Source organism: Paenibacillus sp. CAU 1782 (assembly GCF_054551715.1).
Window position 1 is genome coordinate 111,791 of sequence record NZ_JBTOLL010000010.1, and the last position, 44,461, is coordinate 156,251.

Annotated in this window: 42 protein-coding genes, 2 rRNA genes and 1 pseudogene; 5 read left to right on the forward strand and 40 right to left on the reverse strand. The window is 50.0% G+C overall.

Features of this window, described 5'->3' with window-relative positions:
• Nucleotides 1-340 precede the first annotated feature (340 nt).
• Nucleotides 341-1,612, reverse strand: a complete 1,272-nt coding sequence (gene urtA, locus ACX93W_RS18925; protein WP_459393942.1) for an urea ABC transporter substrate-binding protein — start codon at nt 1,610-1,612, stop codon at nt 341-343.
• Nucleotides 1,613-1,952: 340 nt separating this feature from the next.
• Between urtA and ureA the strand changes: the two genes are divergently transcribed.
• Together ureA and ureC are read left to right on the forward strand one after the other, a co-directional pair.
• On the forward strand, nt 1,953-2,576 hold the full coding sequence (ureA, locus tag ACX93W_RS18930; RefSeq protein ID WP_459393943.1) for an urease subunit gamma: 624 nt from the start codon (nt 1,953-1,955) through the stop codon (nt 2,574-2,576).
• Nucleotides 2,573-4,285 (forward strand): urease subunit alpha, encoded by a 1,713-nt coding sequence (gene ureC, locus ACX93W_RS18935; protein ID WP_459393944.1) that lies wholly within the window; start codon nt 2,573-2,575, stop codon nt 4,283-4,285. Before ureA ends, ureC begins: the two co-directional genes overlap by 4 nt.
• Before the next feature lie 381 nt (nt 4,286-4,666).
• Here the strand turns inward: ureC and ACX93W_RS18940 are convergent, their stop codons facing one another.
• The 5 genes from ACX93W_RS18940 to ACX93W_RS18960 all read right to left on the reverse strand — a co-directional run bounded on the left by ACX93W_RS18940 (nt 4,667) and on the right by ACX93W_RS18960 (nt 9,016).
• Complete coding sequence (locus ACX93W_RS18940) at nt 4,667-4,861, reverse strand: DUF5808 domain-containing protein (protein WP_459393945.1); 195 nt, start codon at nt 4,859-4,861, stop codon at nt 4,667-4,669.
• Between the two features lie 32 nt (nt 4,862-4,893).
• On the reverse strand, nt 4,894-5,076 hold the full coding sequence (locus ACX93W_RS18945) for a type II toxin-antitoxin system antitoxin (RefSeq protein ID WP_459393946.1): 183 nt from the start codon (nt 5,074-5,076) through the stop codon (nt 4,894-4,896).
• Between the two features lie 12 nt (nt 5,077-5,088).
• Complete coding sequence (locus tag ACX93W_RS18950; RefSeq protein WP_459393947.1) at nt 5,089-5,964, reverse strand: SPFH domain-containing protein; 876 nt, start codon at nt 5,962-5,964, stop codon at nt 5,089-5,091.
• A gap of 140 nt (nt 5,965-6,104) precedes the next feature.
• The gene (gene dhaK, locus ACX93W_RS18955; RefSeq protein WP_459393948.1) at nt 6,105-7,877 is read right to left on the reverse strand and encodes a dihydroxyacetone kinase subunit DhaK; all 1,773 of its coding nucleotides are present in this window, start codon (nt 7,875-7,877) and stop codon (nt 6,105-6,107) included.
• Nucleotides 7,877-9,016 (reverse strand): glycerol dehydrogenase, encoded by a 1,140-nt coding sequence (locus ACX93W_RS18960; protein ID WP_459393949.1) that lies wholly within the window; start codon nt 9,014-9,016, stop codon nt 7,877-7,879. The genes dhaK and ACX93W_RS18960 overlap by 1 nt, the downstream gene beginning before the upstream one ends.
• 275 nt (nt 9,017-9,291) lie before the next feature.
• Here ACX93W_RS18960 and ACX93W_RS18965 point away from each other — a divergent pair, with 275 nt between their 5' ends.
• On the forward strand, nt 9,292-10,329 hold the full coding sequence (locus ACX93W_RS18965; RefSeq protein WP_459393950.1) for a PocR ligand-binding domain-containing protein: 1,038 nt from the start codon (nt 9,292-9,294) through the stop codon (nt 10,327-10,329).
• 106 nt (nt 10,330-10,435) lie between these two features.
• Here ACX93W_RS18965 and ACX93W_RS18970 read toward each other — a convergent pair whose 3' ends face one another.
• The 22 genes and pseudogenes from ACX93W_RS18970 to ACX93W_RS19075 all read right to left on the reverse strand — a co-directional run bounded on the left by ACX93W_RS18970 (nt 10,436) and on the right by ACX93W_RS19075 (nt 33,385).
• On the reverse strand, nt 10,436-11,569 hold the full coding sequence (locus ACX93W_RS18970) for a peptidylprolyl isomerase (protein ID WP_459393951.1): 1,134 nt from the start codon (nt 11,567-11,569) through the stop codon (nt 10,436-10,438).
• A 162-nt stretch (nt 11,570-11,731) separates the two neighbouring features.
• Nucleotides 11,732-13,810 carry a serine hydrolase domain-containing protein gene (locus ACX93W_RS18975; RefSeq protein ID WP_459393952.1) on the reverse strand — a complete coding sequence of 693 codons (2,079 nt, stop codon included), beginning with the start codon at nt 13,808-13,810 and terminating at the stop codon, nt 11,732-11,734.
• Between the two features lie 243 nt (nt 13,811-14,053).
• Complete coding sequence (mfd, locus tag ACX93W_RS18980) at nt 14,054-17,587, reverse strand: transcription-repair coupling factor (protein WP_459393953.1); 3,534 nt, start codon at nt 17,585-17,587, stop codon at nt 14,054-14,056.
• A gap of 156 nt (nt 17,588-17,743) precedes the next feature.
• Nucleotides 17,744-17,974, reverse strand: a complete 231-nt coding sequence (locus ACX93W_RS18985; RefSeq protein WP_459393954.1) for an anti-sigma-F factor Fin — start codon at nt 17,972-17,974, stop codon at nt 17,744-17,746.
• 54 nt (nt 17,975-18,028) lie between these two features.
• Nucleotides 18,029-18,589 carry an aminoacyl-tRNA hydrolase gene (gene pth / locus ACX93W_RS18990; RefSeq protein ID WP_459393955.1) on the reverse strand — a complete coding sequence of 187 codons (561 nt, stop codon included), beginning with the start codon at nt 18,587-18,589 and terminating at the stop codon, nt 18,029-18,031.
• Between the two features lie 233 nt (nt 18,590-18,822).
• Nucleotides 18,823-19,377: an NADPH-dependent FMN reductase gene (gene ssuE, locus ACX93W_RS18995; protein WP_459393956.1), complete on the reverse strand. Its 555-nt coding sequence runs from the start codon at nt 19,375-19,377 to the stop codon at nt 18,823-18,825.
• A 19-nt stretch (nt 19,378-19,396) separates the two neighbouring features.
• Nucleotides 19,397-20,317, reverse strand: coding sequence for a cysteine synthase A (gene cysK, locus ACX93W_RS19000; protein WP_459393957.1), 921 nt, complete (start codon nt 20,315-20,317; stop codon nt 19,397-19,399).
• Nucleotides 20,318-20,544: 227 nt separating this feature from the next.
• Entirely contained in the window at nt 20,545-21,198 is a 654-nt protein-coding gene (locus ACX93W_RS19005) for a 50S ribosomal protein L25 (protein ID WP_459393958.1), read from the reverse strand.
• A gap of 90 nt (nt 21,199-21,288) precedes the next feature.
• Nucleotides 21,289-22,686 (reverse strand): bifunctional UDP-N-acetylglucosamine diphosphorylase/glucosamine-1-phosphate N-acetyltransferase GlmU, encoded by a 1,398-nt coding sequence (glmU, locus tag ACX93W_RS19010; protein ID WP_459393959.1) that lies wholly within the window; start codon nt 22,684-22,686, stop codon nt 21,289-21,291.
• A gap of 129 nt (nt 22,687-22,815) precedes the next feature.
• Nucleotides 22,816-23,097 carry a septation regulator SpoVG gene (gene spoVG, locus ACX93W_RS19015; RefSeq protein ID WP_068686994.1) on the reverse strand — a complete coding sequence of 94 codons (282 nt, stop codon included), beginning with the start codon at nt 23,095-23,097 and terminating at the stop codon, nt 22,816-22,818.
• A 130-nt stretch (nt 23,098-23,227) separates the two neighbouring features.
• The gene (locus ACX93W_RS19020) at nt 23,228-23,629 is read right to left on the reverse strand and encodes a RidA family protein (RefSeq protein ID WP_459393960.1); all 402 of its coding nucleotides are present in this window, start codon (nt 23,627-23,629) and stop codon (nt 23,228-23,230) included.
• 610 nt (nt 23,630-24,239) lie between these two features.
• The gene (gene purR / locus ACX93W_RS19025; RefSeq protein WP_459393961.1) at nt 24,240-25,067 is read right to left on the reverse strand and encodes a pur operon repressor; all 828 of its coding nucleotides are present in this window, start codon (nt 25,065-25,067) and stop codon (nt 24,240-24,242) included.
• Between the two features lie 83 nt (nt 25,068-25,150).
• Nucleotides 25,151-26,005: a 4-(cytidine 5'-diphospho)-2-C-methyl-D-erythritol kinase gene (ispE, locus tag ACX93W_RS19030; protein ID WP_459393962.1), complete on the reverse strand. Its 855-nt coding sequence runs from the start codon at nt 26,003-26,005 to the stop codon at nt 25,151-25,153.
• A 140-nt stretch (nt 26,006-26,145) separates the two neighbouring features.
• Entirely contained in the window at nt 26,146-26,331 is a 186-nt protein-coding gene (locus ACX93W_RS19035; RefSeq protein ID WP_459393963.1) for a small, acid-soluble spore protein, alpha/beta type, read from the reverse strand.
• 224 nt (nt 26,332-26,555) lie between these two features.
• Complete coding sequence (gene veg / locus ACX93W_RS19040) at nt 26,556-26,831, reverse strand: biofilm formation stimulator Veg (RefSeq protein WP_068686989.1); 276 nt, start codon at nt 26,829-26,831, stop codon at nt 26,556-26,558.
• Between the two features lie 179 nt (nt 26,832-27,010).
• Complete coding sequence (gene yabG / locus ACX93W_RS19045) at nt 27,011-27,865, reverse strand: sporulation peptidase YabG (protein ID WP_459393964.1); 855 nt, start codon at nt 27,863-27,865, stop codon at nt 27,011-27,013.
• 66 nt (nt 27,866-27,931) lie between these two features.
• Nucleotides 27,932-28,855 carry a 16S rRNA (adenine(1518)-N(6)/adenine(1519)-N(6))-dimethyltransferase RsmA gene (gene rsmA, locus ACX93W_RS19050; RefSeq protein ID WP_459393965.1) on the reverse strand — a complete coding sequence of 308 codons (924 nt, stop codon included), beginning with the start codon at nt 28,853-28,855 and terminating at the stop codon, nt 27,932-27,934.
• Nucleotides 28,856-29,410: a ribonuclease M5 gene (gene rnmV / locus ACX93W_RS19055; protein ID WP_459393966.1), complete on the reverse strand. Its 555-nt coding sequence runs from the start codon at nt 29,408-29,410 to the stop codon at nt 28,856-28,858.
• Nucleotides 29,411-29,676: 266 nt separating this feature from the next.
• The gene (locus tag ACX93W_RS19060; RefSeq protein ID WP_459393982.1) at nt 29,677-30,507 is read right to left on the reverse strand and encodes a G5 domain-containing protein; all 831 of its coding nucleotides are present in this window, start codon (nt 30,505-30,507) and stop codon (nt 29,677-29,679) included.
• Nucleotides 30,508-30,546: 39 nt separating this feature from the next.
• Nucleotides 30,547-30,777 (reverse strand): annotated as a pseudogene (locus tag ACX93W_RS19065) (ubiquitin-like domain-containing protein); the annotation flags it as partial.
• Between the two features lie 499 nt (nt 30,778-31,276).
• On the reverse strand, nt 31,277-32,044 hold the full coding sequence (locus tag ACX93W_RS19070; RefSeq protein WP_459393983.1) for a TatD family hydrolase: 768 nt from the start codon (nt 32,042-32,044) through the stop codon (nt 31,277-31,279).
• A 42-nt stretch (nt 32,045-32,086) separates the two neighbouring features.
• Nucleotides 32,087-33,385, reverse strand: coding sequence for an HD domain-containing protein (locus ACX93W_RS19075; protein WP_459393967.1), 1,299 nt, complete (start codon nt 33,383-33,385; stop codon nt 32,087-32,089).
• 266 nt (nt 33,386-33,651) lie between these two features.
• Here ACX93W_RS19075 and ACX93W_RS19080 point away from each other — a divergent pair, with 266 nt between their 5' ends.
• Nucleotides 33,652-33,906: an AbrB/MazE/SpoVT family DNA-binding domain-containing protein gene (locus ACX93W_RS19080; protein WP_028609554.1), complete on the forward strand. Its 255-nt coding sequence runs from the start codon at nt 33,652-33,654 to the stop codon at nt 33,904-33,906.
• 136 nt (nt 33,907-34,042) lie between these two features.
• Here the strand turns inward: ACX93W_RS19080 and rsmI are convergent, their stop codons facing one another.
• From rsmI to ACX93W_RS19130, 10 genes are all read right to left on the reverse strand, one after another.
• Entirely contained in the window at nt 34,043-34,936 is an 894-nt protein-coding gene (gene rsmI, locus ACX93W_RS19085; RefSeq protein ID WP_459393968.1) for a 16S rRNA (cytidine(1402)-2'-O)-methyltransferase, read from the reverse strand.
• Nucleotides 34,933-35,658: a tRNA1(Val) (adenine(37)-N6)-methyltransferase gene (locus tag ACX93W_RS19090; RefSeq protein WP_459393969.1), complete on the reverse strand. Its 726-nt coding sequence runs from the start codon at nt 35,656-35,658 to the stop codon at nt 34,933-34,935. Before ACX93W_RS19090 ends, rsmI begins: the two co-directional genes overlap by 4 nt.
• A 124-nt stretch (nt 35,659-35,782) precedes the next feature.
• Entirely contained in the window at nt 35,783-36,175 is a 393-nt protein-coding gene (locus ACX93W_RS19095; protein WP_459393970.1) for an initiation-control protein YabA, read from the reverse strand.
• 32 nt (nt 36,176-36,207) lie between these two features.
• Complete coding sequence (locus ACX93W_RS19100; RefSeq protein WP_459393971.1) at nt 36,208-37,011, reverse strand: PSP1 domain-containing protein; 804 nt, start codon at nt 37,009-37,011, stop codon at nt 36,208-36,210.
• A gap of 3 nt (nt 37,012-37,014) precedes the next feature.
• A complete protein-coding gene (gene holB / locus ACX93W_RS19105) occupies nt 37,015-38,001 on the reverse strand; it encodes a DNA polymerase III subunit delta' (RefSeq protein ID WP_459393972.1) in 987 nt (328 codons plus the stop codon).
• 41 nt (nt 38,002-38,042) lie between these two features.
• Nucleotides 38,043-38,486 (reverse strand): YaaR family protein, encoded by a 444-nt coding sequence (locus ACX93W_RS19110; protein WP_459393973.1) that lies wholly within the window; start codon nt 38,484-38,486, stop codon nt 38,043-38,045.
• Nucleotides 38,487-38,502: 16 nt separating this feature from the next.
• On the reverse strand, nt 38,503-38,832 hold the full coding sequence (locus ACX93W_RS19115; protein ID WP_459393974.1) for a cyclic-di-AMP receptor: 330 nt from the start codon (nt 38,830-38,832) through the stop codon (nt 38,503-38,505).
• Nucleotides 38,833-38,936: 104 nt separating this feature from the next.
• The gene (gene tmk, locus ACX93W_RS19120; protein ID WP_459393975.1) at nt 38,937-39,578 is read right to left on the reverse strand and encodes a dTMP kinase; all 642 of its coding nucleotides are present in this window, start codon (nt 39,576-39,578) and stop codon (nt 38,937-38,939) included.
• A gap of 155 nt (nt 39,579-39,733) precedes the next feature.
• Nucleotides 39,734-41,632 carry an aminotransferase class I/II-fold pyridoxal phosphate-dependent enzyme gene (locus tag ACX93W_RS19125; RefSeq protein WP_459393976.1) on the reverse strand — a complete coding sequence of 633 codons (1,899 nt, stop codon included), beginning with the start codon at nt 41,630-41,632 and terminating at the stop codon, nt 39,734-39,736.
• Nucleotides 41,633-41,758: 126 nt separating this feature from the next.
• On the reverse strand, nt 41,759-41,956 hold the full coding sequence (locus tag ACX93W_RS19130) for a sigma factor G inhibitor Gin (protein WP_459393977.1): 198 nt from the start codon (nt 41,954-41,956) through the stop codon (nt 41,759-41,761).
• A gap of 259 nt (nt 41,957-42,215) precedes the next feature.
• Between ACX93W_RS19130 and ACX93W_RS19135 the strand changes: the two genes are divergently transcribed.
• Nucleotides 42,216-42,746 (forward strand): transposase, encoded by a 531-nt coding sequence (locus tag ACX93W_RS19135; RefSeq protein WP_459393978.1) that lies wholly within the window; start codon nt 42,216-42,218, stop codon nt 42,744-42,746.
• A 1,360-nt stretch (nt 42,747-44,106) separates the two neighbouring features.
• On the opposite strand, the gene rrf is transcribed toward ACX93W_RS19135, so the two are convergent.
• Nucleotides 44,107-44,223: ribosomal RNA gene (gene rrf, locus ACX93W_RS19140) — 5S ribosomal RNA — on the reverse strand.
• Nucleotides 44,224-44,375: 152 nt separating this feature from the next.
• Nucleotides 44,376-44,461, reverse strand: a 23S ribosomal RNA gene (locus ACX93W_RS19145); the annotation flags it as partial.

Genomic DNA, 44,461 nt, shown 5'->3' on the forward strand with positions numbered 1-44,461 from the left:
TCAGTGCCAAGAAGATGGAATGAAGCTAGAAACTGAGTAGCGGAGCTTAGTGGAAGCTAAGTGAGCAACGGAAGTTTCGGCTGAATTCCATATTCGACGCCGGCCATGCCGCCAGGCATGTTCCGTAATGGAAGGCGGACTTTTTGAACAACCTCTTCAGATGAAAGTTCAAAAGGTCCGGTTTTCAGTGCCAAGAAGATGGAATGAAGCTAGAAACTGAGTAGCGGAGCTTAGTGGAAGCTAAGTGAGCAACGGAAGTTTCGGCTGAATTCCATATTCGACGCCGGCCATGCCGCCAGGCATGTTCTGCAATGGGAAGCGGACTTTTTGAACAACCTCTCTAGGGTTGGATGTTGGTTGCCCAGTCGTAGTTTGTAAGAAACGGATCCGGCTTAACGGCTTCTCCGGAATTCCACAGCTCCTTGAACTGGCCGTCGCTTTGCACCTCGCCGATCCGGACCGTTTTGTAAATATGCTGCGTCTCGCCATCAATCTTGACCTTGCCGCTTGGCGCATCCCATTCCAATTCCTTGGCAGCTTCTTTCACTTTATCCACGTCGGTGGAGCCTGCTTTCTCGACAGCCGCCGCCCACAAATAAACGGCGGTATATCCGGCTTCAATAGGGTCGGCCGTGACGCGGTCGGCACCGTATTTAGCCTTGTAGCTTTCGACGAAAGCCGGATTGGTCGGCGTTTCCGTCGTCTGGTAATAATTCCAGGAGGCCAGATGCCCCTCCAGCACCGACACGCCGATGCCGCGAATCTCTTCTTCCGCAACCGACACCGAGAGCGTCGTAATGTCCTGGGCAGAAATGCCGGCGTCCTTCAGCTGCTTGAAGAAGGCCACATTGCTGTCCCCATTAAGCGTGTTGAACACGATATCGGGGTCGGCAGCTTTGATTTTGCTAATAATCGTACTGTAATCGGTATGTCCAAGCGGGGTATATTCCTCGCCGACCAGCTCGCCACCCTCGGCTTTCAGCTGCTCCTTAATAATCAGATTGGCTGTACGAGGAAAAACGTAATCGGAGCCTAAGAGGTAAAACGTTTTGCCCCGGTTTTGAAGCAGCCATGTGACGGAAGGCACGATTTGCTGGTTGGTTGTTGCGCCCGTATAAAAAATGTTGGGAGATGACTCCAGTCCTTCATATTGAACCGGGTACCACAGAAGTCCGTTCAGCTCTTCGAATACGGGAAGCATCGCTTTACGGCTGGCAGACGTCCATCCTCCGAATACCGTCGCGACTTTGTCCTCCGATATGAGCTTGCGCGCCTTCTCTGCAAAAGTAGGCCAATCGGAAGCGCCGTCCTCCAGCACCGGCACGATTTTTTTGCCCAATACGCCGCCGGCCGCATTGATTTCTTCAATCGCCATCAGCTCGGAATCAATGACCGACATTTCACTGATCGCCATCGTGCCGCTCTGTGAATGAAGGATGCCCACCTTGATTTCACCGTCCGTATTGCCCGCTCCGCCGGTCTCGGATGAGGCATCGGGCGTCGCCGTTCCGCCGGAAGCTGGCTCAGCTCCTTTCCCGCCGCAGCCCGCAAGCGCAAGACATATTGCAATCATCACTAGACCCCACACGTTCAATAAGCCCTTCCTTTTCATCCAACCACTCCCCGTCTCTATTTTTACCGAACATTTCCATGGATTTAGTTTCCATCGTTCGTGGTTACAGTATATTCGCACATCTTTTTACATGTCAATATATATTACATAAAATGAAGATTTCGAACCATTCCATGATTCTTGCGTCACTTTTTTTAACTCATTATTGACATATAAATAAAGCTGGTGCTACAGTTGTGACATGAGATTTACAGGAATATCCTGTTTTTGGATGATTCATTGTTGAGCCAAGGGGTTTCCTGTCGAATGATGTTGATTTTTGTATATTGTATTCAAATTTCATTTTTCCCATCAGGGTCCCGAGAGGAGAGATTGCATCATGCATCTTACGTATCAGGAACGCGACAAGCTGCTGCTCTATGTAGCTGCAGACCTTGCCCAGAAGAGGCTGGCGAGGGGCGTAAAGCTTAATTATCCGGAGGCGGTTGCCCTCATTTCCGGTTATGTGATGGAGGGAGCGAGGGATGGCAAGTCCGTTGCTGCTCTAATGGAAGAAGCGCGTCATATTCTAACACCCGATCAGGTGATGGAAGGCATCTCTTCTCTGCTATCCGAGGTGCAGGTAGAAGCTACGTTTCCCGACGGCACCAAGCTGGTATCAGTGCATGATCCAATCGGAGACAACGGCGGGCTGGTCGCGGGCGAATATGATTTGCTGGAGGAGCCGATTCAGCTGGTGCCGGATCGCCCCCGCATTAATCGGGAGGTTACCAATACCGGAGACAGGCCGATTCAGGTCGGTTCCCATTTTCACTTTTACGAGAGCAACCCCGCGCTTTCATTCAACCGCGAAGGCACTCCCGGTTACCGGCTTGACATCCCCTCGGGATTGTCCATCCGGTTTGAGCCCGGCGAAACAAAAACCATCGATCTGGTTCAAATTGGCGGAAGCAAGGAGATTTATGGCTTTGCAGGCTTAACAAACGGGGAGGTCAAACCATGAGAAGTATTGATCGCGCAACCTATGCCAGCATGTACGGTCCAACGACGGGCGATCGCGTTCGTCTCGGAGATACCTCTCTCTGGATTGAAATCGAAAAGGACTACACCGTTTACGGTGATGAATGCGTCTTTGGAGGGGGCAAAGTCGTCCGGGACGGCATGGGGCAGCATCCACTGGCCACACGGGACGAAGGCGTATTGGACTTGGTTATTACGAATGCCATCATCATCGATACCTGGGGCATTGTAAAAGCGGATATTGGCGTCAAGGACGGCAAAATTGCCGGCATCGGCAAGGCGGGTAATCCCATGGTCATGGACGGGGTTACGCCAGGGATGATCATCGGGGTTGGAACCGAGGTTATTTCTGCCGAAAACATGATTATTACTGCCGGGGGAGTCGACTCCCATGTGCACTATATCAGTCCGCAGCAGGTCGAAATCGCCCTGCAGAGCGGCGTTACTACGTTTGTTGGAGGCGGCACCGGTCCCGCTACCGGCACACTTGCGACCAACTGCACCTCGGGCGTCTGGAATTTGCAAAGGATGCTGAAGGCGACCGATGCGTTGCCGATCAACATGGTGTTCCTGGGTCGAGGCAACAGCTCCCGGCCGGAAGCCTTGATCGAGCAGGTGGAGGCAGGGGCCGCCGGTCTCAAAATACATGAAGACTGGGGCAGCACGCCTTACGTCATCGACAAATGTATGGATGTGGCCGAAGGGTTGGATGTTCAAGTCAATATTCATACGGATACGCTTAATGAGGCGGGATTTGTAGAGGACAGCCTCCGCTCCTTCAAAAACCGCACGATTCATACCTACCATACGGAAGGGGCAGGCGGCGGACATGCGCCCGATCTGCTGCGCGTAGCCTCCATGCCAAACGTGCTGCCTTCCTCCACCAGCCCGACGATGCCTTACACCGTCAACACCATCGATGAGCATCTGGATATGCTGATGATCTGCCATCATCTCGACCCACGCATTCCCGAAGATGTGGCATTTGCCGCTTCCCGCATCCGTGCGGAAACGATCGGGGCGGAGGATATTCTGCATGATATTGGCGCAATCAGCATGACCAGCTCCGATTCGCAGGCGATGGGACGGGTTGGGGAAGTGGCAATCCGCACCTGGCAAACGGCCGACAAAATGAAGCAGCAGCGCGGCCCGCTTGGTCCGGATACACGCTCCGACAACTTCCGCGTCAAACGGTATATCGCCAAATATACCATCAACCCTGCCATCACCCATGGCATATCGAGCTATGTCGGTTCGATCGAGGTTGGCAAAATCGCCGATTTGGCGTTATGGAAACCAGCCTTTTTTGGGGCCAAGCCGGAAATGGTGCTGAAAAGCGGCTTTATTGTCCATGCGGGCATGGGAGATCCCAACGCCTCTATTTCAACGCCTCAGCCTTACATGTATCGGCCTATGTTCGGCAGTCTGGGAGGTGCACAAGCGGAGCTCAGCATCACTTTTGTATCCAAAGCATCGCTGGAGAGCGGCACGCTGGAGCCGCTTGGCTTGCGCAAACAGCTGTTGCCCGCATTCAACTGCCGCAATTTGACCAAATCGCAGATGGTGTTGAATGGTGAAATGCCCGACATTATGGTTGATCCCAAAACCTATGCCGTTACGGTCAACGGCGAACGCCTGACATCGGCACCGGTAGATTTTTTGCCGCTGGCTCAACGCTATTTCTTGACGTAACAAATAAAAACGGCAGCAGTCCATGACGAGGAAATAAATTCAAAAGTCATGAATGGCCGGGAACAACTGCCATTGGAAAAATTTTTCACATAGCGCCCTCTTCGCTTTAAAAAAGGGGCTGTCCGAAAAGCCGATCCGCGTATCTGATTCAATTAAAAACGCTAATGGACATCCGTGTCCGTTAGCGCTTATTTTTTAGCTTTTTGCGTTTGTAACGGACATTGATGTCCGTTACAGCGAAAATTATCCAATAATTACCCATTTTGGGGTTCTAACGGACAAGGATGTCCGTTAGCATTTCAAAATCTGCGTTTTACGCGTCTAACGGACTTCCGTGTCCGTTAGAGCGTTTGACTTTTTGGACAGCCCCCCTCTTGCTGTTTAATATCGGGAAGCAAAATACAAAGCAACCCCTGCTGCAACCAGGGCCACAAACAATATCCCTCGTTTGGTTGCCACTTGACCAAAATTCAGTGTATTGCCTATACCATATTTTTTGGGGACAACTACTCTAGGATCACTTTTGTCAAAGTAAATGCCGCCGGCTAGATACCACTGCTTGTTCTGATTTTTCACGGTTCATCTCTCCCGTCACGGTAGATCCCATGTTACTTATTATCAGTAGGGGGCGGGCCCGGCCTCTTTAATCTGCCTGCCTTGCCAAGCGCTTCTCTGAGCAAATATTCAATATGGCTGTTGACGCTGCGGAATTCGTCACCTGCCCATTGTTCCAGCGCCTTGTGAATCTCCGGGTCAAGACGCAATGGAAATGCTTTTTTTTCTTTGGCCATATCGGCTCATCCTCAGCTATACAGCGATCCTGTATTGATTACCGGCTGGGCCGCCCGATCAGACACAATAGAAACCATCAGGTTATTGATCATGGCCGCCTTCCGCTCCGCATCAAGCTCAATTCCAACGCCCTCCAGCTGCTTCAAAGCGGCATCTACCATGCCTACAGCGCCTTCTACAATTTTCTGGCGGGCCGATACGATGGCAATGGCCTGCTGCCGTTGCAGCATTGCGCTAGCAATTTCCGGCGCATACGCTAAATGAGTAATTCGGGTTTCACGCAGCTCCACGCCCGCTACATCCAGACGATCTTGCAATTCTTGCAGCAATTCTGCAGCCACTTCATCCGCATTGCCGCGAAGCGATGCTGTGGTTTCGTCTTCAAAGGTGTCATAGGGATATTTCGCTGCGATATGACGGATAGCTGTTTCACTTTGAATTTCTACAAAACGCTCATATTGATCCACATCAAACGTTGATTTTGCTGTATCTACCACTTTAAATACGATAACGGCGCCAATCTCAACCGGATTGCCTCCCGCATCGTTTACCTTCAGCTTCTGGCTATTGAAGTTCCGCACCTTCAGCGAAACGGTCGTTTTTACGGTAAGCGGCAATACCATCCACAACCCGCTTTGAGAAACCGTACCAACATAAGTGCCAAAAAACGTAATAACTTTGGCTTCGTTCGGCTGAACAATCGTCAACGATGAAGCAATAACCGCCGCCAGTCCTACCAGCACGGCGCCAATCACAATCATGGGAATCGAAGGGTTATCCGATACTTTCACTTCCGTACCAATTAAAGCCACACCGCCGATAATTGCGGCAAACCCTACCAACAGGGCCAAATAACCATTCATATGAAAAGCTCTTTTTTCATTCATGATGGATCAACTCCTATATCTTTATGATATTTTTATGATATCACTTTTTACAAATATAAGCAATGGAGTAAATAAAAAAAGCCTATCCTCCAAAAGTTAAGGAGAATAGACTTTTTTGATACTGCGGTGACCGTATGAATTTACTTCAGCGACTCCGACAGCTCGGTGAAAATAACCCCCAGCGCATAAGCGCCCGCATCGGGATGGCCAAGGCTGCGTTCGCCAACCGTTCCCGCGCGGCCCATGCGCGCCACTATTTCTTCTGTTTTTTTGGCGCCTTCTACGGCTGCCGCCGCGCCTTTGGCAAACGCGGTTTTCATATCCTGTCCCAAGCTTGCGCTCTCCGTCCAAGCGTCGGCGCAAGGCACAAGCGCGTCAATCAACGTCTTGTCTCCTACGACCGCGCCGCGCCCGAAGGAGCGTTCGCCCGTGGATTGAATGCCTTTGACCGCAGCTTGGATCATTTCGGCAAATTGAGACACATTCAGCTCCGTCTTATCGCCAGCGGACTTGCCCGCCGCACGGAACGCCGAACCCCAGATAGGACCGGATGCCCCGCCGCAATGCTCCATAATGACAAGAGAACATGCATCCAGAAAAGAAGCGATCGTCCCGTTCTCTTCGGTTACGATGTGATTCCATTCCCGCTTGAGCTGCCGGAAGCCTTTGGCCACGCTCATGCCGAAGTCGCCGTCGCCCGCATGGGAATCCAGCTCGCAAAACGGCACTTCGTTGCGGATAATGATCTCGCTCATTTTGTCTACCAGGTAGACCATATTATCGAGGGTCACGGTATTGCCCTCAATTACCGCAGCTTCCGGTGAAGTCTGTACGTCATAGGTGACAGCCGCCGCATCCTCTTGGGCTGGCGCCTCTATTGCTTCCGAATAGCCAACCGCTGCGGCTGGCGGGCCTGATATTTTGAACGCCGGCGTGTCGCTTTCCCGGAACAGCAGCTCCTTCAGCTCGTTATCCAGCTTCAGAATGGTCAAGGATGCTCCCGCCATATCGATGCTGGTCATATAGTTGCCGACAAATGTAACCACTACGGACAAACCCGAACGTTTCGCCAATTCGCGCTGAACCGAGTTGTTCAGCAAATACAGCTCCTGCAAAGGCGTTGCGCCAAAGCCGTTTACGAGAACGGCAATTTCCGCAGCATCCCCGCTTGCCAGCTTCAGATCGGCCAGCAACGATTCCGTCATACGCGCCGCGAGCGCATCCGCAGTCGCGATTTTTTCGCGGCGAATGCCCGGCTCGCCATGTATGCCCACGCCGTATTCCATCTCATCCTCGGCAATGACGAAGGTTGGCGTTCCTTTTGCCGGCACGGTGCAGGAGGTAAACGCAAACCCGATGCTGCGCACATTCTGCGCCGCCTTTTCCGCCGCCGCTTTGACATCGGCCAAGCTGCGGCCCTCTTCGGCGGCAGCTCCGGCGATCTTGTGAACCAGCACCGTACCTGCCACGCCGCGGCGGCCAACCGTGTACAGGCTGTCCTGAACGGCAATGTCGTCCTCGACCTTCACATACTGAACCTCGATACCGTCTTCTTCCGCAAGATGCGCCGCATTTTTAAAATTCATCATGTCGCCGCTATAGTTTTTGATAATAAGAAGCGTGCCTTTGCTGCTAGCCGTCGCTTTGATCGCCTGGTACACCTGAATTTGCGAAGGGGATGCAAAAACATCGCCGCATACGGCCGCATCCAGCATGCCTTTGCCGACATAGCCCGCATGGGCGGGTTCATGCCCGCTTCCGCCGCCGCTGATCAGGCTAACCTTATCGGAACGTATCTCTCTGCGCTTGATCACTTTATATTTTTTCAGAAACTCCAGCTCCGGGTGCGCAAGCGTAATCCCGTTGCACATCTCCATGACGACATTTTGGGCTTGATTGATGATTTTTTTCATCAGTTTGTACCCCGGCGGGCTTTGTAAGCACGGCCGATCCGATCAGCCGTAGCGATTGCACCCGCAACCTCGGCTACTGTAAACGGGAATGGCATCGCATGGATGGACTCTTCCGGAATACACGCCTTTTCCGCCACTTCCAATAGCTCCTCTTGCGTAATCGTTTCAACGCCAATGTCAGCAAGGCTAACCGGCAATCCAACGTCAAGGCAGAAGTCGAGCACTTCATTCAATTCTTCGGTTGGCGCATTTTCGAGCACAAGCTGAGCGATTGTGCCGAAAGCTACCTTTTCGCCGTGGAAATAATGATGCGTGCCTTCCAGGATCGTCAAGCCGTCGTGAATAGCGTGAGCCGCCGCCAGACCGCCGCTCTCAAAGCCAAGGCCGGACAACAAAATGTTCGTCTCGACGATGTTTTCCAGCGCCTGCGTGACCATATTGCTGTCGCTTGCGGCTTTTGCTTTTACGCCGTCGCGCAGCAGCATCTCGTAACACAGCTTGGCGAGCGCAAATGCCGCGTTTGTGCCAAACGCCGGAGGCGTAAGTCCTTCACGGGCCCCCATCGGCAAGCTTGCATTGACGCGGGAATAGGACTGGGATGTCGCTCTTGCTTCAAAATAAGTAGATAACGCATCGCCCATGCCGGATACGAGGAAACGTGTCGGCGCGTTGGCAATGACGGTTGTGTCGATCAGCACCACGCTAGGGCTTTGCTTGAAATAGGCATAGTCGTCGAATGCGCCGTCCGGCGTATACAATACGGCAGAATGGCTGGTCGGCGCATCTGTTGCCGCAATGGTAGGACAGATGATAAGCGCTTCGCCTTCCGCTACGCATTTGGCCGCGTCGATAGCTTTGCCGCCGCCAAGGCCAATCGTACAGGTGCATTTTTTATCGCGGGCGATTTCCTGCAAACGGGCAACCTCTTCACGGGAACACTCCCCTTTAAAACCGCTTTCAACAAATGTAATATTGAACGTCTCTGCTGTCGCATCGAGCTTTGCTTTTACGCGTTGAACGTCGTCAGGATGGGCAATGAGGAGAGCGGATTCGCCAAAGGAACGGACAAAGTAACCCAGATTCAGCAATTCATCCTCGCCTTGCACGTATTTCGTTGGGCTGATAAAGGCTTTTCTCATTTGTAAAACCTCCTAATTTTAATGGGGCATTTATTATCACTATATAACAGGTCTCTGGGGCAAGCAGTGGACTATGATAACAAATTATTATAATTTGCAATCGTAATTTTTTGCTTTTTGACTGAAACATGGTATCTTATTGTCATATGGTCCCCTTATTATGCACTCCCTTATAGATTACCCAGTGATTACCCAGTCATGCACTCATTTAATAATCGGCGCCCCAATCAAGAAATGGGACAAAACTTATGTTTGAAGCTTAGGAGGCAACCGGCATGTTCAGGGAATATTTGCAGCTAAATAAAATACTGGATCTGCAAAAGTGGAAACAACTGCAGGATTCGCTCGCCAGCGTCACCAAGCTGGCTATTCTCACCGTCGACTACAAAGGCAATCCCGTAACCAGCCACAGCAGCTGCCAAGCATTCTGCAATAGCGTGCGCAAGGACCCCGAGCTTCTCCCCTATTGTCAAAAATGCGATTCGCGGGGCGGTCTGGAAGCGGTTCGCCTTAATGAGCCTTATATTTATTTATGTCATTTCAATATTATCGATATTGCGATCCCCATTACGATTGACGGCAAATACATCGGAGCTGTCATGGCCGGCCAGGTCAAGCTGTCTGATCCCGATAAAGCCGGCGGCCTGGAGCAAATCGTCGTTTCCCAAAATGCGGAGCTGCACGAAACCAAGCTGGCGGAGCTGCAGGAGCCGTATGACCAGCTGCCCGTCATGACTTACGAGGAGATCGTTACCATCTCCAATATGCTGTCGCTGCTGTGCAACTATATCGTAGAAGAAGCGCTGGACAAAAATTTGCTGGTGGAGATGTTCGGCAAAACATCAGGTTCCGATCAGCAAGGCAAACTCAATCTTTCTGCCATTCTTCCCGGTTATTCCATTCGCAATATTGAATCCATCAAAAAAGAAATGACCAACGCCATCGCCGACGCCTATCTGAACAGCAGTCCGGAAGAGAGAGAAATCGCCAATCCGGTGCTTCAGCCCGCTCTTGATTACATTCACAGCCACAAGGGAGAACAAGTGACGCTTAAGCAAGCTGCGGAGTTATGTCACCTTAGCCCCAGCTATTTCAGCAGATTGTTTGCCAAGGAAACCGGCGAAAACTTCACAGTTTACCTGGCGCGTCTGAAAATCAAATGGGCCAAAAAGCTCCTGGAGGCAACCGACATGCCGATTTCGCAAATCAGCGACGAGCTTGGCTTTAATGAATCCGGCTACTTTATCAAAACGTTCAAAAAATACGAGGATATTACGCCTGCGATCTATCGCAAATACATGCAAAAGCAATAACCGTGACAACCGGAACAAGCTTCTCCATGAAAAAACACCCTGCGCCATCAGTCGAGAGTAAGCTTCTGCCTTCACTCGCTGCTTTTCGCAAGGTGTTTTGTATGTCTTATTCCGTTGTTGCGCCTTCTGTGCTTTCTGGTGAAGCAGTTGCATCCGCTTCTCCGGTTGCCTCTCCTTCGCCTTCGCCCGAAGGTTCGGCACTTGGAGATGGTTCCGGCAGAGTAACCTTCAGCTCTTGCTTCGGCATTTCATCGTTCATAAAGGCTTCCAGGTATTTATAAGCCGCCGCGTTTTTCACTTGCTCCTTTTGCTCATCCGTAATTTGGTCGTACGTTTTTTCTTCACGTTTGTCGACCTGAATGACGTGGTAACCAAAATCGGATTTCACCGGCTCGCCGATTGCGCCAATCTCTTGTTCAAATGCGGCGATTTTGAATGGTTCAACCCAGTTGCTGCCCTCTTTGTCCTTATAGAGACCGCCGTTATCCTTGGAACCCGGATCATCGGAATATTCCTTGGCAAGCGCCGTCCAGTCGCCTCCGGCTTTCAGCTTGTCCTTCACTTCATTGGCGCGGGCCAATGCTTCTTCATCGGTACGGATTTCTTTGGATTCGCCTGTTGTTTGATCCTTTTCCGTTGTCGCCACCAGAATATGGCGGACATCAGCAACGGCATAGTTCGCTGCAGCATCCTTAAATGCCGCGGCGATATCATCGTCCGTTACCAGGGAATTGACATAGGCTACGACAGCGGATTGCAGCAGCAGGAAGGTTGCCATATCCTCATCGCGGATATTTTTCTCCTTCACCTTTGCCGCAATGCTTTCGTCGGACTTCACGTATTCCTTGTAGTCCTTCAACTGCTCGTCCACTTCTTTGCGGGCGTTCTCCAATGCATCCTCCGATGCGCGGGAAGCCAGCACCTTATATGAAACATATTGCTCCACGATCATTTCCTGGAACTGTGGAATAGACAGAACTTGCTCGTAAGCGGGCTGAGTAATGCCGATGATCGCCAAGTATTTGTCCAGTTCCTTCTGCGTGACCTGGCCATCCTTGTAGGTTGCGACAACCTCGCCTCCAGCCACATCATTAAACTCAAGAGAATGCTTCCCGCCATTGGCGCTGTTGCTCTTTCCGTTGCCGCCGCCGCATGCGGCAAGCAGAGTCATTGCAAGCACGGCCGCAATAACAAGCATAACGCTTCTGCGCCATACCGGCTTGCCTGTTGTGTAAAACATGCTAAATCCCCTTTCAGAATATAAACTTGCTTACATTGTAGCAGAAATGATTCCACAAAAGCGAATTCGCTATCCCTGGCAAGAGTCAACGTTCCTATTTTGCCCAAATAAGGACAAAAAGCCCTCCCCAAACCTAGGGGGAAGGCTTCTTGAATCAGTCCATCAACGAATCGAAAGCTGGAAGAGGGCACCGGGGGCGCCAACAAAAACAAGCGATCCGCCAGCAGGAAGCTCTACGGCGCGTTCATCGTCAACCTGCGAGAAATACACGCAAACGCCAGCTTCGTCATACACCGCAAAGGAGCTTTGGGCCGGTAGATTGACGGTTAATGATTTCCCCGCTGCGGCTTCCGGAACCGTAAACCATCTGGCAAAACCATTTTCCAATATTGTCGCTTTGGATTTTTTGCCGGCATAGATATCGGAAACTGCGTCCTCATTCATATAAATAGCGCCTTGTGCGGTCACGTATTCGTTACCGTTCTCCGTATAGAATTGAAGCGGAGAGTGGTCGCGGCCGTTCATGCCGGGAATGCCGATATCGCTTCTGGAGCTGTTAGGACCCGTTATTTTTTGATCCATGATATAACCAGGGATTTCATCCAAAAGCTGAAGGGCCATGCCGGGGCCTTGCAGGTAGAGGGCGGATGTATACTTCTCATTGACGACATAGTAAGACTTGCCGTCACGTTCTCCCCATGCCGCAGCCGTCGCTTCGGATATCTCATTAGGACCAAGCTTCTCCAAAGCATAATGGGTCAGCGAGATTTGGCCAATGCCCGGGAGCTCCATATAATCGCTGGTCCACAGATAGACCTCTCCGTTTTCTTCCTCGACAAAACGCGCTTTCATTGTGCCGTCCGCGCTGATATAATCGCCGCTTTTGGTATAGATGTATTCGACCGTGCCTGCAGCCGGCAGGCTGGCGCTGGACAAGAGCAGCTTGCCCTCGGGAGTAAGCTCGACTTTGTACACCTGCGACGTCGCACCGTAAAAGCCGCTAAATTCAAGCTGCTCCTGCGGCAGCTTCGCCGCTTCCGGCTCGCCATGGGATTTAGGCGACGGCAGTTCTTTGATATCGCCGCGCTCCTTAAGCGCCTGCAGCAGAAGATCCGCGGCAAACACACCGTTATACGTACTGGCTCCGCCCGACGAAAGCACGGCAGCCGCCATCCCTTGCTCCGGCAGCACGATCAGCTGCGCATGATAGAACAAGGTGTCCCCGCCTTTGGAAAGTGCCTTGATTTCATAATCATCAAACGGGAACAGCTGAACAGCATCCCAGCCAAGGCCATAAGAGATCATATCAGCTCCGTCCTCCGGCCAAAGACCTCGTTTATATTCCTCTTCTCCCATCAAGGAAACGGATTTCTCCGACAAAATATCCCCTTCATAACCGGCAAACAATCCACCAAACAAGGCAAGCTCCTCAGCCGTGGAATATATGCCCCCGGTTCCGATGACATTAACGATCTCCAGCGGCATTTGGCTTTGTCTCATCGGCGTGTAGAGCGCTGCCATTTTTCCTTCTTCAAGTCCGTCGCCAGATGTTTGAGTCCGGGAAAGACCCATTGGTTCCGTAAAATAATGATGAATGAAGTCCGTAAAACTCATGCCGCTTACTTCTTCAACCAGCAATTCCGCCAGCGTAAAGCTGTCATTGCTGTATACGGAATATGCTCCTGGAGCAGCCTTTAGCTCCTGTTGCGCCAAAGACTCCAGAAAACGGTCATACGCATAGGAGTCATTGTCTCCAAATAGAAAAGAATTGCTCAATGTCGAGCCGTTCAGACCGGAGGAGTGGTTCAGCAGCATCCGCGGCGTGATTTGTTTGTAGCGGCTATCCTTCATCGTAAAGCGTGGCAGATAGTTGATCAACGGTTTATCCAGCTCCAGCTTGCCTTCGTCCACAAGCTTCATAACGGCGGCGGCGGTGTACACCTTGCTTACCGAACCGATGCCATAAACCGTCTCGTTCGTCAATGGGATTTGGCCTTGCTCGTCATTGATGCCGGCTTGTCCCGAAACAACAATCCGGCCTTGATCAAACAATGCATATTGCACGCTGTACACTCCGTAGCCGCCCGTCAGCACCGCCGCTTTTTCCTCAGCAGCTTTTTTGGTCGCTGCATAGGATAATCCGGCTTCCGTTTCCGTCGCGGCAGACACCGCAGCGGCGGGAATCAGCAATGCGACAGCCAGAACGGCTGCTACGGAGCTTTTGTACCATCTTTTCGCCATTTTTTCGCTCACCTCTTATATTGGAATACGAGAGACCCAAATTTCACCAGAAATCTCTCCTCCCCTTAAGCTTATCAGTTGACGCTACGTCATGGGCAAGCTTTTTTGGGGATTTTTAGGTGAAAAATAATCGACGAGGATGTTACAGTAGCCAAAACATGTCGCCATGCAGAAAAAAACCTCCCTAATCCTGCAGTTCAGGACCAGAGAGGTTGATGTGGTGAATCGTTTTGAACGTTCCAGCTAGGCTTGCGAGGTCGCGTTCTGAAGCTCCTGCTTCTCTGCCACGGCTTCGCGGTAGCCGTCCAGAAATTTCTCCGACAAATGCAGCTTTTGCTCCATGTTAAGCCCTTTGCCCCGCAGCATAATGGTCGGCGGAGATTCATGCTCGCTGCCTTGCTTGAAGCGGTTTTCGAATTTCAGGCAAAGGCCGTCTACCCGTTTGCGGGCCGTTTTGCCCGTAAGCGGCGCAGCCAGCTTGAAGATCAGATCGTCGCCTTTTCCGCTGACGGACTCGATGCCGCATAGGGAACCGAATATTTTGAGCCGGGCCACCGATAGAAGATTGCTGACCGCTTGCGGCAAGTCGCCGAATCTGTCGATCAATTCGTCGACCAGATCGTCGCTCTCCTCAAATGTGCGAACGGCCGCGACTTTTTTGTAGATTTCGATTTTTTGAATGCTGTCGTAAATATAATCGGAAGGCAGGTAAGCATCCACGCTGAGGTCGATCAGCGTCGTGACCGTCTTCTCCACAACAACCGGTTCGCCGGTCATCTCCGCCTTGCGTTTGCCGATTTCCTCGGCAAGCATCTGAGAATACATATCGAATCCGACGGATGCGATAAAGCCGTGCTGCTCCGCGCCCAGCAAATTGCCCGCTCCCCGAATGGCCAGGTCGCGCATCGCAATTTTGAAGCCGGAACCAAGCTCCGTAAACTCCTTGATGGATTGCAGACGCTTCTCCGCCACTTCCGTCAGCACCTTGTCCCGCTGATAGGTAAAGTAGGCATACGCGATCCGATTGGAACGGCCAACCCGTCCCCGCAGCTGATACAGCTGGGAAAGACCCATTTTGTCAGCGTCATGGACGATCAGCGTATTGACATTGGGAATATCAACCCCGGTTTCAATAATGCTGGTGCTCACCAGCACATCGGATTCGCCATCCAGGAAGTCCAGAATCGTCTTCTCCAGCTCCTGCTCCGACATCTGTCCGTGGCCCACCGTCACACGGGCATCCGGCACCAGCGCATTGATCGCTTCCGCCATCTGGTAGATTCCCTGAACGCGGTTATAGAGATAATAGACCTGTCCGCCGCGCGCAAGCTCGCGCTCGATCGCTTCCCGCACCAACGCCGGACTATATTCGACGACATAGGTTTGCACCGGAAACCGGTTCTCCGGCGGCGTCTCGATAACGGACAAATCCCGCACGCCCAGCATGGACATATGAAGCGTACGCGGAATCGGCGTCGCGGTCAGCGTCAGCACGTCCACGTTGTTTTTCAGCTTCTTCAGCTTTTCCTTGTGGGATACGCCAAAACGCTGCTCTTCGTCCACGATAAGCAAACCTAGCGATTTGAATATCATATCCTGCGACAGCAAACGATGTGTACCGATGACTACATCAACGGTACCGTTCTTCAGTCCCTTAATCGTTTCGTTCTGTTCCTTGCGGGAACGGAACCGGCTCATAACCTGCACATTGATGGGATATCCCGAAAAACGTTCGCGGAAAGTTTCGTAATGCTGCTGCGCCAGAATAGTGGTCGGAACGAGCACCGCTACCTGCTTGCTGTCCATTGCGGCTTTAAAAGCAGCCCGAACGGCTACTTCGGTTTTGCCGTAGCCTACATCGCCGCACAGCAGCCGGTCCATCGGCTGGGTTTTCTCCATGTCCTTCTTGATTTCTTCAATGGCCCGCAGCTGGTCCCGCGTCTCGTCGTAAGGGAACATGGCTTCAAATTCCTGCTGATAGCTGGTGTCCACGCCAAAGGCGTAACCCGGGGAAGACTGCCTCTGCGCATACAGCTTGATGAGATCTTCGGCAATATCCTGTACCGACGCCCTGGCTTTGCTTTTGGCTTTGGTCCATTCCGTGCCGCCAAGCTTGTTGACCTTGGGCTCCTTCTCCTCCGAGCCGACATATTTCTGAATCATGTCGATTTGCTCGATCGGCACCGACAGCTTGTCGCCGCCCGAATAAAGAATGTGCAGATAGTCGCGATGGATGCCGCCGATCTCCAACGTGCCGATGCCGACGTATTTGCCTATGCCGTGGTTATGGTGAACAACATAATCGCCGATTTTCAGCTCGGTATAGCTTTTGATCCGCTCCGCATTGTCCATCTTCCGGTCAACTCGGCGCTGCTTGCGCTGCTTCTGCGAAAACATCTCGCCTTCCGTAATGACCACCAGATGGGAGGAAGGCAGCTCAAAGCCTTGCTGCAGATTGCCCTCCAGCAGCTTGGGAGGTTCGATGCCGTAATCGTCCAGCACCCGTCTCATCCGGTCCATGCGCTCCGCATTGCCGGCCAGCATAATAACCGTGGCGCCGATCTTTTTCCAACGCTCCATTTCGGATTTCAGCACGTTCATTTGACCGTGGAAATTTTGCATGGTGCGGCTCGTCATATTCAGGATGTTCTGGGGCTGGGAATGAGGAATCTGCCTCAGGAACAAGGAAAGGAACAAGGTCGGGAATGGACGGTGATGCAATATCTCCTCCGTATCTCTGGCCAGCACAAAACCAGGCAGCGACTTTCCGTTCTGGAGCAAGTGGATAGCCCATTCCGCTTCGTCCCGTTCCAATTGTTTGGCTGTTTCCAGCAAGCGGGTTGGTTCGTCCAGAATAAGAAGCGTATCTTCCGGCATGTAGTCCATAATCGTTTGCCGCTCCGGATAGAGCAGCGAAATATATTTATAGATTTCAGGAAAATAAAAGCCTTCGCGCAGCTTCTCCAGCTCGCCGCCGATTTCGGTGCGAAGCCGTTCCTTGGCTGTCCGGTCCGTCATCTTGTCCAGCTGGCGCTCCAGCAGCCCGCCGCCTTGATCCGCCGCAGAAGACATTCTCGTACGGTCCGCAATAATCTCCTGACAAGGAGGAATAACGCATTCCTCCATCACATCGCTGGAGCGTTGCTCTGCGGGATCGAAGCCCCGAATGGAGTCGATTTCGTCGCCAAACCATTCCACACGGCAAGCCTGGTTCCAGGTCAGCGGGAAAAAGTCGATGATTCCGCCGCGCACGCTCATCTCGCCGCGCGATTCCACCCGGTCTGCGCGGACATAACCCAGCGCCGTCATCCGGCGAAGGAAGTCCTCCAGCGACAGGGTATCGCCTACCTTCACGGAAATTTGCGCTTCAGCCATTACTTGGCCGATGGGCAAATACCGGCGAACGCCGGAAAAAGGCACCACAATAATCCCGCGATAGCCGCGGGACAGCTTAATAAGCACGTCCATTCGCTGCGCCAGCGTCTCGGGACTCGAGATCGCCGCTTCCGCCGCCATCAGCTCATTCGCAGGATAAAGCAGCACTTTCTCGGGCGACAGGCATTCCTGCAAGTCCTCCGCTATCTTCTGGGCAGAGAACATATTATGCGTCACAACCAGCATCGGACGCTCCACCGCTTCCTCCAGCGCGGCAATCAATACCTGGCGGGAGGAGCCGGCGAGCCCGGATATCATCTGCTCTCGCATTCCTTTGCGGATTCCAGACAATATCGACTGGACATCGTTATCCGCTGCAAAGCTTTGAATTAGCGCTTTCAACGTTTGCGGCACCCCATTTCTATATGACAATCTCTACATACTAGCGTAGTCCCCGATCAACCTTGGGCCAACCGCACAATCAAGCCCACGCAAAAACAGCTACCGCCATCATCATCTGGCATAGCCTGTTCTTGCATCTTGCTATTATCGTCGCTTTTATTGAAGCGGATTTCCGACCATCATCAGATCGGGGTTGCTGTGAAGCGCTTCGTTGCAATAATCGCAGACGATTTTTACCGTTACATCGCCGTTTGAGTCATACGCTATTATATCGCTGCGTTCCTCAAGGGTCAAGAAATGAAAGCCTAGCTGCTGCTCGGTTACAGCGGCCGCGTTAATGGAGCCAATGGACGTTTTGCAATGCCTGCAGATATAGTTTACAGCCATATGTATGCCTCCCGGGGATAGGTTATACACCCAGTATGCCCACATCGGCTGCTTTTAACTATTAAACTTTGCCATCGTTTGCTCAAACGGCGATTTCAGCCCGAATTCAACCGCGTCGGCGGCTTTTTCAACCATTTCGGCCAACTTGTCCTTATCCTTTTTGGGAAAGGTCGACAATACGTAATCCGAAATGACCATTCCCGGCTCGGGACGGGAGATGCCCATCCGTATGCGATTAAAGGTCTGCGTATTCAAATGCTGGATCAGCGATTTGATGCCGTTATGGCCGCCCGCACTCCCTTGGTACCTCAATCTGAGCTTGCCGATTTCCGTGTCCAGATCGTCATAAACGACAATACCGTCCTCCAGATCCGCCTTAAAATAATCCATAAACGCTCGCACCGACTCGCCGGATAAATTCATATAAGTCATCGGCTTGATAAGCGCGACTTTAACGCCTCCAACATTTCCTTCGCCAATCAGCGCTTTGCATTTGCTGGACGTAACGGATATGCCCCACCGTTTCGCAAGCTCATCCACCACCATAAAACCGACATTATGCCTTGTATCTTTATAAGCAGAGCCAGGATTGCCCAGCCCGACGATCCATTTCATCCTTCTTTCACTCCTTTGCTTCCTGCGGAACGCCGCCTTGACGGCAGCCGTTTCAACGCCCTATAACGATTTTATCCTTTTTTCGGATTTTTTCATAGTATGGGCACAAACGGCCGTTGGGCGTGATTTCAAACGGGAAGGCAGCAGCAAACGCACAAAAAGCTGGAGCGGAAACGCGAGCGTCTCCCTCCAACTTTAAACTTAAAAAACGTATTGAAAATCCTTAACACCGGTTATGCCTCGCTTTTTCTTACCGTTTGCCAGTGCAGCTCTTCGTTCAACTGCTCCAATGAGGAATCCAGACGTGCTGTAATTTCATCGGACAACTTGTAGCCGCCTTCCTGCACCCGTTCAACCGCTTGATCCGTCGCATAAACCCCGCCTAGTATATGACGGGCGCCAAGTGCCGTCAGCACGGGCTTCAGCGAATAATCCACCGCCAGCAAATGTGCGATCGTGCCGCCGATAAACAACGGGAGGGACAGCTTGCCGTGCAGGCCCCGCTCCGGGATTAGGTCCAGGAACGTCTTCAGAATGCCGGTGTAGGAGGCTTTGTAGACCGGGCTTGCCACAATAAGGGCATCGGCGTCGGCCACAAGTCCTTGCGCCGCTTTAATCTGAAGGCTGCCGAAGTTAGCGCGAATCAGATCCTCCGGCGGCAGCTCCGCCACATGAACGAAGGAAACCTCATGGCCGCTTTCGCGCAGCTTTGCCTCGCTATAATGGATCAGACCGTACAGTCGTGAATTTCGGTTAGGCGTTCCCGATACAATAACGATTTTTGCCATTGTTCCATCCTTCTTTCCTCTAAAATAAATTGGAGCTTAAATAACGTTCGCCGTTGTCCGGCGCAATGCACAATACACGTTTGCCCTTGCCCAGCCGCTTGGCTTCCTGCAGAGCCGTCCAAACGGAAGCTCCGGAAGAGGGACCTACCAGTATGCCCTCCTGTGTGGCCAGCAGTTTTGCCGTATGCAAAGCGTCATGATCCTCCACCTGAACAATTTCATCATATACATTCTGGTTCAGAATGGGAGGGATAAATCCCGGGCTGGTTCCGATCAGCTTATGCGGACCCGGCACGCCACCGGAGAGCACCGGCGAACCCTTTGGCTCTACAACCACCACTTTAATGTCCGGAAGTTCCTTGCGCAGCGTTTCTCCGGTCCCGGTTATCGTGCCGCCCGTCCCGGCGGATGCTACGAAAACATCCAGCCTGCGGTCCATCTGCTCCAGTATTTCAAGAGCCGTGGTGCTGCGATGAATATCGGGGTTGGCGGGATTTTCGAATTGCTGCGGTATAAAACTGCCCGGTATGGTCGCTTGCAGCTCCTTTGCCTTACGGATGGCCCCCGGCATGCGCTCCTCTGCCGGACTCAAAACCACTTCGGCCCCATAGGCTTTAAGAATTTGAATACGTTCTTTGTTCATATTGGATGGCATCGTAATAATGAGCCGGTAACCTCTGGCTGCCGCATTCATGGCGAGTCCAATGCCCGTATTGCCGCTGGTAGGCTCAATAATGGTGGCGCCTGGCTGAAGATGTCCGTCAAGCTCCGCCTTCCGAATCAAATTGTAAGCCGCCCGATCCTTCACGCTGCCGCTGGGGTTAAAATATTCCAGCTTCACGAATACATCAGCATCGTCGGGGCCGGTCAGTCTTCTCAATCGAACCGCAGGGGTACAGCCAATCAAGTCCGTTATACTATCCACAACAATGGATGCCATGTGCAAGCACTCCTTATATAGGCTTCGATGTGCAAAATATATTTCTTAGTAATCATCTAGGTTTTGTTATTAACACTTTAATGTAACATATCACCGCTATTCTCTTCTGTCAATAACCATGCTATTGGGCTGCGGCTTCAACCAGGCAATTCAGGATATCGACCCCCGCGCAAAAAAGTCTCTATGACCGCTTTTCGAGCGGCATAGAGACTTTTTGGGTCCGGCTTTTATTTACTAGTGGAAATCTCTTCATGCTGCGCATGGTCGGATCTGGATTCCGCCTCCATGCTCTCTACATCCTGAGCTTCCTTTTCTTCCTCTGTCAGTTCCTTCTGAGGCGCCAGCACGGTCAGCACAACTGATGATGGCTCCACTGTAACCTCAATGCCTCCAGGCAGGACAAGATCCTGAACCAGCAAGTTTTCGCCGATGCCAAGGCCCGACACATCCGCTTCCAGAGTTTCGGGAATATCGTTCGGCAGACATTGCACCTCTACCTCATGCAGAATAGTCTGCAAGATGCCGCCTTCCTTAACGCCAACCGAATCTCCCGTTGCTTCGATCCGCACATTGGCACGAACCTTCTCATTCAAATTGATTCCTTGAAAATCGATATGCAGCAGGGTCTGATACAGGGGATCGCGCTGTACATCGGCAATCATGACTGTTTGTTTGCCATGGGCCGGAATATCAAGTTCCAACACAGCATTGGGGGTGCTCCGCAGCAGCGCGGAAAGCTCTCTCTCCTCAACGCTGAGCGCGATAGGCGCATTCAGCTGTTTACCGTATACGACGCCTGGAATTCGTCCGGAGAGACGCAACTTACGAAGCTCTCCTTTTGTTTTACCGGGCCGCTGATCTCCCTTGATTGCAATAGCCATATGGAAAACCTCCTGTCAAAAAATGATTTTCCATATAGCTTTACCCGTTCCAGGGGAACTTTAAACACAAGACCGCTTTCCGGGCCTGTTCTACTTGGAATTGCGTTCCTTCTTGGCTTTTGCGCGCGCCCTGATTTTATCCGCGTAGCCAGGCTTGTTGACCTGCCGTTCACGGGCAATGGCCAAATCGCCGGCAGGCACATCTTGGGTAATCGTTGTTCCTGCCACCACATAAGCTCCGTCACCAACCTTGACAGGTGCAATCAGATTGACATTGCTGCCTATAAAGGCGTTGTCGCCAATTTCGGTTAACGCCTTATTAAAGCCGTCATAGTTGACGGTAATGGCCCCACAGCCGATGTTAACATCTTTGCCCACTTTGGCATCGCCAACATAGCTGAGATGGGAAACCTTGCTGCCGTCATCCAGCTGCGCGTTTTTGAGCTCGACAAAATCGCCGATTTTACAATTTTGGCCCAACCTGGTCCCAGGGCGGAGATTGGCATAAGGGCCAACAGTGCTCCCGTCCCCGAGAACGGAATCCGCAGCAACGGAATATTTAACCGCAACGCCGTTACCGATCTTGCAATTGGAAATATCGGCTTGAGGGCCAATTACACATGCCTCGCCGATAACGGTTCCGCTGCGCAGCACAGTGCCCGGATAAAGAACGGTATCGCTTCCGATCGTTACATCCGCCTCAATATAGGTATTGGCCGGGTCAATAATCGTTACGCCTTCCAGCAAATGGCGTTTATTGATCCGCTCCCGCATGAAACGTTCGGCATCTGCCAGCGCAACCCGGTCATTCACCCCGATAGCTTCGGCAAGATCGTCCGTGCAATAACGTTGAACGCTTTCTCCCGCTTCCTTAAAAATCCCGATAACATCCGTCAAATAATATTCGCCTTGAGCGTTGCCATTGGTGACTTTGGCAAGCGCACTGAACAGCTTGCGATTATCAAAGCAATAGGTGCCCGTGTTGATCTCTTTAACCGCCGCTTCCTCCGGCGTGCAGTCCTTCTGCTCAACGATGCGCTGTACAACGCCGTCGGCATCCGTGATGACGCGTCCGTAGCCCGTTGGGTCCTGGAACGAAGCCGTCAGTACGGTCGCAGCCGCGCCGCTGGATGCATGGAGCTCCAGCATCGCTTTTACCGTATCGGGCTTAACTAGCGGAGTGTCGCCGCAAATGACGATCGTAGTCCCTTCTTCTCCGCCCAGCAAAGTCTCCGCCTGGCGTACGGCGTGGCCCGTGCCCAACTGCTGCTCCTGCAGAGCATATTCTGCTCCATCGCCCAAATATTGTTTTACGGTTTCCGCTCCATGTCCTACTATAACAACTGTCCGCTCGCTGGAGGCCGCCTGGACTGTGTCCAGCACGTGCCCAACCATTGGTTTGCCGCAGACGGGATGCAGCACTTTATATAGTTTGGATTTCATCCGCTTGCCCTGTCCAGCGGCAAGCACAATAGCCATCACTTTCATTCCGGTAACCTCCCTGTTCCTCTCAATCCTGTTCTGACTATATATGATATTCACAAAAAAGAAAAGAGAGCCGCAGCTCTCTTCTCAGTGGTAATACCCATTCAAAAAACATACCTGGCAAAGCATTTTTTAAGCGCCTTCCTCGATTACAACCTCTTCAGCGGCACGCTCGTACTCAGCCAAAACGGCTGCCTGAATCTTCTCACGTGTTGTGGAAGAAATCGGGTGAGCGATGTCGCGGAATTCACCATCCGGAGTCCGTTTGCTTGGCATCGCAACAAACATGCCATTGTTTCCATCGATAACCCGAATATCGTGAACCACGAATTCGTTGTCAATAGTGATGGAAGCGATTGCCTTCATGCGACCTTCGGAATTCACACGGCGGAGTCTGACATCAGTAATTTGCACTTGTGTTCACCACCTTTGCCTATCGGAGACTTGGTGTATAATTCCACAAAGTTAAGCAAATTCCTGCTCGTTTTTTGGAAAAAACATGCTTATTTAAAAATATTTTTTGTACTATGAAAGAATTTCGTTATCATTCGACATTTGTCGATGCGATGACTTCTATTTCGACAAAAACATCCTTTGGCAGCCTAGCTACTTCAACAGCTGAGCGGGCCGGTTTGTGGTCGCCGAAATAGGAAGAATAGATTCCGTTTACGATTGCAAACTGATTCATATCCTTCAGAAAGACAGTTGCCTTTACCACATCCTGGAACGTAGCTCCGCCTTCCGCAAGCACAGCTTGCAAATTACGGAAAACTTGATGCGTTTGCTCCTCGATTCCGCCTTCTACCAAATTACCCGCTGGATCCAGCGGAATTTGGCCGGAAGTAAACAGCAGGCCGCCCAGCTTGATCGCCTGTGAATAAGGCCCGATAGCAGCCGGCGCTCCTTCAGTGGAAATAACCTGGAGGTTAGGGTTAGATGTCGTCATTAATATCCCGCCTTTTTTAGAGGTTGTTCAAAAAGTCCGCTTCCCATGAGAAAACCACTATCGAGGCCTCTCGAAGATGAGCGACCGCGTTTAGCGGTAGGCTTTATTGCCAATAAAAATTTGTTGGTTCGGCAAGCCCGAAACTTACAAATTCTTATATGGTTACGCAACATGCCTAACGGCAATGGTCGCCATCGAATATGGCATTCAGCTGATTTTTGCCCCATCTAGCGGTCACCGGTGACCGCTAGAGCCCCAAATGGATACATTTGATTTGGGTAACGGTCACCGATGTCCTTTAGACACTCAAAAGTCACGTTTTTGGAGTGAATTTAAGCTTTTACGGTCATGTATGACCTTTAAAAGTGGACATTGCATCAAAACAGGGCTTTAATGGTCATGGATGACCGTTACGTGCAGGAGGTCCTTAACGTACAGGGTGTCCGTAGCGAGGCGCTAACTTCCGGCCCCGGCACTACACAAAGACGCCTGGTACTCCACAAAGACGTCGCGTAACGTTTACAAGCCGAATGCAGCCATAGGAGGCCCCTTGGCCCACATTGTTTGACCTCAATCGAAGGCAAGCGCTAACTTCTGTTTTGAGCATTTATTATGAACTGAAATAATTTCCTGGGATGATAGTGGTTTGTTTGGTTTTCATATCGACGGCGGTAAGCTTGGCAAGGGAAATATAATCCTCAAGCAGACGCTCCTCCATCTCCACTTCGCCGGACTCGACAAATACGCCGACACCCGCAACCGTCGCCTTGAATTCATAAAGCAGATCCATCATTCCCTGAATCGTTCCGCCCGCCTTCATGAAGTCATCGATAATAAGCACCCGGGATTGCTCCTTGAGTGCTCTGCGCGCCAGCGACATTGTCTGGATTCGCTTCGTGGAGCCGGAAACATAATTGATGCTTACGGCAGAACCTTCCGTTACCTTGTTGTCTCTGCGCACGATTACAACGGGAATATTGAGACAAGCCGCCGTTGCATAGGCAAGCGGAATGCCTTTGGTCTCAACCGTCATAATAACGTCGATTTTCCGGTCGGCAAATGCGGTTGCAAACATTCTTCCCACATCGGCAAGCAGATCCGGCTGTCCCAGCATGTCGGTCATATAGAGATAACCGCCGGGAAGCACCCGGTCCGGCTGCTCCAGCTTCTTGCAAATTTCCTTCATGATTTCAAGAGACAGAGACTCCCTCATCATAGGCATATATTTGACTCCACCCGCCGCACCCGCCAGCGTATGCAGTTCCCCTATTCCCTCTTCCTCGAATACTTCCTTAATGATTGCGAGGTCCTCGCTTATCGAAGATTTGGCCGATTGATAGCGGTCTGCAAATGCTGTTAGCGAAATTAACGTGTGGGGACGGGCCAAAAGGTACTGTGTCATTTCCACCAGCCTGGAACTCCGCTTCAACTTCTTCAACGCTTTTATCCCCCCACTAAATCCGAATATTATATTCACAATATAACATTTTTATACGGATTTAATCAAGGAAAACGTCATAACTATGTAAGCATTCTTACCACGTATACTTCTTTGCAAAATCCGCGTAACCCATTGTAAATACGCGGCAGCTTGGCTTCCTTGGAGACAAGACCAAAAACAGTTGGACCGCTTCCTGACATCAATACGCCATCTGCGCCCAGTTTAAGCATGCTCTCTTTGAGCTGAAGCACTTCAGGGTAATGCTTAAGCGTCACTGTCTCCAGCACATTGCCAAGCTGGCGGCACATGTCATTGAAAGAACCTTGCGCCAGTGCTTCCGTCATGCCGGCCATGCTAGGATGCCACTGAAGCTCGTTAGCACGCAGCTTCCCGTATACATCCGCTGTGGACACATTGATCGGAGGCTTGGCCAATACAACCCAGCATTGCGGCGGCGGTTGAATATGCTCCAGCTTCTCGCCCCGCCCTCTTGCGATGGCGGTTCCGCCGGTTACGCAGAAGGGGACGTCGGACCCAAGCTCAGCGCCAAGCTCGCACAGCTCGTCCTGCGGGATGCCCAATCCCCACAGCCGGTTCAAGCCGCGCAGCGTGGCAGCCGCGTCGCTGCTTCCTCCGGCAAGCCCTGCGGCAACCGGTATTTTTTTGTCCAAATGGATATAGACGCCTTTCCTGACGTCGTAACGTTCCTTGATCAGCCGTGCTGCCTGGAACGCCAAATTTTTTTCATCGAGAGGGATGTATCCTACCTGGCTCGATATAATAATGGTATCGCGCGGCAGCTCGGACATTTCAAGCCGATCCGCCAAATCCACCATTGTCATGATCATTTCGACTTCATGGAAGCCGTCTTCCCGCTTGCGCAGCACATCAAGCAGCAGATTTATTTTGGCAGGAGCCTTCTCGTATATTTTCATTCCGCTTATTCACCCGTTCATAAGAGGTATCAAGCCCCATTATAACAAAGGAACCGAAGAAAAGCGAAGAGAAGACAGCCTGCGGTTGCAAAGCTGCCTTCCGATCGTGGCTCTATTGGTCAAACCATTGCGAGGAACGCTTAAGACTGGCCTGGCTTCGATGCGGACTGCTCCGCGATCTGGATAGCCCGCTTCACCATATTGCCCGCATCTTTCGCCCTAATGCCGCCCCAACCTTCCTGCTCCACCGTATCGATGAAACCCAGGTCCTTCGCTAATTCGTATTTCAAATCCTCGGACATAACGCCTCGACGTCTGCGACCCATTTGAAATGACCTCCTGTCCAAAAGCGATTGGTGTATCCTAACGATTGAAATGCACCGGACTGCATCCGTAGTATGCGCCCCATCCCCTTCTCTCATTCCGTTCCCGCCAATTCCGGCGTTTCAACCGCAAAAACGGATTGAGCGCAAAAAAAAGGCGCAGATCCCGGTGATCTGCGCCAGCTTGCCTTATTGCGAAGGCTTACTTATATGAAGCTTACGTCCATCTAATGTTGAAGATAAGCGATACGAACTTGGCCCTCATCATTGCATACGGTCACTTCAACGGATTCCGTTAGAATGTCTGCATAGCTGTAGGAAACGCGCTTGAAGGCGTGCTGCTCCTCATCCAGCTTGACAATGAAGACAGAAGGGTAGGTTTCTTCCAACGTGCCGGTGCGTTCAATGGTTTTACGACGACCGCCGTTTGCTCTCAAACGAATTCTGGAACCAACATGAGCTTCCAAACTGCGTTTTATATCCAATAGCGCATTTTTTGCCATTGTTGACTACCACCTCTTTCCTTGTCCATTATAACCAAAGAAGGAGGGTTTGTCAAATAAAACAAAATATTATATCAGTCCGCTATTTATTTTGTCAACGGTGTTTTCGCCTTTTTTTTAAAATCCTATGCCAATGACGCTAGTTTTCTGTAATTCCGCCTAAATTATACATGTAATTTCTAGGTTGCCTTTGGTTTAGGCAGGCCTACCCGGAACCTTCCCAGGGATTCGATTCCGCCCACGCCATCAATTCCGCTGATCGTTCCATGAATAACCTCTGGCAAATTGATGGTATCACGAATCGGCGTCAGACTCGCCTTAATGGCGATATAGACGGGGTCCAGCGCATGAATCAAAATACGGCCCGGCGAGCTTGCAAAATTGGAGCCTGCCTGCAGCAGCGCTTCAAAATGCGATTGGCAAGCGCCGGCGATCACAATAAGGCCGTCCCTGTTTTTTTCGTATTCGCGAGCAACACGAACAGCATTCACAAAATTTTGTGAATTTTTGTAGTTGGTGAGGTTGTAGAGCTCGCCTGGAGCTCGATGCTTCAACACTCCGTCATGCCCCGTAATAACCACGATGTCGGGCCTTGTCTGAGGAAGCAAACGGTAAAGCACATCCGCCATTTGCGACTCATGCAAATAGAGACCCTGCGCCGGTACGCCCATGGTATTGTAGAGCTGCATGCTTTTTTTGAGATAATTGTTGTCTCCGTCCAGATGAAGCACCCGGCCCGGCATTTCAAAATAGGAGGCATCGGTCTGAGGCCGCATGCGCTCGTCGGCCGTTACGGCCATACGTTCTTTTACCGTGTGCATTTTTTCAAGTGAATCCTTCACCTTGATCCGCACCTGCTGCACCGCTCTCGTCGATTCAGGATCGCTTACGGTCGACAGGTCAGGAATCGGAGCATCCGCCAGCAGACGGTAGTCCGTGCCTTTCAGAAGGGCGAATTGGGTTCGGATGGCTTCAACACGGAACAATACGTCACCGCCATACGATTTGCGGACGACCAGGTCCCCTTGCTTCATACGTCTATCACCTCTTCGTCTATCCTATGGGCAGATGGCGTGAATGGTGAGACTTTTTGCAAGGTCTTATCTTCCCCAGCCTTTCTCCAGCAAGCTGCGGCTGAGCAGAGCAAATTCCTCCAGCGACAAGGTTTCCCCGCGGCGGCTCGGATCAATGCCGATATCGTGCAGCATCGCGTTTAGCGCTTCCCGGTTCTCCTTGCCGCATAAAGCGGTCAAATTGTTGGCAAGCGTCTTGCGCCGCTGCGCAAAGCTGGCTTGGACGACAGTGAAGAAATGATTCTCATCCGAGACGTCCACGGCTGGTTTGTCCCGCAGTGTCAGCTTGATCACCGCTGAATCCACGTTAGGCTGCGGGATAAAGACCGTATGCGGCACGGTGCAGACAAGCTGAGGCACGCAATAATACTGCACAGCCACGCTAAGGCTGCCGTATTCCTTGCCTCCCGGCTTTGCAGCCATGCGCTGCGCCACTTCCTTCTGGATCATCACGACAATATGCTTCAGTGGCAGACGTTCCTCCAGAAGCTTCATCAAAATAGGCGTAGTGACGTAATAAGGAAGGTTGGCGACAACACTGACCCCATCCACTCCTTGAAAATGCTCACGGAACAATTCCGCCAGATCCAGTTTCAGCACATCGCCATGCACGACATCCACATGCGGCTCATCAGCCAGCACATCGTTTAGAATCGGCAAAAGGCGCTGGTCGATCTCAACCGCCACAACGCGGCCTGCCGCATCGGCCAGGCGACCCGTCAACGCGCCGATGCCGGGGCCGATTTCAAGCGCGCCTTTGCTTTTGTCCAGTTCCGCGGCGGCAACGATATTGTTAAGCACATTGCCGTCGATCAGAAAATTTTGCCCCAAGCTTTTTTTGAAGGAAAATCCGTACTTTGCAATGATTTCTTTAGTTCTCTTGGGCGTACCCACTTCCGCCGCCGATTGTGACGGAGATGATTTCCCGATCTTTCCCGCATCGCCATTCATCTATTTGTGATCCTCCCATGCCGCATCCATCTCATGAAGTGCAGCCAAAAATTCATCCTTTGAAATGCGGAAGCTTGTACAACGTTTAAAAAATTGCTTCCCGTTGCAATAGCCGATGCCAAGCAGCTTGCCCATTCGCAGCCGGCGTTCCGCCGCTTGCTCGTGCACGATCAGCCCCGCATCCATCAGATCTCCCCAGTCCACCTCGCCGGCAACCTCGGCCGTTTCCGTCCGCAGCTCGGAGAGAGCCTTCCGAATGGCTTCAGGGCTGGCATTTTCGATGCCAATATCGCCTTTGTACTCCGCCTGCTCCTGCGGCAAAAAAGCATGCTTGCAGCCCGGCGCATGCCGCGCGACAATTTTGCGGATTCTTTCTCCCGCATGATCGGGATCCGTAAAAATAATAACTCCCCGTCTTTCGTTGGCCAAAGCAATCCGGCGCAGCACCGATTCTCCGATAGCCGATCCGTTTGTTTCAATTGTATCTGCATCAACAGCGCGTTTGATCGCCGCGGTATCATCCTTGCCTTCCACCACAATGATTTCCTTGATCATGGCGTATTATCCTCCATTCCGAGCCTTTGAACAAGCAAAAAGAAGAGGCGGCGCCTCTTCTTGAATCTAGGGCGTGTCTGAAAACTCGCTCAAGGGCATCTATCACCGCCTTTTCGCCCCCTGCTGCGTTACTTTTCCTTGACTTACCCCCGGTAAGCCTTCGAAAAAGCGCCTTGCATGGAACAAAAATTCGGAAATATCTGCTCCTTGCGGAGTCTTCAGACACACCCTACCATATTCTGCTGCTGATTGCGAATGCCAACATCCTAACTGGATGTTGGCTTATTCGGTCCAAGAATGTACACGGTATAGCCGGACTTCCTGCCGAACTTGTTCGCTTTGCTTTCGCTTTCGAAATAAACATCTATTTTGTTGCCTTTAATCGCACTGCCCGTATCCTCTGCCCGACGGAAACCTATGCCTTCAATGTAAACCCACCAGCCCATGGGTACGACTTTGGGGTCGACCGCAATCGTTCTTCCTTCCTGAACCTTGGTTCCGGACGCCGTAATGCCGTATTGCGGATGATCCTCGTCTTTGCCCGTAGAAGCAACTCCAGCGGAATATGCCGTTAGAGTTACACTTTCGAGCACCTTTTTCGCCTTAAAGGTTACATCGCCCTTCGTAACCGTCGCAACGCTTGGACTGTTGTTAGACAGCACCGTTACTTTTGGTTCAGGCTTTTTCGTGCCAACTGCTACAATCTGGTCGACAACTGCCGTTTCGACAACCTCGCTGATGCTTTGGCTGGCGACAAGCACGCCATCTTCGTATTTTTGCTCAAAGCTTTCAACCACGACGCCTTCTTTGCCTGACTGGACCACCTTTTCCTTGCCTTGTTCCAGATTAGGGTCGTTTTTCTTCACGATAGAGAAGGGTACGTTTTTTTCCTGCTTTGACACCTTGGTATCTACGCGGACAACCGTTACCGTTTCATTCGCCTCCAGGCTATCGGTAAGCGGAGGTGTTACTTTATCATCATTGCGCAGGGATAGATTGACCTCGCCTATCGCCGCTTGTACTGTCTTCTCTGTCGTGTACACCGTTAATGTCTTGCCGTCTGCTTTTACAATTACCGGTATCGCTTGATCCACCACGATACGGTCACCATTCTTTATAGGGGAATTAAGTGGGACTGACACCTCGTCGTGTGGTCCTATTGTAATAGCTTGTTCATCCAGTAGGCGTTGTAGAACCCATTGCTTTGTTTTCACAACGGTTTCTTGTCCGTTCACTACTACGGATACGCTTTTCACCGCGGTTCCGTACAACAACACCAAAAACATGAAAGTCATAGCGATTGAGATTACTGCACTCAAAATAATCAAACGCAAGTTTCCATGCTTCCATCGCATTGCGAAAGTCATGCTGGATGATCGTTGCCCATGGGTGTCCTTAAATTGGATTAAGCCCACTACTTCGGTCCTCCTTCATAGCCCCGCCGCCAAGTGTTACGCATGTTACAACTGACGCGACTATAATCAAATTGGCGCGCTAGCGCGCTCTTCCGTATAGCAGAGTTCTCTCACCCCCTGTTCCATCCCTATGACGACGATTGATTGTTTATTCAAACTTGGGGGCTGGTCGTCGTTCGGGAGGTTCTTGGGGCGACATCCCAATGGGCAGCATCGGGAAGCAATCGAGGGGAGAGTTATGGGGTTAAACCAGTCTGCTATACTGGAAATGGAATACAAAAGGTAAAGCTCTGATTTGAATCATACCTTCATCAGAGCCTTGTTGTAAAGAACCGATAAAATGCGATTTAACCGAAAAAAGCGGGTTAACTTTGAAAAAATCAAGGAATTGGCCGATAAAAATCAGTTTTTTTGCGCGAAAGGTCTTTATTTCTCCCTCTTTGACCGACTTTTACTCAATACCAAAACATTTTTTTCCGTTTTCGGTCGTAATCCGGCCCAATTCTTCGACCGATATCCCCTTAATTTCGGCTGCCGCCTCTGCTACAAACGAGACGTAGGAGGACTCATTTCTCTTCCCTCTAAATGGGTTAGGTGTCAAATATGGGGAATCTGTTTCGATCAAAAGACGATCTAAGGGAACGCTTGCAAGAGCTTCCTTTGGTACCCTGGCATTTTTGTAAGTAACTGGTCCTCCAAACGAAATATAGAAATTCATATCCAGGCATATTTTTGCGGTTTCCGGACTTCCGGAGAAGCAATGCATAACGCCTCCCACTTCCTCCGCTTTTTCCTCACGCAATATACTCAAAATATCCTCATGAGCATCCCGATTATGAATCACGATTGGTTTGCCTATTTTACGCGCTAGCCGAATTTGCTGCCGGAACACCTCATGCTGCACCTCTTTGGGCGATGTGTCCCAATAATAATCCAGCCCGATTTCGCCAATCGCCACCACTTTAGGATGTCGGCAAAGCTCCTCTATCCAGATCAGGTCCTCAGGCGTCATATGGATGCTCTCCACCGGATGCCAGCCAACCGCGGCATAAATAAAATCATATGTCTCCGCCAATTTCATCGTTGTAGGAATCGTTTCGCGGTCAAAGCCGATGTTGACCATCAGCTCCACGCCCGCTTCCCGGGCGCGCATAATGACAGCTTCCCTATCATCATCGAATTTATGGGAATCCAAGTGAGTATGTGTGTCGAACAGCACAGCCATGTTATCCATTTCTCCTTTATAGAGGTTGTTCTCACTTTAATTTAGGTGTAAAGCTTGAATTATTTTTTCGGGCAAAAGGTGTTTATGAAGCAATAAAGGTTCCTCTGGAAAATAGAGACGGTATTCGCCTTGATGCAGCCCTGTAATGGAACGAACGATGTCGGATTTCATGGAAATTTCGCTAATGCCGCCTTCACGATCCAGCAACAAAATCGGAGCTTTTCCACCCTTTTCTCCCTTTTTCTGATCCGGCCTGTATACATCGTAAGGAAGGTCGAAGGGATAATCAATCTCCATATGATAGGTCGGATCGAGGCCGATAGACGGCATCAGCCCCGCAAGCTCGGACAGCCACGTTTCATCGGGATGATCAATGGTTACATATTTATATAGCTTTCGGTTCAGGAAGCGCCAGCACAGATTGCTCAACAATCCATCCTCCTCCTGGCACCATTCGGCAAATGCGCTTTGCGCCAAAGCCTCGTCAAGCTTCAAATAATCCTGCAGATCGAGACTATTGTCGAGCAGATGCTTAAGCGGCTTCGACATCCAGGAGAAAGTGTATCCTTCCTGGTTCAACTGCTGCGCCCGACGGAAAATTTGCCTCAGTATAATTTCGGAGCTTCGCGTTACCGGGTGAAAATAAATTTGCCAATACATCTGATAACGCGACATCAAATAATGCTCCACCGCATGCATGCCGCTTTCCTTCACAACGATTTGGTCGCGATTTGGACGAAGGACGCGAAGAATTCGCTCCAGATCGAATGTACCGTAGTTTACGCCGGTAAAATAAGCGTCCCGTAACAAATAATCCATACGATCCGCATCCATCTGGCTGGATATTAGGCTGACCACAATCGGCTTTGGATATGTTTTGGAGATAACGCCCGCTACCTGACTCGGGAACTCCGGGGACACTTTTTTGAGCACCGCATTAATCTCTGTATCTCCAAGCAAAATATTGCATGTCCATTGTTCATGGTCCGTGTCGAAAATGTCCTCCAGAGAATGAGAGAAGGGACCATGTCCCACATCGTGAAGAAGCGCCGCGCATAAGGAAACGAGCCTTTCTTCGACAGGCCAGTCGGGATATCCGTTTCTCTCGAATTGCGAAATAATGCGACGCGTAATTTCGTATACGCCCAGCGAATGGGAAAAACGGCTGTGCTCGGCTCCATGAAAGGTCAAATAGGTTGTTCCGAGCTGCCGGATTCGACGCAAGCGTTGAAATTCTTTCGTATTAATAAGATTCCAGATCGTTTCATCCCGCACATAAACATAATGGTGAACGGGGTCTTTAAATACTTTTTCTTCCGATAATGGTTTCTTCATTCTATCATCTCCTTTGTTCATATTTTCGACACAATTCTAAGTGGTAGTGTCGAATAATGTCGTAATTTAGTTTCCAAAATGTCGAAGCTGTTGTATTCTATTACAGAACGAATCAAGCTCGATGTTCCTGAAAACGGTGTAAGCACGCTGTTTTATGAGAATTTTCTAGGTTGACTGTTTTGGGAAGAGTTGGTATTATAGTAACATAGAATCTACAAAGAATGTCGAATCGTGACGAATAATATTTTTGAGAGGATTGATAAACAATGATGAAATCCACCGGTATTGTCCGTAAAGTTGATGAGCTTGGACGCGTTGTTATTCCAATTGAATTGCGCCGTACGCTGGGCATCGGCGAAAAAGATGCACTTGAAATTTATGTAGACGGCGAGCGCATCATGTTGAAGAAATATGAGCCTGCATGCATCTTCTGTGGCAACGCAGAAAACGTTTCCTACTTCAAAGGAAAAATTGTTTGCCATATTTGTTTATCAGAAATGCCTACTCCTGTGACAAAATAAAAAAAATCGGTTATAATCAATTTATACCTACTTGTTAATTCTAACCTTTTTATACTCCTTGATGCCTTCCTAGCTAGAACCCGGCCAGGAAGGTCCTTTTTTTTTCATTGAAAATCGAACTTTTTGAATCTCGCAATTAGCGGTTTACTTCATTATATACATCCCGCTTCGACATTCCGCGGTCAATGGCCGTCTGCTTAATCGCTTCCTTGCGGCTCATCGTGTTTTCATAATGTGTGACATGCGATTCCAGATCAAGAGCCTCCCACCAAGCGTTTCCTTCAGCATCCTGATTTCCTTCTTCTTCTCCCGCGCCTTCCATCACGATACAAAATTCACCCTTGGGTTCATGCTCGCCAAACCATTGTATAGCTTCCGAAATGGATCCGCGAAGCACTTCCTCATGCCGCTTTGTCAATTCACGCGCAACCGCAATTTGACGATCGCCCACAACATCCAGCATATAAGCAAGCGTCTTCGTAATACGGTGTGGCGATTCATATAACAGAACAGTTGCCTGCACACGTCCAAGCTTCTCCAGTTGCTTCTGGGCCGATTTTTTGTCTCTGGGCAGAAAACCCGCAAACAGGAATCGCTCCGTTGGCAGCCCGGACATAATTAATGCCGACAAAGCTGCATTGGCTCCCGGGACAGGAATAACCGCGATCCCCTGCTCCGCCGCATCGCGTACCAGGTCAGCGCCAGGATCCGATATCGCTGGCAAACCGGCATCGCTGACCAATGCAATATTTTTTCCTTCTATTAATAAGCGTATGAGTTCTGGTCCGCTCGCCGACTTATTATGCTCATGATAACTGACCAGCCGCGTATGGATTTCAAAATGCGTCAACAGCTTTCGAGTTTGCCTTGTATCCTCCGCAGCAATCATATCGACTTCCTTCAGAATACGAATGGCACGAAAGGTCATATCCTCCAAATTCCCGATAGGCGTTGCTACAAGGTATAGCTTGCCCGCTCCGCCCTCATGGCTTCCTGATTCATTTCCGGCGTAGCTTTTTTGTACGTTCATACAATTTGCACTCCTTCATCGTTATACACCATAATCGGGGGCAGGAGCCTAATATCCGGTTTCCCGTCACGGCTCGCTTCAATCAAAATCATATTGGCTTCCGATCGGGAATTGGGGTGAACAAACTGAATACGTTTGGGCTCCAGCCTCCATTTACGCATCGTTTCAACGATATCCAGCAGACGGGAAGGACGATGTACCATATACAACTTGCCGCCTGGACGCAGCAAACGACTGCAGGCTTGGACCAGTTCTTCCAGACTGCAATGAATTTCATGGCGCGCGATGGCATAATGCTGATTTTCGTTTTTATCTCCGCTTGTCACGGGCATATAAGGCGGGTTGACGGTAATCGCGTCATAAGCCCCATTCCCAGCAATAGCGGGATATTGCCGCAAATCCTGCTCCAGCACATTTATTCGCTCCTGCAGACCGTTCAACTCTACGCTTCGCCTGGCCATATCCGCAAGACGGGGTTGAATTTCGATCGCATCAATCCGGGCGTTTGTTTTTGCTGTAAGCAAAATAGGAATGACCCCATTGCCCGTACATAAATCCGCAATGCGGCCTTGTCTGGGCACGTTTGCAAAACGGGAAAGCAATACCGCATCCAACGAAAAGCTGAATACTTCCTTGCTTTGAATAATCCGAAATCCCGTATCCATCAACAAATCGTCAATTCGCTCTCCCGGTGCAAGGATATGCTGCGACTCCTGCGACATTCTTGATCTCTCCTTTTGGATAATGAAAAAACCTCTAGCGAAGCCTCTCGAAGATGAGCGACCGCGTTTAGAGGTTGGTGTAAAAGAACCGCCCTCAGGACGGTCCTTTCAATACTAAATCGGCTTACTTATTTAAGAAAGACAGACAAAACAGACAATCCCCTTCTGTTCGAAGGTGTCCGTAATACACATTGCAAATATGGAAGCCTTCATGATACAACCGGGTCAGGTTATCATGTCCTTCTCCAACGGCTACGGAATCATCCTGAACTGCTGCTGGTTCATCAGCAGCAACCGGCGCCGTTTCAAGCTGATGGCCGGCTGCCAATTGAACTTCGCGTTCGGCTGCCGTTTCGCGCTTGAATACTTGTCTCAGTTGATGATTCTCGATGCTGAGCCGTTTGTTCTCTTCCAGCAGCTCTTTTACCTTCTGCTTGAGAGCGCCAAATTCGGCATGAAATGATCCGACCCGATTATCCAACTCATCCATCTGAACAAAAATATCTCTCTTCTCCAAGTCCCCACCCCAGAGCTTCAGCCCTGCCGCCGCTACTTGATTACGACATCATCCAGCGGCAGTTCTTTTGGTTTGCCCGGCACATCGAACAACTGCACATAAACGGATTTTGAGGAAGCATTAATGCCCGTCACTTTGCCTTCACCATAAGAGGTAATGACGATTTTACCAATGGCCGGCAGTTCCTCACGTACGCTTTCGTAATTGTCATGCTCATATTTCAAGCAGCACATCAAACGCCCGCATAATCCCGATATTTTGGTTGGATTTAGCGATAAGTTCTGATCCTTCGCCATCTTGATGGACACAGGCTCAAAGTCGCCTAACCAGGAAGAGCAGCAAAGCACTCTGCCGCAAGGTCCGATGCCGCCAAGCATCTTCGCCTCATCCCGCACGCCGATCTGGCGAAGCTCGATCCGGGTCCGGAATACGCTGGCCAAATCCTTAACCAGCTCGCGGAAGTCAACTCTGCCCTCCGCCGTAAAATAAAAGATAATTTTGTTGCGGTCAAACGTGAACTCAACGTCAACCAGCTTCATCCGCAGCTGATGACTCTTGATCTTGTCCAGACAAGTCGTAAATGCCCCCTTGGCAGCTGAACGATTCTCCTCTACCACCTGGGCATCACTATCGCTGGCAATGCGTATCACTTTCTTGAGAGGGAGTACAACATCCGATTCACCGACTTGCTTCTGTCCCACCACCACTTTACCGTATTCGATTCCGCGGGCAGTCTCAACAATAACATGCTGCTCTTTGTCCACGGGATGTTCGACCGGATCAAAGTAATAGATCTTGCCCGCTTTCTTGAAGCGGACACCGATGACATTATACAAGGATTAGCCCTCCTGTAGATTTACCATTAATTGCTCCATCGCCAGTTGGGGCGCCACATTGCTCCGTATGCGCTTGCCGGCTTCCAACACATGCTCCATACAGGATACCCAGCCCCCGAACGAGCGATTGTAAGCATGACTGCTTATCCATTCCAACTGATCTATAAAAACAATCTTGTCCCGCCTGCCGGCTTGGAACTGTGTCAAATCTTTAAACCAAAGCATTAAAAGCGAAAGCAGCAGACTGACATGTTGCCCCATGTCTTTTTTGGATAACTGCTGCTGGATGGTGACCATCGCCGCGGTGAATCGGGTTATGCTCTCCTTGCCTAATTGTATCACTAGGTTTCGGATTTCTGCAAACTCATTCTGACCAATGATTTCTCTTGCTCCGGTTATTCCGGAGGATAAATGAACCGCCGCCCTGGCCAGCAGAGGAGGCGCACCTTCCTGAACCAGCTGCTCCAGAATGGTGTCGGGAGGAAGCGGCAGAAACGGCACCCACTGCGTTCTGGAGCGAATCGTGGGCAATACCGCTTGTCCGTTATCCGTAATCAGAATGCCGACGATTTGGGCAACGGGTTCTTCCAGAAATTTAAGCAAGCTGTTGGCTGCCTGCAAGGTCATTTTTTCCGCGCCTTCCATAATGTACACAGCCCGCTCCGACTGGGTGCTGCGATAGGACAACTTCCGTTGAAGCTCCCGAACCTGGTCGATTTTGATGCTTTGCCCGTCTGGAACGATCTTGATCAGATTAGATTGGTTGCCATGATGAAACTTGCGGCATTCCAGGCATTCTCCGCAGGCCTCCCAGCCGCCGGCCGTACAAAACAGCGATTCTGCAAAAGCTTCCGCGATCGCCATTCTCCCGCTTCCCGCCGGTCCGTTAAACAGATAGGCATGAGATATTTTATCGTTCCGCAGCGCATGCTCCAATATGCGAAGCGCCTTCCATTGGCCGCCGGATTGCGCCAGTTGCTCCAAGCCCATAACCTTGATCCTTACCTTTCTTCTCTTCTCCGTCTTTCACGTCAAAACAGCAAATTAATAAGAATCCCGCGTATTTCCCCGATTTTATGAAGAAGGTCTATTCGGCCCTGCTCGCTTTCCAGCAGCTCCTCCGCCATGGACAAAAGCTGGTCGTCGATCTCATCAAGCAGTTTATATCGTTTGACACGTCCGCGGCGGTCAAACCCCCGAACTTCCTTGAGCCCGACGCCGCGTCTCATGGTGTCTTCCAGAAACTTTTTCACCATTTGGCGGTAAAGCTTCAGTTCGCGAACCGTCATTAGCTTGGAGAGTCTCTCTCCTTGCTTATGAATATCCATCAGCTTCTGCTGCAGCTCTTCCTGCGTCCGCTGTGCGTCCTGTTGGACCATCACATCGGCAAAGTTAACGGGCTGAACCGGTTTTGCCGTTTGATCGGTTGAAGTCCTATTTTGTCCCAAAAGCCTCGGGCCATGATCAACTCTCATATTTACTCACGCCCAATCAGAAATGTTCAAAGCGTTCAACAGGAAGTACAAATACAGCGGCGCCGCCAATCTGGACCTCCACAGGGAACGGAATATAGGAATCCGTTGAACCGCCCATCGGCGAAACAGGCGTCACCAGTTGATCTCTCACCTTGCAGTTTGCTCCGATGACTTGAAGCACCTCATGCACGCGCTCGTCCTCGATTCCGATCAAAAACGTTGTATTGCCTGCCCTCAGGAAGCCGCCTGTACTTGCAAGTTTAGTGGCCCGGAAGCCTTCGCGCACAAGCGCGTTTGACAATCGATTGCTGTCTTTGTCCTGTATCACTGCAATTACTAATTTCATGGTCGTTCCCTCCTATGGTTTGGTATGGCTATTGACTGTTATTGACTGGACGCGGCTGCTTAGTCCGGGAGCTTAAAACTGTTTATGGTTAAAGGATTTGACGTTTAACCCGTAATTCCTTCCAACCTGGTCTCCACAAGGCGCAGAACTTGGCGATATACCTCTTCCTTACTCTGTTCGGCGTTAACTTCGACGATCCGGTCCGGATAACGTTGGAGCAGAATCCGGTAGCCTTCACGAACCCGCTCGTGAAAGGTGATTTTCTCCAGGTCAAGACGATTGATTTCACGTTCTGCCGACTCCTGAATTCTTCTCAGTCCAACTTCAGGAGAAATATCCATATAAATTGTAAGATCCGGCATCACATTGTTTATGGCAAAATGGTTAATGCTCCAGATCTCATCCATTCCGATGCCTCGTGCATGTCCCTGGTAAGCAAGCGAACTGTCGACGAAGCGATCGCAAAGCACGACTTCTCCCCGCTGCAGAGCCGGAATCACTTTCTCCACTAAATGCTGCCTACGTGATGCAGCGTACAGCAACGCTTCGGTTCGGGCATCCATCGTTATATGCTCACGGTCGAGTATGACGGAACGGATTTTTTCCGCAATGGGAATCCCTCCGGGCTCTCGGGTAAGCATTACGCTTCTGCCCGCTTCCTGCAGCTTATGCGCCAGCTTTTCAAAAAGTGTGGTTTTGCCCGCGCCTTCGCCGCCTTCTATTGTAATAAACCATCCTCTGTTCAATCTTCGGTTCCCCTAACTCGTAGAGACTGTTCAAAAAGCCCGCGTGGGTCTTTCCGATCACGCACTCTTAGGATTATGCTTGTTCTTATTGTAGCAAAGGCCTACCGTAACGACAATGAAAGTTTGTCATAATGGCGCGGCTTTTGAAGCATATTTCAATTTTTTTCTTCTATTAATATAGATATCGTTCTCATTGTCTCGTCAACAGCTCCCTGGAATTTCGCACCATCTGCAGCCAGCCTTGTAATTTCCAAGGCAATCGCTTCGGAAATGACCTCTCCTTGGTAGAGCAATGGGATGCCAGGCGGATAAGGAACAACCATTTCTGCCGATATTCGGCCTGCTGCTTCATTCAGTGACACCCTGGCTGTCTGAGGCCCTGCAGCATCTACAATCTCCCGCGAAAACAACACCGGCTTGCTTATGCCAACCCCTTTTTCAGCTATATAGCCTTCTTTTGCAGTTATATACCCTTCTTTTGTAGCTATAAACCCTTCTTTTGCAGCAATAAACCTTTCTTTTTCAGCTATAACCCCTTCCTTTTCAGCTGCTTCTGTTCGCGAACCCATCAATTGTTCCGACTTATAGCGCAAATGAATTTCTTCTATCGTCTTTTTGAGTACATGGAGTGTTTCTTCCGTCATACCAATGCCAAAAATGAGCAGCGTATAGTCAGAATTGGACATTTCCGCCCAGCATTGTCCTCGCTCCAGCTCCCGCTGCAGCTCAAATCCCGTCAATCTACCCGATGCATCATACAGCAAAATCCTCAAGGGATCGTATTGCAGCCTATCCCTGTAATGGTCCAGAAGCTTTTCCGATCTAATTCCCGCTTGACCCGATGAATCGCTCATTCTGACCATACCCGATTGTTGTTCCAGTGGCTCCCCCATTCTAGCTTTTCCTGCTTGGGTAGGTGATTCACTCGTATTGGCTAATTCTTCTTGAGCGAGTAATGCATTCGTTCTGACTAGTTCTTCTTGAGCCAGTAATTCACTCATTCTAGCTAGCCCTGCTTGAGTAGATGATTCACTCGTTCTGGTTAGTTCTTCTTGAGCTGGTAGTGCTCTCGTTCTCACTTGTTCTTCTTGTACGCGTGGCTCGTACGCTCTGATCATTCCCGCTTGCTCCTGGAGCCAACGTTTAAATTTTTTAGCCGCATCTATAGCACTTTGAAATAAGGCTGGACCAGCCGCATCGATCATAGCCCGGGAAATATCGAGAGAAGCCATAATAGGAAATGAGGGACTAGAGCTCTGAATCATGGACAAATATTGCTTTAGTTTTCCCCGGTTCAAATAATCTCCCTGCAAATGCAGCATTGCTCCCATCGTTAAGGCAGGCAATGTTTTGTGAGCGGATTGAATAACTGCATCTGCTCCTGCCGCGATTGCAGAGCCAGGGAACTCAGGATGCAGACCGTAATGGGCGCCATGGGCTTCGTCGACAAGCAACGGTATGCCATGGTCGTGGCAAATTTTCGCATAGGATGCAAGATCGACCCCCATACCGTAATAGTTTGGATTGCTCAAAAATACAGCCTTGGCATCAGGGTACTGATCAATTGCGGCTTCAACCAACTCAGTCGAAGGAACGGTGGCAAGCGCGCTTGTTCTCTCATATTCAGGGTTCAGGAAGACAGCTTTTGCTCCTGCCAGCTTTAAACCATGAATCACGGATTTATGTACATTGCGCTGCACTAGGACAAGGTCGCCCGTTCCGCATGCGGCCAGCAGCATACCTATATTTCCTGCAGTACTTCCCCCAACCAGAAATAACGTCTCATCTGAGCCAAAAGTTTCCGCAGCAAGCTGCTGAGACTCTGCAATGCAAGCCTCGGGATGGTGAAGATCATCGGTGGAAGATAGTTCAGTCAAATCAATATCCATCACATTCAGGAACAAATCCTGCAAACCTTCCACCGACTTCAGCCCATTTTCTATGCCATATTGAAAAGCCCGGCCTCCATGATGACCAGGTACATGAAAGCTAACCGGATTACCGTCTCTATGGCGAACCAGCGCTTCGTAAAGCGGAGCTTTTATTTTTGCCATGATTCTATAATTCCTTTCAGTTGGTACTCAAATGAATATAGATGTATAAGGATGAATATCTCCATTGTATCGAAACAGCTTCTTCCCCGTAAACGAAAAAAAGAGCAGCCTTTGCTCCAAGGCCGCTCAAGCATTCTTTTCCATAAAAAGCTGCTTCATCTGATTAATAAAAAATGGATATTTGGCATCCTTCACATCAGTATGAACCATTTCTGTTTCACAGCCATTGCAGATAAAACCCAGCACAATTCGAATTCCTTCGCCTTCGGCTTTATGCTCTCCGCATATGCTGCACCGGTAAACATGATGATTTTCCACCATCATCACCTGCTTTCTGCCGCCATTTTCCTATACCTACTATTATGACACTTATTCTAGTGAAATATACTTGTTTCATAATGGATTTCAAATATTTATATATGGTATGCGCCATATGGGCAATTGGTGTATCCACGAACCATGGAAATATTAGTTGATGGGTATAACTTGTCCCGTTTAAAGAGCATTTTCATTCAAACTAATTCACCAATTCCCTCTTTTTGCCGATATAAATAAATGAACAATCAAGCAGGAGGGCATTGTCATGAAGCGATCTTTATCCGATCAAAAAGATGCTACGATCTATCAATATCAGCTAATTAAACGCATTCTTATTAAACCTGAACTTGTCATCAGCCATTCCATCATCGCATTCATTTTCTTGGGAGCCCAATTCCTTGTCTATGATATGGACGGTTTATTCTCTTGGCTATTTGGCTTCGCTGCTATTCAATTACTTCATATTATTATTATCCTATTAACCTTTATTTCGGTCACCGAAGCAACCGATCGCCAGTGGTCTTGGCGTATTAGTCCGCCTTGGATAGGTTTCAAGCCAATCAATGACATCACCTTGCTTATTTTCCGTCGTGTTCATCGACATCTGTTTTGGTTGGGCATATGCGTAATCGCCGTTCTTTACCCCTGGATCGGTCCATCGCTGTTTATTAGCCTAATTTGCTGGCATGTCTGGGTCATTGTACCGAGACTGATGATTTCGTTCGCCTTTCGCAAACAACGGAAAGACGGCGTATTACGGCTGCAGATGAGAGAAGCTTCTTATTACCATCGCTAGGCTTGTATCCATCATAACAAATCAATTACCATAGCTGGAATGGACTACTTAAAACTTATCGAACATCTCACCACATGAGCTGAGCAGAACAATAGCAGGACAAGAAAATCAACTCCATTGGCGAATCAAAATGCTCATTATGCTAATTAATTTGTAATGGTCATCCATGACCGTTAGCCAGCCATATCGTGATAAATTGAATTTCTAACGGTCAAATCCGTCCATTAGAAGCCAGAAACGCCGATTTTTCATCAAATGTGATCGCTAACGGTCACATTTGACCATTAAAACATGCAGAGTGTGTAATTCACCCCTCTAACGGTCAAAAACGTCCGTTACAAAACCAACCACAAACAAAACACAATCCGACCAATTGCAGAACGCACATGCTTACAAACCATCAAACCGAAAAACCAACAAACCGAACAACTGACGAATTGACAAATCGACAAATTGACAAACCGACAAACTGACGAACGAACAAACTGACGAACGGACAAATTGACAAACTGACGAATGGATCAACTCACAAAATGACTAACTAACTATAGTTTTTTGCAAAGAAACTTTAAACGATAACAAAACGAAGAAACGCCCTACAATACCTATAATAGCCGCATATTCACACGAATCCCATCCACTATATCTATCATCGCTCTGCTACCCTAATATACTCCTATAGGTTTTAGTTCTGTTGTGCTCTTTAGCTCCGTTATGTATATTAGCGGCGCAGTTTGCATTTTAAAATTTTAAATACATAAGCTTACTTAACCCCAACCGAAACAGCCTGTCGCAGATGATTGCAACAGGCTGCTTGAGTTTGACATTGGCCATTCCGCACCGGTTGAAGAAGCTTCCTCGATATATCCCCTTAACGGGTCATGCAAAGGCATTTGTCTGTAACGGACATCCATGTCCGCTAGCCCGCCAAAAATCAACACATTCATATTCTAATGGTCACATTTGTCCATTAGAGAAAAAAATCAACGATTATGAGCCTAATTCGATCGCTAATGGCCATTGATGACCGTTAAACTTCCTAAAATGCGGAAAATGACCTTCTAACGGTCACGGATGACCGTTACACTTCTATCGGCACCAATAAATCACCGTCTGAATTTACCTCTAAAGTCGGGCAATCTTCATTGGGTGACTTTGATCAGAGGTCCAGACACTCTTCAATCCATGGTTTAGACACTTTTCGATCAATAGTTCAGACAATCTTCGATCACCTATCCCCTTGGGAAAGGAAACGTCGTGGGAGAGGAAACGTCGCAGGAGCACCTCGGATGACCTTGATCCGAAACAATCCCTCAAACAACAAAAAACCTGCCGCAGTAATCTGCGACAGGCTGTTTGTGCTTGGCGACGTCCTACTCTCCCAGGACCCTGCGGTCCAAGTACCATCGGCGCTGGAGGGCTTAACGGTCGTGTTCGGGATGGGAACGCGTGGTTCCCCTCCGCCGTCATCACCAAACGGTGTTGCTCGATGATTCTGTCTCCTGAATAACTTCAGAAAAGACACAACCCTAATCGTCAAGGTTTTGTACCTTGAAAACTGGATACGAAAGAGTGCTTCACGTGTACTTTAACTGGTTGCTTGACGCTTGTATGAGCAATCAAGTCTAATAGGATAAGCCCTCGACCGATTAGTATTCGTCAGCTCCACACATTGCTGTGCTTCCACCCCGAACCTATCAACCTCGTCGTCTTCA

Bases quoted from the DNA above. Each gene is read 5' to 3' on its own strand.
- ACX93W_RS18965 (WP_459393950.1), top strand. From the start codon at position 9,292: ATGTTCAGGGAATATTTGCAGCTAAATAAAATACTGGATCTGCAAAAG.
- dhaK (WP_459393948.1), bottom strand. From the start codon at position 7,877: ATGAAAAAAATCATCAATCAAGCCCAAAATGTCGTCATGGAGATGTGC.
- ureC (WP_459393944.1), top strand. From the start codon at position 2,573: ATGAGAAGTATTGATCGCGCAACCTATGCCAGCATGTACGGTCCAACG.
- ACX93W_RS19130 (WP_459393977.1), bottom strand. From the start codon at position 41,956: ATGATGGTGGAAAATCATCATGTTTACCGGTGCAGCATATGCGGAGAG.
- rnmV (WP_459393966.1), bottom strand. From the start codon at position 29,410: ATGATCAAGGAAATCATTGTGGTGGAAGGCAAGGATGATACCGCGGCG.
- pth (WP_459393955.1), bottom strand. From the start codon at position 18,589: ATGAAATGGATCGTCGGGCTGGGCAATCCTGGCTCTGCTTATAAAGAT.
- ACX93W_RS19035 (WP_459393963.1), bottom strand. From the start codon at position 26,331: ATGGGTCGCAGACGTCGAGGCGTTATGTCCGAGGATTTGAAATACGAA.
- ACX93W_RS19135 (WP_459393978.1), top strand. From the start codon at position 42,216: ATGAAGCGATCTTTATCCGATCAAAAAGATGCTACGATCTATCAATAT.
- ACX93W_RS18945 (WP_459393946.1), bottom strand. From the start codon at position 5,076: ATGGCCAAAGAAAAAAAAGCATTTCCATTGCGTCTTGACCCGGAGATT.
- cysK (WP_459393957.1), bottom strand. From the start codon at position 20,317: ATGGCATCCATTGTTGTGGATAGTATAACGGACTTGATTGGCTGTACC.
- ACX93W_RS18950 (WP_459393947.1), bottom strand. From the start codon at position 5,964: ATGAATGAAAAAAGAGCTTTTCATATGAATGGTTATTTGGCCCTGTTG.
- ACX93W_RS19020 (WP_459393960.1), bottom strand. From the start codon at position 23,629: ATGACGACATCTAACCCTAACCTCCAGGTTATTTCCACTGAAGGAGCG.
- ssuE (WP_459393956.1), bottom strand. From the start codon at position 19,377: ATGGCAAAAATCGTTATTGTATCGGGAACGCCTAACCGAAATTCACGA.
- ACX93W_RS19110 (WP_459393973.1), bottom strand. From the start codon at position 38,486: ATGAGAGTTGATCATGGCCCGAGGCTTTTGGGACAAAATAGGACTTCA.
- ACX93W_RS18960 (WP_459393949.1), bottom strand. From the start codon at position 9,016: ATGAGAAAAGCCTTTATCAGCCCAACGAAATACGTGCAAGGCGAGGAT.
- ACX93W_RS19115 (WP_459393974.1), bottom strand. From the start codon at position 38,832: ATGAAATTAGTAATTGCAGTGATACAGGACAAAGACAGCAATCGATTG.
- glmU (WP_459393959.1), bottom strand. From the start codon at position 22,686: ATGAAAGTGATGGCTATTGTGCTTGCCGCTGGACAGGGCAAGCGGATG.
- ACX93W_RS18975 (WP_459393952.1), bottom strand. From the start codon at position 13,810: ATGGCGAAAAGATGGTACAAAAGCTCCGTAGCAGCCGTTCTGGCTGTC.
- ACX93W_RS19075 (WP_459393967.1), bottom strand. From the start codon at position 33,385: ATGAAGAAACCATTATCGGAAGAAAAAGTATTTAAAGACCCCGTTCAC.
- rsmA (WP_459393965.1), bottom strand. From the start codon at position 28,855: ATGAATGGCGATGCGGGAAAGATCGGGAAATCATCTCCGTCACAATCG.
- yabG (WP_459393964.1), bottom strand. From the start codon at position 27,865: ATGAAGCAAGGGGACCTGGTCGTCCGCAAATCGTATGGCGGTGACGTA.
- veg (WP_068686989.1), bottom strand. From the start codon at position 26,831: ATGGCAAAAAATGCGCTATTGGATATAAAACGCAGTTTGGAAGCTCAT.
- ispE (WP_459393962.1), bottom strand. From the start codon at position 26,005: ATGAAAATATACGAGAAGGCTCCTGCCAAAATAAATCTGCTGCTTGAT.
- rsmI (WP_459393968.1), bottom strand. From the start codon at position 34,936: ATGAACGTACAAAAAAGCTACGCCGGAAATGAATCAGGAAGCCATGAG.
- urtA (WP_459393942.1), bottom strand. From the start codon at position 1,612: ATGAAAAGGAAGGGCTTATTGAACGTGTGGGGTCTAGTGATGATTGCA.
- ureA (WP_459393943.1), top strand. From the start codon at position 1,953: ATGCATCTTACGTATCAGGAACGCGACAAGCTGCTGCTCTATGTAGCT.
- ACX93W_RS18985 (WP_459393954.1), bottom strand. From the start codon at position 17,974: ATGGCTGTAAACTATATCTGCAGGCATTGCAAAACGTCCATTGGCTCC.
- ACX93W_RS19080 (WP_028609554.1), top strand. From the start codon at position 33,652: ATGATGAAATCCACCGGTATTGTCCGTAAAGTTGATGAGCTTGGACGC.
- ACX93W_RS19005 (WP_459393958.1), bottom strand. From the start codon at position 21,198: ATGGCTATTGCAATCAAGGGAGATCAGCGGCCCGGTAAAACAAAAGGA.
- ACX93W_RS18970 (WP_459393951.1), bottom strand. From the start codon at position 11,569: ATGTTTTACACAACAGGCAAGCCGGTATGGCGCAGAAGCGTTATGCTT.
- holB (WP_459393972.1), bottom strand. From the start codon at position 38,001: ATGGGCTTGGAGCAACTGGCGCAATCCGGCGGCCAATGGAAGGCGCTT.
- ACX93W_RS19125 (WP_459393976.1), bottom strand. From the start codon at position 41,632: ATGGCAAAAATAAAAGCTCCGCTTTACGAAGCGCTGGTTCGCCATAGA.
- ACX93W_RS19090 (WP_459393969.1), bottom strand. From the start codon at position 35,658: ATGTCGCAGGAGTCGCAGCATATCCTTGCACCGGGAGAGCGAATTGAC.